Source organism: Deltaproteobacteria bacterium, assembly GCA_013151915.1.
GTDB lineage: Bacteria > BMS3Abin14 > BMS3Abin14 > BMS3Abin14 > BMS3Abin14 > BMS3ABIN14.
Map to the genome: position 1 here is coordinate 1 of JAADHJ010000033.1, position 57671 is coordinate 57671.

At 54.1% G+C, this 57671-nt stretch carries 47 protein-coding genes and 1 riboswitch (1 of these 48 running past the window's edge); of the genes, 19 read left to right on the top strand and 28 right to left on the bottom strand.

What is annotated here, in order from left to right; translation table 11 throughout:
* Window positions 1-219: 219 nt before the first annotated feature.
* From GXP52_06670 to GXP52_06695, 6 genes are all read right to left on the bottom strand, one after another.
* Window positions 220-1023 (bottom strand): hypothetical protein, encoded by an 804-nt coding sequence (locus tag GXP52_06670; protein NOY86967.1) that lies wholly within the window; start codon window positions 1021-1023, stop codon window positions 220-222.
* Between the two features lie 466 nt (window positions 1024-1489).
* Window positions 1490-2266 carry a hypothetical protein gene (locus tag GXP52_06675; GenBank protein ID NOY86968.1) on the bottom strand — a complete coding sequence of 259 codons (777 nt, stop codon included), beginning with the start codon at window positions 2264-2266 and terminating at the stop codon, window positions 1490-1492.
* Between the two features lie 1029 nt (window positions 2267-3295).
* On the bottom strand, window positions 3296-4618 hold the full coding sequence (locus GXP52_06680; protein ID NOY86969.1) for a DUF2064 domain-containing protein: 1323 nt from the start codon (window positions 4616-4618) through the stop codon (window positions 3296-3298).
* 15 nt (window positions 4619-4633) lie between these two features.
* Window positions 4634-5317 (bottom strand): TVP38/TMEM64 family protein, encoded by a 684-nt coding sequence (locus GXP52_06685; GenBank protein ID NOY86970.1) that lies wholly within the window; start codon window positions 5315-5317, stop codon window positions 4634-4636.
* Window positions 5318-5526: 209 nt separating this feature from the next.
* A complete protein-coding gene (locus GXP52_06690; GenBank protein ID NOY86971.1) occupies window positions 5527-6567 on the bottom strand; it encodes a radical SAM/Cys-rich domain protein in 1041 nt (346 codons plus the stop codon).
* Between the two features lie 431 nt (window positions 6568-6998).
* On the bottom strand, window positions 6999-7169 hold the full coding sequence (locus GXP52_06695) for a hypothetical protein (GenBank protein NOY86972.1): 171 nt from the start codon (window positions 7167-7169) through the stop codon (window positions 6999-7001).
* Between the two features lie 39 nt (window positions 7170-7208).
* On the opposite strand from GXP52_06695, the gene GXP52_06700 reads away from it, so the two are divergent.
* Entirely contained in the window at window positions 7209-9995 is a 2787-nt protein-coding gene (locus tag GXP52_06700; GenBank protein NOY86973.1) for a bifunctional transaldolase/phosoglucose isomerase, read from the top strand.
* Window positions 9996-10004: 9 nt separating this feature from the next.
* On the opposite strand, the gene GXP52_06705 is transcribed toward GXP52_06700, so the two are convergent.
* The gene (locus GXP52_06705) at window positions 10005-10262 is read right to left on the bottom strand and encodes a hypothetical protein (GenBank protein ID NOY86974.1); all 258 of its coding nucleotides are present in this window, start codon (window positions 10260-10262) and stop codon (window positions 10005-10007) included.
* Window positions 10263-10636: 374 nt separating this feature from the next.
* Between GXP52_06705 and glk the strand changes: the two genes are divergently transcribed.
* Window positions 10637-11632, top strand: coding sequence for a glucokinase (glk, locus tag GXP52_06710; protein ID NOY86975.1), 996 nt, complete (start codon window positions 10637-10639; stop codon window positions 11630-11632).
* Window positions 11633-11695: 63 nt separating this feature from the next.
* Here glk and GXP52_06715 read toward each other — a convergent pair whose 3' ends face one another.
* The 3 genes from GXP52_06715 to GXP52_06725 all read right to left on the bottom strand — a co-directional run bounded on the left by GXP52_06715 (window position 11696) and on the right by GXP52_06725 (window position 16175).
* On the bottom strand, window positions 11696-14530 hold the full coding sequence (locus tag GXP52_06715; GenBank protein NOY86976.1) for a PAS domain S-box protein: 2835 nt from the start codon (window positions 14528-14530) through the stop codon (window positions 11696-11698).
* A 137-nt stretch (window positions 14531-14667) separates the two neighbouring features.
* A complete protein-coding gene (locus GXP52_06720) occupies window positions 14668-15603 on the bottom strand; it encodes a hypothetical protein (GenBank protein NOY86977.1) in 936 nt (311 codons plus the stop codon).
* A complete protein-coding gene (locus GXP52_06725) occupies window positions 15600-16175 on the bottom strand; it encodes an RNA polymerase sigma factor (GenBank protein ID NOY86978.1) in 576 nt (191 codons plus the stop codon). Before GXP52_06725 ends, GXP52_06720 begins: the two co-directional genes overlap by 4 nt.
* Window positions 16176-16496: 321 nt before the next feature.
* On the opposite strand from GXP52_06725, the gene GXP52_06730 reads away from it, so the two are divergent.
* The 5 genes from GXP52_06730 (at window position 16497) to thiE (ending at window position 21208) form a co-directional block, all read left to right on the top strand.
* A complete protein-coding gene (locus GXP52_06730; protein NOY86979.1) occupies window positions 16497-17858 on the top strand; it encodes a VWA domain-containing protein in 1362 nt (453 codons plus the stop codon).
* A gap of 203 nt (window positions 17859-18061) precedes the next feature.
* Window positions 18062-18158, top strand: a riboswitch (TPP riboswitch).
* Window positions 18159-18259: 101 nt separating this feature from the next.
* A complete protein-coding gene (locus tag GXP52_06735; GenBank protein NOY86980.1) occupies window positions 18260-19030 on the top strand; it encodes a thiazole synthase in 771 nt (256 codons plus the stop codon).
* A gap of 3 nt (window positions 19031-19033) precedes the next feature.
* Entirely contained in the window at window positions 19034-20146 is a 1113-nt protein-coding gene (gene thiH, locus GXP52_06740) for a 2-iminoacetate synthase ThiH (GenBank protein ID NOY86981.1), read from the top strand.
* Window positions 20147-20325: 179 nt separating this feature from the next.
* Window positions 20326-20526 (top strand): sulfur carrier protein ThiS, encoded by a 201-nt coding sequence (thiS, locus tag GXP52_06745; GenBank protein NOY86982.1) that lies wholly within the window; start codon window positions 20326-20328, stop codon window positions 20524-20526.
* Window positions 20519-21208 carry a thiamine phosphate synthase gene (gene thiE, locus GXP52_06750; protein ID NOY86983.1) on the top strand — a complete coding sequence of 230 codons (690 nt, stop codon included), beginning with the start codon at window positions 20519-20521 and terminating at the stop codon, window positions 21206-21208. Before thiS ends, thiE begins: the two co-directional genes overlap by 8 nt.
* A gap of 12 nt (window positions 21209-21220) precedes the next feature.
* Here thiE and GXP52_06755 read toward each other — a convergent pair whose 3' ends face one another.
* Window positions 21221-21457, bottom strand: a complete 237-nt coding sequence (locus GXP52_06755; protein ID NOY86984.1) for an RND transporter — start codon at window positions 21455-21457, stop codon at window positions 21221-21223.
* Between the two features lie 120 nt (window positions 21458-21577).
* On the opposite strand from GXP52_06755, the gene GXP52_06760 reads away from it, so the two are divergent.
* On the top strand, window positions 21578-22729 hold the full coding sequence (locus GXP52_06760) for an FAD-dependent oxidoreductase (GenBank protein ID NOY86985.1): 1152 nt from the start codon (window positions 21578-21580) through the stop codon (window positions 22727-22729).
* A gap of 60 nt (window positions 22730-22789) precedes the next feature.
* Window positions 22790-23920 (top strand): 3-methylitaconate isomerase, encoded by a 1131-nt coding sequence (locus tag GXP52_06765; GenBank protein NOY86986.1) that lies wholly within the window; start codon window positions 22790-22792, stop codon window positions 23918-23920.
* Between the two features lie 46 nt (window positions 23921-23966).
* Here the strand turns inward: GXP52_06765 and fbp are convergent, their stop codons facing one another.
* Window positions 23967-24977: a class 1 fructose-bisphosphatase gene (gene fbp / locus GXP52_06770; protein ID NOY86987.1), complete on the bottom strand. Its 1011-nt coding sequence runs from the start codon at window positions 24975-24977 to the stop codon at window positions 23967-23969.
* Between the two features lie 392 nt (window positions 24978-25369).
* Between fbp and GXP52_06775 the strand changes: the two genes are divergently transcribed.
* Entirely contained in the window at window positions 25370-27199 is a 1830-nt protein-coding gene (locus GXP52_06775) for a hypothetical protein (protein NOY86988.1), read from the top strand.
* On the opposite strand, the gene GXP52_06780 is transcribed toward GXP52_06775, so the two are convergent.
* Window positions 27196-27417: a DUF2007 domain-containing protein gene (locus GXP52_06780; GenBank protein ID NOY86989.1), complete on the bottom strand. Its 222-nt coding sequence runs from the start codon at window positions 27415-27417 to the stop codon at window positions 27196-27198. The genes GXP52_06775 and GXP52_06780 overlap by 4 nt on opposite strands.
* Window positions 27418-28636: 1219 nt before the next feature.
* On the opposite strand from GXP52_06780, the gene GXP52_06785 reads away from it, so the two are divergent.
* Together GXP52_06785 and lexA are read left to right on the top strand one after the other, a co-directional pair.
* Window positions 28637-28849, top strand: coding sequence for a hypothetical protein (locus GXP52_06785; GenBank protein NOY86990.1), 213 nt, complete (start codon window positions 28637-28639; stop codon window positions 28847-28849).
* 19 nt (window positions 28850-28868) lie between these two features.
* Entirely contained in the window at window positions 28869-29471 is a 603-nt protein-coding gene (gene lexA, locus GXP52_06790) for a transcriptional repressor LexA (GenBank protein ID NOY86991.1), read from the top strand.
* A gap of 94 nt (window positions 29472-29565) precedes the next feature.
* Here the strand turns inward: lexA and GXP52_06795 are convergent, their stop codons facing one another.
* Window positions 29566-30861 (bottom strand): MFS transporter, encoded by a 1296-nt coding sequence (locus GXP52_06795; GenBank protein NOY86992.1) that lies wholly within the window; start codon window positions 30859-30861, stop codon window positions 29566-29568.
* 44 nt (window positions 30862-30905) lie between these two features.
* Between GXP52_06795 and GXP52_06800 the strand changes: the two genes are divergently transcribed.
* Complete coding sequence (locus GXP52_06800; GenBank protein ID NOY86993.1) at window positions 30906-31229, top strand: hypothetical protein; 324 nt, start codon at window positions 30906-30908, stop codon at window positions 31227-31229.
* A 167-nt stretch (window positions 31230-31396) separates the two neighbouring features.
* On the opposite strand, the gene GXP52_06805 is transcribed toward GXP52_06800, so the two are convergent.
* The 7 genes from GXP52_06805 to GXP52_06835 form a co-directional block, all read right to left on the bottom strand.
* A complete protein-coding gene (locus GXP52_06805) occupies window positions 31397-33175 on the bottom strand; it encodes a methyltransferase domain-containing protein (GenBank protein NOY86994.1) in 1779 nt (592 codons plus the stop codon).
* A 224-nt stretch (window positions 33176-33399) separates the two neighbouring features.
* Window positions 33400-33990: a class I SAM-dependent methyltransferase gene (locus tag GXP52_06810; protein ID NOY86995.1), complete on the bottom strand. Its 591-nt coding sequence runs from the start codon at window positions 33988-33990 to the stop codon at window positions 33400-33402.
* Between the two features lie 252 nt (window positions 33991-34242).
* Window positions 34243-35022 carry a methyltransferase domain-containing protein gene (locus GXP52_06815; protein NOY86996.1) on the bottom strand — a complete coding sequence of 260 codons (780 nt, stop codon included), beginning with the start codon at window positions 35020-35022 and terminating at the stop codon, window positions 34243-34245.
* A gap of 109 nt (window positions 35023-35131) precedes the next feature.
* Window positions 35132-36679, bottom strand: a complete 1548-nt coding sequence (locus tag GXP52_06820; protein NOY86997.1) for a DHA2 family efflux MFS transporter permease subunit — start codon at window positions 36677-36679, stop codon at window positions 35132-35134.
* Between the two features lie 109 nt (window positions 36680-36788).
* Window positions 36789-37973 carry an HlyD family secretion protein gene (locus tag GXP52_06825; protein NOY86998.1) on the bottom strand — a complete coding sequence of 395 codons (1185 nt, stop codon included), beginning with the start codon at window positions 37971-37973 and terminating at the stop codon, window positions 36789-36791.
* A gap of 143 nt (window positions 37974-38116) precedes the next feature.
* Window positions 38117-39454, bottom strand: coding sequence for a TolC family protein (locus tag GXP52_06830; protein NOY86999.1), 1338 nt, complete (start codon window positions 39452-39454; stop codon window positions 38117-38119).
* Between the two features lie 12 nt (window positions 39455-39466).
* Entirely contained in the window at window positions 39467-40072 is a 606-nt protein-coding gene (locus tag GXP52_06835) for a TetR/AcrR family transcriptional regulator (GenBank protein ID NOY87000.1), read from the bottom strand.
* Between the two features lie 237 nt (window positions 40073-40309).
* On the opposite strand from GXP52_06835, the gene GXP52_06840 reads away from it, so the two are divergent.
* The 6 genes from GXP52_06840 (at window position 40310) to GXP52_06865 (ending at window position 48329) form a co-directional block, all read left to right on the top strand.
* Window positions 40310-42451 (top strand): phosphatase PAP2 family protein, encoded by a 2142-nt coding sequence (locus GXP52_06840; GenBank protein NOY87001.1) that lies wholly within the window; start codon window positions 40310-40312, stop codon window positions 42449-42451.
* 384 nt (window positions 42452-42835) lie between these two features.
* Window positions 42836-43279 (top strand): FHA domain-containing protein, encoded by a 444-nt coding sequence (locus GXP52_06845; protein NOY87002.1) that lies wholly within the window; start codon window positions 42836-42838, stop codon window positions 43277-43279.
* A complete protein-coding gene (locus tag GXP52_06850; GenBank protein ID NOY87003.1) occupies window positions 43276-45396 on the top strand; it encodes a VWA domain-containing protein in 2121 nt (706 codons plus the stop codon). The genes GXP52_06845 and GXP52_06850 overlap by 4 nt, the downstream gene beginning before the upstream one ends.
* Before the next feature lie 234 nt (window positions 45397-45630).
* The gene (locus GXP52_06855; GenBank protein NOY87004.1) at window positions 45631-46047 is read left to right on the top strand and encodes an FHA domain-containing protein; all 417 of its coding nucleotides are present in this window, start codon (window positions 45631-45633) and stop codon (window positions 46045-46047) included.
* Window positions 46048-46170: 123 nt separating this feature from the next.
* Entirely contained in the window at window positions 46171-47433 is a 1263-nt protein-coding gene (locus GXP52_06860; GenBank protein NOY87005.1) for a serine/threonine protein kinase, read from the top strand.
* Window positions 47430-48329 carry a LysM peptidoglycan-binding domain-containing protein gene (locus GXP52_06865; protein NOY87006.1) on the top strand — a complete coding sequence of 300 codons (900 nt, stop codon included), beginning with the start codon at window positions 47430-47432 and terminating at the stop codon, window positions 48327-48329. The genes GXP52_06860 and GXP52_06865 overlap by 4 nt, the downstream gene beginning before the upstream one ends.
* Before the next feature lie 3 nt (window positions 48330-48332).
* Here GXP52_06865 and GXP52_06870 read toward each other — a convergent pair whose 3' ends face one another.
* The 7 genes from GXP52_06870 to GXP52_06900 form a co-directional block, all read right to left on the bottom strand.
* A complete protein-coding gene (locus tag GXP52_06870; protein ID NOY87007.1) occupies window positions 48333-48740 on the bottom strand; it encodes a hotdog fold thioesterase in 408 nt (135 codons plus the stop codon).
* A 310-nt stretch (window positions 48741-49050) separates the two neighbouring features.
* Complete coding sequence (locus tag GXP52_06875) at window positions 49051-49401, bottom strand: cupin domain-containing protein (protein NOY87008.1); 351 nt, start codon at window positions 49399-49401, stop codon at window positions 49051-49053.
* 59 nt (window positions 49402-49460) lie between these two features.
* Window positions 49461-50747, bottom strand: a complete 1287-nt coding sequence (locus tag GXP52_06880) for a class II fructose-bisphosphate aldolase (protein NOY87009.1) — start codon at window positions 50745-50747, stop codon at window positions 49461-49463.
* A 150-nt stretch (window positions 50748-50897) separates the two neighbouring features.
* The gene (rlmKL, locus tag GXP52_06885; GenBank protein ID NOY87010.1) at window positions 50898-53057 is read right to left on the bottom strand and encodes a bifunctional 23S rRNA (guanine(2069)-N(7))-methyltransferase RlmK/23S rRNA (guanine(2445)-N(2))-methyltransferase RlmL; all 2160 of its coding nucleotides are present in this window, start codon (window positions 53055-53057) and stop codon (window positions 50898-50900) included.
* Window positions 53058-53152: 95 nt separating this feature from the next.
* On the bottom strand, window positions 53153-55150 hold the full coding sequence (locus tag GXP52_06890; GenBank protein NOY87011.1) for a HAMP domain-containing protein: 1998 nt from the start codon (window positions 55148-55150) through the stop codon (window positions 53153-53155).
* A gap of 219 nt (window positions 55151-55369) precedes the next feature.
* A complete protein-coding gene (locus tag GXP52_06895) occupies window positions 55370-55861 on the bottom strand; it encodes a YajQ family cyclic di-GMP-binding protein (GenBank protein ID NOY87012.1) in 492 nt (163 codons plus the stop codon).
* Between the two features lie 198 nt (window positions 55862-56059).
* Window positions 56060-57671, bottom strand: the 3' portion of a protein-coding gene (locus GXP52_06900; GenBank protein NOY87013.1) for a PAS domain S-box protein. 911 nt of this gene lie beyond the right edge of the window; only the last 1612 of its 2523 coding nucleotides appear in the window; its start codon lies off the right edge, out of view; the stop codon is at window positions 56060-56062.

Genomic DNA, 57671 nt, shown 5'->3' on the forward strand with positions numbered 1-57671 from the left:
CTTGCAGAAGTATTTTAATCGCGCCTATCGCAAGCTTGAGGAACGTTTGGAAGATAAGTGCCAAATTCCCGGCCTGATCGCGGTGATTTCCATTCCGACGACTACCGAAAAAGTGGACAGTTTGCCAGCGGAATCGGTGGACAGTTTGCGTCGGAATACCCAATGAACGCAAACAACATCAGTGCAATGGTTCCCCAACGTTTCATGGCTCCCTCCCCCCTAATTCTCTTGGTTAGCTTTTCTCAATACTTCAGCTTTCTCAGTATATTCAACTACCATTTTGGCGATCGTGGCTCCCAATCGAGTAAACTCAAACATGGGCATTCCTTTCTCATCGATTACATTATCTATTCGCTTGGCAATTCTATTTACTAATAATCTCGTCGAAACATCTCCCAGGCCATACTGTCCACCACCATGTGGTAGGGTAAAGTGTCCATCCGGAATACGGTCCTGAAGGCTGTAACCTATAAGGCTAAATTCACCCGGGGTTAAACTGGAAAGAATTGTTTTGACTCTAAGGTCCTCCTCGTACTTCCGTTGCCCAATTCTATCCAATATCGCACTAGTTAATTTGTTTTTTGCCCCTTCAGTATCGGAAAAATCTATATGCATATGTGGCACCATACTTACATCAAAAAGTGTCTTTTCTTGGTCATCTCTCACTATTAGTATTTCAGATGGATTCCTGCACGACAAAGCTATACCGACTTCGTACATAACATTTCCGTTCCTGATATTTTCACCTGACCTCGCACCCCTGTCTACCATGGAGATATCCGCAAGGAAAAACTGGCAATGAGCAATACCTTCAATTATTTCAGTAAGAATAGAGTCACCTGATTTTGATAGGTCAACACGATTTGGTGTAAGTTTTTGACCATCTATTTCAACAGCTTCTATCGCAGGTACAAATATATCTTGGAACCTTTTTTCATATGCAGGATCAAAACTCATGGCCATAAAAACCTCTGGCCTCAAATCAAGTTCCCAAAAGGTCGACAAAAATGCCTTCGGTAACATAAATACCCCTTTCTAATTATTTACCAACTTTACGACAACATTTTTACTTATTTGGGCGGATCACACACTGAACAAGGTCCATACCTAATCCTTGCTTCTTCAAGCTTTATCGGAATCCTACTCTTACTCAAATACCTGCACCCATCCCGATGATACTTCTTTCCTGTCCTGGTGATGTAGACAATTGTATCACCATCAACGACTGAGGGAGGGTGTGATTACCCTCAATTTGGGGACGACTCCTTCCTTTGACGCCTCGGTGATCCGAGCGGTGTTATCGCTCAAGGCTTCGTCCAAGGTGATGTAATCAAACTTACTCTTCTTCTCGGTAAAAAGAGGGAACATATCCAGATTTCGGTGTAAGATCTTTTCACCAATTTCCAGGTTCGAAAGGGTTTGCTGGACGATTCTCACAATCTACTCCTGGTCAGAACAATAAATTCCAAGGACAGGTATCAACATGAATTTAATCGCCCAGGTAAACAACTAAATCTTCTCCCCACTTTAGGCCGGCAACTCCACTTGCGAGTTGTAATATCTGCCTTATTTGCGCTCGGCTGTAATTTGTGCCGACCCATATCCCACTTCTTAACTGCTGGGAAAATTGACGTCCAAGATCGGGCCTGCCAGGGTATAGTTCATCCCTATCCTTGGCAGCAAATCTCCTGCTCCTCCCGTGCTTTCTTAGCGCAACGAATTTACCAGAGAAAGTTGAATCTCTTGATGAAAGCTTCTCAAAAACGTCAATCAATACATCCCGAGCACTACTACAGGTATATTCTTCACTGAAGAGCGTGAATCCAAAACCATGTATATCTTTGAACTCATCCCCCTCCCGACTCTCCGCACTTAGTTTATAATATCCTTTTCCAAGAGCAACGAAGTGAGATCCTGTTCCCTTGGAATTTGTTGACAGCGTGACAGACATCGTCTGATGAGGAGTTTTTCCTGATGTACGGATCAGCCCTTGTTGCTTCGCCCTATCCAATATTTCACGATAATGAAGAGCCTTTCCCGCCTGTTCAAGAATTCTGGAAGCAGCCTCCAGAAAAGACATCGGTCTGAACACTGCAACCCCAACGTCCTTCCTGGTGCCTTGTTCCTTAATTCCGCGCTTTTGCTCGCTTAGCCCAAACACCCTCCGCAACACTTCGTTAGGATGCTCGTCAAAATGAGCCATTCTTTGAACTATAGACTTCCACACCTCTAGATCGATCTCGATCTGCTTCGATAATTCCGCCATAGCAATTCCTTTCTGCATTTATTTTATTTATACTTATTATGTTTCGCAAGCTTTGTCAAGCGATTTTTTGAGCCGCATTAAGGTCTTAAGGGATGATGGTGTTTCCTGCCGGGTAAAATCAGACCTTCAGTGGTCAGGCCGGCAGGTGATAAGTGGTCAGGTTTCGGTGCTGAATCTGGATGGGTTCCCCTCACTTGACCTCTCCTGACCAGGAGAGGGATTTCACGGAAATCGACCTGTTGGGACCTTCAGCCGGGGATGAAAGTTTACTTTAATCCCTGCCGGGAAGTCCCAACGGTTCAGGTGAGGGGATGCGACTTCCTCCGTGACCGATGCCTGCCACGTCGTAGCCTTAACGAAGACAGGTGCCTCCAGTGAGTCGCGCTGCAAACGTGACGAACGGGTGGTGAAATACTCTGCCTTGTCGCAGTGAGCCGTTCCTTCACCCCCACCTCTGTCCTCCCCCCTCGAGGGGGAGGAAGGTTTAAGGTTTCATCCGTTTCAGATGTTTGCCCTATCCCCTGTATCCCCTCCATCCCTGTCAAATCGTGCCTTTAGATGCAATGAGGTACGCATTATTGTGATGAACCAATTAGCTTTGAAGTCGAGCGATTAAACCCGGAAGCCGTCGCCTGGCGCCCCCTCCATTTCCTGCTCCCAGGCTACCCTTCGCAGCTTCGCCTGAGATTGCTTCACATAATTATCTGTTCGCAATGACAGGAACGGGTGTCCCAGGCAATGTGCATAAACTGCGCATACGGGGAATGATTTCCTCCCTGGATGCGCAAATTGTAACCGGCACGGTCAACAGAACCATCCGTCATGCACATCTTAAAATCTGATATTATATGATATTACAACAGGTTACAACGATTTGAAAAATATTGGCACGGGGGTTGCTATAATACCGAACGAAGGCTCCTTTCTCACCCCGGTCGCACGGCAGCGGCAACCCTTTCTCCCCTCCTTTAACCCTGCCGAGTGACCGGGATTTTTTTGTGTTTCGCACCCCGACGCCTCGTAATCCGCTCACCCGATCAGCCGCCGGTACATCCTTGCAAGTGATTCGGGTCCGACTCCAAGGACGTAAAGCCAGGTGACAAGCTGGTTGACGAAGGTCACCCGGAAGGCGCCTTTCTCCCTCCACTTCCTGGCGGAGGTTACCGCAGCCTCGTCAAGTAGGACTACCCGGCCCTGCCTACGGAGGTGCCGCATCAGCTGGTAGTCTTCCATGATGGGCTGATCAGGAAAGCCTCCGGCCAGTCTGAACGCGGGTGCCCTGACGAAGAGCGCCTGATCCCCGAAGACGATCCCCAGACGGGAGCGCCGGTTGGCGAGCCGCTCGATGATTCTCATGGCAGTGGACCGGTGATCCACCGCGAAGCGGAAGGCGCCCGCGACGACATGCTCCCGGGACATGGCTTCCCCGATGAGCCGTTCGAAACCGTCCGGCAATCTTGTATCCGCATGAAGAAACAGGAGGATATCTCCATGTGCCGCCTCGGCCCCCCGGTTCATCTGAGCGACGCGCCCGGGGTGGGAATCGACGACATGAACCTGATATGCCCGGCAGATTTCCAGGGTTCTGTCGGTACTTCCGCCGTCAGAAACGATCACCTCGACCTCGGGGACCGCTTCCAACCCTTCAAGGAGGGAACCGATCCACTCTTCCTCGTTGAAGGTAGGAATGACAATGGACAGGGTAAGTTCCCGGTGCGTCTTCGGGGTCGCAGTGACGGCCCTTTCCCAGTGGACAAGGTCCTCCGGTTCGTCCACATCGTCCAGATCGTCGAGAAGTCCGAGGTCCAGACCGGTCCCGGCCACCGCGTTGATCGTTTCCGACAGGACCTGTCCGGTGCCCCAGGAGATATTTCGAAAAACCGCATCAAAAAGCCTCTCCGGTACTTCTGACCGGATGCCGATGAGGTAGTAGCCCCCATCGGTAGACGGTCCCAGGACGATCGGGTTGTCGTCCAGAAGGATCAGGGCCTCCTCTACATGGCCCCAACCAAGTTCAGGGCAGTCTGAGCCGATCAAGACAACCTTCCGGCAACCGTTCGCAAACGACTCCCTGAAGGCCCGCTCCATCCTGGATCCCAGGTCGCCGTCTCCCTGGGGTACATAATCCAGGCTCTCACCCAGCCAGCCCTTCATGGCCGCCATGTCCCCCCCGGAAAAGCGGACCTGTATCTCTATAACACCGCCACCGGGGGGCTGAACGGCGGCCAGCGTGTGCTCGGTCATCTCCCGATGGAGATCGGCCGCCCCCTGCTCACCGAGGACGGAGATCAGCCGGGTCTTGGCTTTCCCCGGGACCGGATATCGCGTAAAGAGGATCAGGAGAGAAGACATGGTATCAGGGTACCCTTAACCATCCCGCAGCCTTTGTCTGGCCTGTCGGGCAAGAACGGTGATTATGCCAAGCATCATGGCCACGACAACGATAAGAACCCACGGAACGCGCCCTTCCGCAATGGCCTTGAAAAGGGCGGCGGACCCCACAACATAAAGGATCGTGCCGGGAAGCATGCAGAGCCCCGACCACATGACATATGTCCGGAATGAAACCTTCGTCAGTCCGAAACCATAGTTGAGAAGGTTGAACGGAAAGATGGGCACCAGCCTGGTGATGGCGATAATGATATCGCCGTGCTTTTCTGTGAGGTTGTCGAGCCTCTGGAACTTCTCATTCCTTGAAAGCCACCTGACTATGGCCTCCCGGGCAAAGTACCGGGAGACCAGGAAAGCCAAGCTCGCCCCCACCGTGGCGGCGATAATTACCGTGATGACCCCAATCCACGGACCAAAGAGAGCGGCGGCGACTATGGCAAGAGCGGATCCGGGAAGTGCGGCCACCGTAGCAACCGCGTAGATCAACATAAACGCGATGGGGCCCAGGATACCCAGGGAGTGTATCCAGTCCCGCAGTGCAATCAGCTTGTCACCCACATGGAAAACCGAGGAAAGAACAACGATGGCAACGATGACGCCCAGGAGCAGGGCAGGCTTCCAAAGACCTGACTTCCTGTCGCGGACTTTATCCTGAGTCATTATAGTCTCCAGAATTTAAAATCCATGCTCCAAGGCCGGGGAGTCCAGAGTCGACAGTCCAGAGTCCAGAGTCCAGAGTAAAAGATCTTCGATACTTCCAAACACGTCCCAACCCCTTGCCTCTGACACCGATGTTGACGGGATTGCTTCACGCGGGTGTCGGTTCGCAATGACATATTACCCTCTGGACCCTGGACACTGAACCTTCCTTATCCTGTTGGACATTGGACCTTGAACGTTGAACGTTGAACCTTGAACGTTGGACGTTGAACCTTGAACCCTGGACCCACCTTTGCCCCCACCAGAGCGCCCCCACAGGACGATCCACCGCCGGCAGTGCAGCCATAGCAATGGACTCCCGTAACGATCCTCCTCCCGGAAACCGCAGTGAGATCAAACTTATCTATGTGGTCCGGCGCCCCGTGGTTCATGGAGTACCCAAGGGCCAGGTTGAAATCGCAATCGTAAAGAGAGCCGTCCCAACAGACGCTTATCTGATAACGACACATCAGGCCGCCCAGCGTCCAGGGGTTAAAGGACCTTCGGAGAAGTTCCATGTATTCCGCGTCCTTCCTCTTAGCCCTGAGGTTATCTAAGAAACGTCCAATGGGCATATTCGTAATGGTCAACAGGCGGCTGAACCGGATACCGAATTTTTCGCCCAGCTCCCTGCGGTAGGCGTTTTCCAGCGCAGTCTGGTCACCGGGAAGGAAAGCGCCGCCGGGATTGTATACCAGGTTCAGCTGGGCATCCGGATCAACGCCGTAACCCATGGAATTCAGCATCCTGATGGCTTTGACGCTTTTTCCGTACACTCCCGGACCCCGTTGAGCGCAGACATTTTCCTCGAGATAGCACGGCATGGACGCAACCAGTTGGACATCCATCTCCCTGAAGGCCTCGGCAAGCCCCTCCAGTCCAGGCTCTAAAAACGCCGTCAGGTTAGTCCGGACCTGTACCTTGTGTCCCCCATTCCTCAGGGCGAAGATAAAGCGCCTGATATGGGGATTGAGCTCCGGGGCCCCCCCGGTAATATCCATAAGCCGGGGCTTTGCCTGTCCGGCCACATCCAGCACCCTTTCCATGACCGGCCAATCCATAACCTCGGCGCGTCGAGGCGAACATTCCAGATGACAGTGGAGGCATGACTGATTGCACATCAGGCCGACGTTGACCTGAATAACATCTATCCCGGTGGCGAAAAGCCCCTGAAACTGATCTCCGGACGCCCGTAGCTCAAATTCATTCATTACACACCCTCCGCCATAATGGCCTCCCGAAACTCTTCTGGACAAGGCTCAAACCGGTAATTCCCGGATATTATAATTCCGGATATTTATTTATTACAACAATTCCATAACTTTTCCCAATACGGCTCTCATTCAGCCACCTGGGTGTTATACTGTCTATAGCATCTCCCGCCTTGCAAAACGGCTCGAAGAGACTTTTCGCTTTCCGTTGAGTAAAAAGCCATTAACGGACTTTTTACGACTCTATCAAGGTTGATGACTTCGCAAGGAGTCATCAAAGCGCCCACTTAAGGGTGCCCAAATCGAAGATTTGTGAGGAAAGTGAAAATGACACTTTTCGCTTTCCGTTGAGTAAAAAGCCACGAATGGACTTTTTACGACCCTATCAAAGTCATGAAGATATTGTGAGATAATACGGTTATAAATATGGATCATCCGGGAAATGAGTACCTGGATGTGGAGTGGATCATACTCCACCATTCGTCATCGTGCCTGTCCCGCCATAGCTCGAAGAGCGACAAGTCGCCCGGGATTGCCGCGTCACTCTCGTCTCCCTCGATGCTCCTCGCAATGACAGCAAAATAATAATATAAGGTACGCATTAACCGGATGAACCAAAAATATAAATCTGGAGGTTCTTAATGAATAACATTCAAAAGGCCATGGAACTGGGCCAGTCCATCTGGCTCGATTATATTCGACGTTCGTTCATCACCTCGGGCGAACTTGAAGCCCTCATTGGCCAGGGGTTGATGGGAATGACCTCCAATCCGTCCATCTTCGAGAAGGCGATCACCGGCAGCTCCGATTACGACGCCGACCTGGCAAGACTTGCGGGCGAGGGGCTCACCACCGGGGAGATCTATGACGCCATAACTCTTCAGGATATCGGCATGGCCACAGACACTTTCAGGCCGGTTTACGATGCCACCGACCAAGCCGACGGGTTCGTCAGCCTGGAGGTCAACCCCCTCCTCGCCGCCGATACCGAAAGTACCATCAGCGAGGGAGTAAGGCTATTCAACGCCCTGGGCAGGCCCAATGTCATGATCAAGGTCCCGGCCACACCCGAGGGATTTCCCGCCATCCGGACCCTCATCGGCATGGGAATAAACGTCAACGTCACCCTCATCTTTTCCGTCGGACAGTACCGTAAGGCAGCCGAAGCTTACCTGGCCGGCCTGGAAGATCTGGTATCCACCGGCGCGAAGCCGGTCACCGTCTCGTCGGTGGCCTCCCTTTTTGTCAGCCGCCTGGATACTGTTGTAGATGGAATGCTGGAGCGGATGGGGCTCGAGAATCCCCAGGGATGGACCGCCATCGCCAACGCAAAGATGGTCTATGCCGAGTTCCTCGATATCTTCAGCGGCCCCAGATGGAAAAAACTGGCTGAGGCGGGCGGGCGGGCGCAACGTCCCCTTTGGGCCAGCACCAGCACAAAAAACCCTCGCTATCCGGACACGATGTACGTGGATGAACTTCTTGGACCCCGGACAGTCAACACCCTGCCGATTGCAACTCTCCACGCTTTTCTGGACCACGGAGAGCCTGCCCTCACCCTTGCGACAGATTTCAAAGAGGCCAGGGAACACCTGAAACATATCAGGGAGCTTGGAATCAATCTGGACACCATCATGGACACACTCCTCGCCAAAGGGATCGAAAGTTTTTCCGCTTCCTTCCGTTCCATCATGGCAGGGATTTCATCCAAGGCGGCTCAGCTCGCCGGGGGAGACAAGGCATTATGCATGGAGCTTGGGCAATACACCAAAGCCGTGGACCAAACCCTGGAAAGTATAAGGGACGACCGTGTGTTGGCGAGGATCTGGAGTCATGACCACACAGTCTGGAAACCGGAACCTTCCGGGATCGCGGAAAGGCTTGGCTGGCTCAACTGCCCGGAAAACATGACCGGCGCGATTCCCCGGATCGAACAGCTGGCCGACCAGGCCGGTGCCGCCGGATATACCCATGCCCTTCTTTTGGGAATGGGCGGTTCCAGTTTGGCCCCCTTCGTTTTCAGGCGGACTTTCGGGGTGGCGACAGGCCACCTCGACCTTGCGGTCCTTGACAGTACTGATCCTTCTGCGGTTCTGGAATATACCCAGCGGATGGACCCCGCGAAAACCCTCTTTATCGTCTCCACCAAATCGGGGACCACGACAGAGACCCTCTCCTTTTTCAGGTACTTTTACAACATTACCGCCATGGCGGTTGGTCCAGCCGCCGGAGATCACTTTATCGCCATCACCGATCCGGGAAGCGCTCTGGAAAGGCTGGCATGGGAGCACGACTTTCGCCATATATTCCTGAACGATCCAAATATCGGCGGAAGATACTCGGTCCTTTCCTACTTCGGACTGGTCCCGGCCGCTCTCATCGGCATGGATGTTCACACCCTTCTCGACCAGGCGTCGAGGGTGGCCGAGAACTGCGTATCCTCCAACTGTCCCGTTGCCGGAGACAACGCCGGAGGCCGTTTGGGCGCGGCCATGGGTCATCTTGCCACGGCGGGGGTCGACAAGCTGACCATCGTCGCGTCTCCAGCCGTCATGGCCTTTGGCGCATGGCTGGAACAGCTTCTGGCAGAGAGTACAGGCAAGGAGGGGAAGGGTATCCTCCCTGTGGATGCTGAAAGAATGGGTGAAGTGGATGTCTATGGGGATGACCGCCTTTTCGTCTACCTGAGACTTGATGGCGACGACACCCATGACGCGGCCATTGACAGGTTATCCGGTGCCGGACACCCGGTGATCCGAATCAACATCAAGGACCTGTATGACCTGGGTGGGGAGTTCTTCCGTTGGGAGATGGCCACTGCCGTGGCCGGGCACATCATGGGAATCAATCCGTTCGATCAACCCAATGTCGAGTCCGCCAAGATACAGGCACGCGTAATGCTTGAAGAGTTCAAGAAAGAGGGGAAACTTCCGGAACTCACACCCACCCTGGAAGAAAACGGGATGGTAGTCTATTCCAGCCGAAAATGGACTACCTTATCCGAGGCCCTGAATGGATTTTTGGCCCTCGCCCAGCCCGGAGATTACGCGGCCATTCAGGCGTACATAGCACCTACAGAGGGTTTTGCCGTGCTCCTGGATGAATTTCGCACCACGATCCGCGACCGGTGGAAGATCGCTACCACCGTTGGGTTCGGACCCAGGTTTCTCCACTCCACCGGCCAGCTGCACAAGGGGGACAGAGGCAACGGGCTGTTCATCCAGATCACGTCCGACGATACCACTGACGTTCCAATCCCCGATGAGACGGGATCGGATGTTTCAACAGTGTCCTTCGGGATCCTTAAAGCCGCCCAGGCGCTGGGTGACCGCCGGGCGCTGCTGGACGCCGGGCGCAGGGTTATCAGGTTTCACCTGACCGGGGACGTAGCCGACGGGATCCAGACACTGACGAGGGAGATTAATTGACGTACCCTCCTAACCCTCTACCAGTTTGGAATTTACCGAATCTATACGTTCGTAAAGTCTGTGATAAACGGTCACAACTTCCTTGAAATCTTCGCCTTTTTCAGGGCAGGAGAACGGGACGTCGACCTTGGTGACAACATCGTCCGTCTCCTTGCCGGGCGTCAGATACGCCATTACAGGTCTGCGGATAAACTCCAGGGCATATTCATGGCATCCCGCACATACCGGACATTTTTCGAATTTCAACCGGCCGTCATCAAAACTCATGATGTCATCTCCTCACTATCAAGGTTACCGTGGTATTGGAGTCCAGAGTCCAGTGTCCGGAGTCCGGAGCATGTCGGGAGGATTATATGGAAAAACCTGGACAAATCAAGAAGCAGTCCGGCCACAGGTGCCTCCACGCCCTTCTTTCTGGTTGAGACCCGTGATATTCTGGTAAATATGCGGGTGTATCGTTGATGACTTCGCAAAAAGTCATCAACGCGCCCCGCGTGGGGCGCCCGAATCAATGGCTTGCAGCGCAAGTCGTTGATTCGTGAGGAAAGCGGAAACGACGCTTTTCGCTTTTCGTTGAGCAAAAAGCCACGAATGGACTTTTGGCGACCCTATCATCGTTGTGTTTTGAAAGGAGGTTGCCCATGCTCCTTGCCGGAGACATAGGCGGCACGAAGACTGTTCTGGCGGTATTCTCCCCTGAGATGGGGCCCAGAAAGCCACTGATGGAGGCCGTTTACCGAAGCGCTGATTATTCCAACCTGGAAGAAATATCGGCCGACTTCCTTGGAAAAGCCGGTTTTTCAGTCCACCGTGCCAGCTTTGGCGTCGCAGGCCCGGTAATCAGGGGGAAGGCCTCGGTGACAAATTTACGGTGGAACCTGGACAAGGATTACCTGAGCAGGCGGCTTCGTATTCCGGAAGTACACCTTCTCAACGACCTGGAAGCCATGGCCTACGCCCTCCCCGACACGGCGCCATCGGACCTGCGCCGGCTGAACATGGGCACACCAGAGCCCCGCGGCACCATGGCGGTCATCGCTCCCGGGACCGGCCTGGGCGAAGCCTTCCTGACGTGGGACGGCAAACGTTACAAGGCCTTCCCTTCCGAGGGAGGACATGGCGATTTCGCCCCCAACACCCCCCTTGAGGGCGAACTTCTGAAAAACCTCCAGGGAAAAATGGATCACGTCAGCCTTGAAACGGTCTGCTCGGGAAGGGGTATACCCAACATTTACGGGTTCCTCAAGGAAGCTGGGTTCGGTGAAGAGCCCCCCTGGCTGTCAGAGCGGATTCAGGCAGCGGATGACCCCACTCCCGTCATTATGAACACAGCCCTTGATGACTTTCAAACCAGTCCCCTGTGCACAAAAGCCGTTGAGATGTTCGTTTCCATCCTCGGGGCCGCGGCAGGAAACCTCGCCCTCACGGTCATGTCCACGAGGGGTGTTTTTCTTGGGGGCGGGATACCTCCCCGCATCCTTGCCGCGCTGCAGAACGGCCGTTTCATGGAGTCGTTTGCCCGGAAGGGCCGAATGGGGGCTTTTCTGAAAAAGATTCCGGTACATGTTATTCTTAACCCCAAGCTCGCCCTGGTGGGGGCGGCCTGTTTTGGCATGGAGGTCAAAATAACGCCATAATTATCGGGAGCGGCCGGTCCGGAAACCCGCCGGCCGTAAAGTCGGCGGTCTCGGGATGGAAAGTTACCTGGGGGACAGGGTTTTCTTGATTTTCCTGACGAGATCGGCGGCCGAGTAGGGCTTCTGGATGAAGCCGGCCAGGCCATCGTGAGCAAATAGCCCCGACTCGAAGGGACCGGTAGCGATGGATTCATCGTAACCGGAGGAGAGGATGACCGGGATGTCCCCCCTGATGTTTTTCATCTCGTAGAACACCTCGTCGCCGCCCATCTTGGGCATGGTCATGTCCAGAAGGACAAGGTCAATTTCGTCGAGGCGGTTTCTGAAGATCTTCAGTGCCTCCGGACCGTCAGGCGCGGTGAGCACCTGAAATCCTTCCGTTTCGAGCATGTCCCGTGCAAGGTCCCTGATTATCTCCTCATCGTCCACGACCAGTACGGTCCTGACACCCTCAAGATTTTCTTCCGGGGGAGGCTCCACAGGTTTATCACGAGGTTCTTCCGTAGCCGGCAGCAGCACCCTGAACGTCGCTCCTCTTTCGGGCTCCGACTGGATCCTGACACCTCCTCCGTGCCCTTTCACAATCCCCAGGACAGCCGCAAGTCCCATCCCCCTGCCAAACTCTTTCGTGGTGAAAAACGGCTCGAAGATCCTGTCCCAAATGGTTGAGGCCATTCCTCTCCCGGTATCCGAGATATCCAATAAAACGTACCATCCTTCAGACAGGTCACCGGCGAAACGGATCTGATCGAGGTAAGAACGATCGCATTTCATCATTCCGGTCGTTACCACAATCACTCCCACGTCGTCGCCGATGGATTCCGCCGCGTTAATTATGAGATTCGTTACTACCTGTCTTATCTGAGAGACATCCGCCTCAATGACGGGCAATGTGTCGGAAAGATGGTACGTGATGTTCACGTTCTTTCCCACGGCCGTGGCGAGGATCTTCTCCATCCCCTGAATTACGGCGGACAGGTCCACATCATCCAGCACGAGGCGGCCTTTTCCGGAGTAGGCGAGCATCTGATTGGCCAACTCACCCGCCTGTTGAGCTGCATTAATGATCTTTCGGGTATAGAAAATGGCAGGTGAATCGGGGGGAAGCTTCATCTCGGCCAGGCTGGCGTTTCCCAGGATGCCTGTGAGCATGTTGTTAAAGTCGTGGGCTATACCTTCGGCGAGGAGGCCCAGGCTCTCCATCTGGTGGGCGTGACGGATCCGATCCTCAAGTTTCCTGCGCTCGGTGATGTCGAGAATCGTCACGACCATCCGGGCAGGGTTCCCTGATTCGTCAAAGGAAATCCGGGCACTTTCACTGACATAGCGCACATCACCGTCCGGACGGACGATCCTGTGCTCCAGGGAATCAACATGTTTTCCCTTCAGAACGTCCTCTACTGCTTTCCGGACCATCTCCAGGTCCTCCGGGTGGACCCGATCAAGAAACGCGTCAAAGGTTCCATCGAACTGCCCAGAGGCAAGACCGAAGATGCGAAAGGCCTCATCCGACCCGACAATCCTACCCGAGACGAGGTTCCAATCCACGTTTCCCATGTGTGCGATGCGCTGCGCCCGCGCGAGGCTTTCCTCGCTCCGGCGAAGTTTCTCCTCCATTCCCTTACGCTCGGTGATATCCCGAACGACAGCCAGCATGGACTTTCGTCCAGCGATAATCACGGGGCGGGCATGGACTTCAATTTGCATCTCGGTCCCGTTCTTTTTCAGGTTTCTCGACAAGAACATTGCCCCCCCGTCCAGGACCTTTCGAACCTGTTCATCCACCCTGAAGACGAGGTCTGGAGCCGCCAGATTCTTAACCGTCATGTTCTTGAACTCTTCCTGACTGTAGCCGTAGTGATCCACCGCAGTCGCGTTGACATCAAGGATGCCCCCCTCCGAATCGAGGAGAAAGATGCTGTCAGAGGTAAAGTCAAAGAGCGTCCGGTACCTCTCCTCGCTCTCCCTGAGGACCGCCTCACCCCGTTTACGCCTCTCTATCTCCTCTCTGAGATGCCTGGTCCGTGTCCTGACCGCGGTCGACAGTAAAACGGTCCCGCCCCCCAGGAGGAGCACAAGCACAGCACAAAGAATGAAGACCAGCTTCAGCCACCCCGGCAGCCTTTGCCCGGCTCCCATTCCGAGCCAATTTTTTATGGATCTGTCGTAAAGGGAGTTTTCGTCAGCCTTCATTGCCCTCAGGTCCCTGTCCAGGGCAGACAGAATGTCCTGACTCTTCCCCTTGGGTGCGGCGAACCTGGGTTTAACCGGATCGAAAATAATTGGAGTTTTTTCGATATCATACCCGCTGTCGTTTATGGCTCCGAAAAGGCGGTTGACAATGCCCGCGTCCGCTTTCCCTGCCTGGAGTGTTATGAAAACGTCAGGGTACGTGTCAACCAGAACGAATTTCGAGTTCAGTTCAAACTGCTCGGCCAGGGCACGGAACGCCAGATAATGGCTGTCGCCGCGAAGGACGGCCACCCTTTTTTCCTCCAGGTCCGGGAGGGACCGGATTCCACTGTTTTTCCCGACATATACCACTCCCCAGTTCATCAACACCGGTTCGGCGGAAAAATCGAATAGTTCGGCCCTTGCCTTGGAATAACCGATGGCCGGCATCAGGTCGATACGGTCATCCGCCAACTCTATGAGACACTCTTCCCAGACACAGGGAACGAATTTAAGCTCCCACTTTTCCCGGGAGGCGGTGTGACGGAGAAGATCCACCTGGATCCCCTGGGGGTTTCCGGCCTCGTCCATAAACACGAGGGGCTTGTTCTGGTAGATCCCGACCCTGATTGTTTTTGTTTTCGTAGCACTGTGGGAATAAGCCGGCCAGATAGCCGGGGACAGGAATAAAAATAGAAGCAGGGTTGTGACGGACTTTTTCCGCACTGGGCTTTCTCCGGGGGGAGGGGGAGGGGGACCAGGAAGTTCTGGACGGCCGAAAGGCCGGCTTATGATGGAATCCCTCGCCCTGGAAGGCTATCACTTGCGGGGTGTGTTTACAAGGCGAAGGGCACCCTCCATTCCTATCGTCCGACAGCTCTCTTGCGCTGCGCTTCTCTTTCACTCCGGAATCTGGCCAGGTCTGCGTCTCCAGGGAACCTTCGTTCTCCTTCCGACAGGACCATTGCCGCCTCATTCGGCCGGTTCTGCCGATCCAGCGCCCGGGCGAGAAGGACCGACGTCTTCCCTCCAAGGGGGTCGGCAGGGTACTCCACGAGCAGCATTCTCGAGAGAGCCTCCGCCCGGGAAAAGTCGCCCGCCCGGAAGGAGGATTCCGCCCGGGCATAAAGCGTGGACGCCGGAATTCCGGAGGCCGCTTTCGCCTTGTAATACGCTTCTCCGGCCATTTCATCACTTATCGTGATTTCCGCAGAGTGGGGGGCCGGCGCCTCGGATTCGCCGTTTCGTTCCTCAATTCCCGGACCCTGCCCAACTCCCTGGACGGCCTCTTCTTTCTCGAGATCCATCGCCTTCTCCCCGAGGGCCTTGTTTCGGACCACGTTCGTGTCCATTTCTAGTTTGTACTGCCGGGCGGAGGGCGCTGGCATCTTCAGACGAGTCTTCCGGGCGTTTTTGGGGGCCATGTCCGACCCAATGGGAAACTCAACCCGACCCCCGAAATACAGACCAACGGCGACCACTAAGACCAGCGCCACGGAAAGGGCGGGGACGAACCGGAGGAAGGCCGGACCCGGTTTTTCCTGGGGTTTTTCCTGCCCGATCCGGGCCGGGATCGGCTCTTCCTTGACCGAAGCCATGACCCGAGCCGTAAAGGAATCCCAGTATTGCGGCCCTGGACCGGGCGGACCCGCGGCACTATCGGCACGGACAAGGTCCTCCAACATCCCGGAACATCGGGGACACGTGTTCATGTGTTCTTCAATCCTCCCGCGTTCAGACCGCGGGAGTTCTTCATCGTGGTAGGCCATCAGCTTTTTCCTGACCCTGCCGCATCTCACGTTCCTTCACCTCCCTCAGGCAGGCCCTCGGCCGCCTGGAGACTCCCGAGGACTTTTTCCCTGGCCCGGGACAGCCTCGACATGACGGTTCCTATTCTGACCCCCGTGACCCTGGCGATATCCTGGTATGACAGGCCCTCTGCCGCCCTCAGATGAAGGGTGGTACGAAGCTCAAACGACAGGCTTTTCACGGCCGCCTCGATCCCGCGTCTCGACTCCCGGCTCTCCACCTCCTCCTCCGGATTGGGGGAAGGGTCCGGGGGCTGGAGCGCTTCGCCCGGTAAGAACCTGCGGGCCCTGTTGGTGGCCGTTCTGAGTATGTTGAGGCTCGTGTTGTAGGTAATTTTTCTGAGCCACGGCCTGAAGGGCCGGCGGGAATCGTAGGAACCCAGTGACCGGTATGCCCGGATGAAGGTCTCCTGGGCCGCGTCATCAGCATCAGCATGGCTGCCGGTGACGGCCCTCGCCATCTGGTAGACTGCCGCCCGGTGCCGGTTGACCAGTTCCTCGAACGCATCGAGATCGCCCTTTGCCGCCCGGGCCGCAAGGGCTTCGTCCCTGATTTCCCGCAATCCGATCCTCCCTTCATTTATTTATACCACACAGGAGCAGATTTTATTCCCCTCGAGCGTTCATGGAATAAACAGCCCCCTGCATGGGTATAGGAGGTAAAGAGGTCGATCCTCTCTTCAGTGGAGTAAAAAGCCATCAATGGACTTTTTACGACTCTATCAAAGTTAATGACTTCCCAAAAAGTCATTAACGCGCCCATTCGGGGGCGCTCAAATCGAAGATTTGTGAGGAAAGTGAAAATGACATTTTTCGCTTTCCGTGGAGTAAAAAGCCATCAATGGACTTTTTACGACTCTATCAAGATGAAAAGGAGAAACAAAATGGAAACGGAAATTAGAAGACACGGGCTGTTTTTCGTTCTCTGGGGCCTGATGGCTGCCGGAGCGCTGATCTTTCATCTGTTCTCGGCCATCCCGGCCTCGGGTTCCTCCATCGGGCTGGAGGTAAAACCTGAGAACCGCACGATCCTGGTCCCGGGCGACGGTTCGGGAAACATCCTTATCCGGATAACCGCCCCGGATGATCTTGGAACTCCCGACAGGCCCCTTCTGAACATGGCTCTCGTTCTGGACAAGAGCGGGTCCATGAGCGACCAGGGGAAGATCGAGTTTGCCCGGTTGGCGGCACATCAGCTTATCGACCGCCTTGGGCCGTCCGACATCCTGTCCATCGTCACCTACGACGACCGCGTCAGGGTTTTATCCCCCGCGGGGAAGGTTAAGAACCGCGCCCGCCTGCATCGGATCATCGACAGCATCTACCCCGGTGGCAGGACGTACCTGTCCGGCGGGCTGGAAAAGGGGTTCGAGCAGGCGAGAAGGAGCCGGCGGAAGGGATACGTCAACCGTGTCCTTCTCCTCTCGGACGGACTGGCCAACGTGGGCAATGTGAACAGGGACCTTCTGAGAATAAGGGCCGGCAGCATGTCGGAGTCGGGTGTGAGTGTTTCCACCTTCGGCGTGGGATACGATTTCGATGAAGATCTCCTGGCCTCCCTGGCCACGGGTGGGGGCGGCTCCTATTACTACATCGCTGACCCCAGGGATATCGTTGCAGCCCTTTCGAAGGAATTTCAGATGGCTTCGGCAACAGTAGCTACGGACGTTCAGATCATCATCCGCCTGTTGAACGGCTGCCGGTTCGATTCCGCCATCGGTCACGAGTGGAGAAGGGATGGGGACTCGGTGATCATCCGGTTGGGAGATATGTCCGCCGGTGAGCGGAGAAGCCTCATGGCCAGGGTCAATGTCCCAGGGAAAGAACTCGGGGATCAGAGGGTGGCCGACGTGTACCTGCAATACCGGGATACGGCATCAGGACGGATGACCCGATATAAACCTCACCGCGTTTCTCTTCGGTTGGTTCAGGATCCGATGGTCTATCGAAATAATTTCGACGACAAGATCCGCGAGGAGGGTGCCGTCCTCCAATCCAACGCCAGGATGAAAGACGCCGCCGCCCGGGTTGATCAGGGCGACCGGGAAGGCGCTCTGGGAATACTCAAGGAAGCGGCCAAGGCCCTGAAGAGTGTGCCGGCGACGGAGGCCACCAAAAAGGAGCTTGAAAAGAACGGATTCTACCAGAATCAGATCGGAGGGATGGACTCCATGGAGGCCGATGAGGTCAAGCAGATGCAAAAGGGTGTGAAGTACCGTGCCTACCGGGAGTTGAACCAACAATAGGACAAAAACTCAGAACCTCTTTCCAACAGAGCATCGCGGGCATACGCCCGCGATGCTCTGTTGATATACTTCAACAATCCTGATAACGGTCCATTTGCGGATAATGTCATGATCAGTATCTCCCGGGCGCCTCTTCTCTTCACTGATTGGAACCTTGACAATCCAACCTTTTCATGAGAAGCAACTTTCATATGATATAGGTCGACCTGCGTTAGGGGTGCTCGGGTTTCCGGGCTGAGAATAAACCCTTACGAACCTGATCTGGATAATGCCAGCGAAGGGAAACGGAATCAGATACACCTGATTAACGGTGATTTATTTGGCCGCTTCCCGCTGGGGAAGGGGTTTTTTTTATGCCGAAAAGAAATCGGGGTCTTTCGGGACCCGAGAGGGTGACGATGATGGACGGACCGCTTGTAATAGGAGGGCGCACGTTTTCCTCCCGCTTGCTGATTGGGACGGGCAAGTTCTCCTCTCCCGAGGCGATGAAGGACGCCCTGAATGCATCCGGGACCGAGATGGTGACCGTGGCCCTCAGAAGGGTGGATCTGGAAAATCCCGGGGACAATATCCTCTCTTCCGTGGATCGGGACCGCTATATTCTGCTTCCCAACACCTCGGGAGCCCGGGACGCGGACGAAGCGGTGCGCCTCGCCCGCCTCGCGAGGGCTGCCGGCTGTGGTCTTTTCGTCAAGCTGGAAGTCACACCGGATCCCAACTATCTTCTTCCGGATCCGGTTGAAACCCTCAAAGCAGCCGGGGTCCTGGTCAGGGAAGGGTTCGTGGTTCTTCCGTATATCCCGGCCGATCCCATCCTGGCCAAGCGCCTGGAGGAGGTAGGTACCGCCACCGTGATGCCGCTGGGTTCGCCCATCGGGTCCAACCGTGGATTGAGGACCAGGGACGCCATCGAGATTATTATCGAGATGGTCAATATACCGGTGGTGGTCGACGCCGGTCTTGGCGCACCTTCCCACGCCGCCGAGGCCATGGAACTGGGCGCTGACGCGGTCCTGGTCAACACAGCCATCGCCGTGGCCGGGGATCCCGCCGCTATGGCCCGCGCCTTCAAAAAGGGAGTCGAAGCGGGAAGAGAGGCTTTTCTCGCCGGCCTTGGCGGACCTCGGAAGAGGGCGGAGGCCTCCAGCCCCCTCACCGGATTTTTGAGGTAGAAAATGACCTTCTTCGATGAGATGCAGCGACACCCATGGGCCCGGGTCCGGGAAGCCCTTATGGGCTGCACCACCGCGGACGTGAAACAGGCGCTTTCGTCGACCCGACGCGGAATCCGTGAGATGATCAGCCTACTGTCACCCGCCGCCGACCCGATGCTCGAGGAGATCGCATGGCAGGCACAGACCCTCACCAGGCAGCGATTCGGCAGGACCATGGGGCTTTTCGCCCCGCTGTACCTGTCGAGCAGCTGCACCAACTCCTGCGTCTACTGCAGCTTCAACACCGCCAACCCGATCCGGCGACTCACCCTCAACCCTGATCAGGCAAGGACCGAAGGCGCCTATCTGCATGACCAGGGATTCCGGCACGTCCTGCTGGTCTCCGGAGAGGACCGGAAAGCGGTTGGACCGGATTATCTGGTAGAGGTGGTTAGACAGCTCAGACCGCTCTTTGATTCCATCTCCATTGAGATCTACCCCATGAAAACCGACGAATACAGGAAATTGGCTGAGAATGGTGTTGATGGACTCGCCGTCTACCAGGAAACATACAACACCCTGCACTACGACCAGGTGCACCGGGCCGGCCGAAAGAGGGACTTTCGCTGGAGACTGGAAACACCGGAAAGGGGCGGCGAGGCCGGCTTCAGGAGGATCGGGATCGGCGCCCTGCTGGGTTTGAGCGATTGGAGGATAGAGGCCGCTTTCCTGGCCCTCCACGCTCGTTACCTGATGCGCAGGCATTGGAGATCACAGTTGACCATCTCTTTCCCCAGGCTCAGGCCGGCTGTTGGAGGTTATTGTCCACCCTGTCCGGTGACGGATCGCGACCTTGTCCACATGCTGACCTCCTTCCGCCTCTTCCTGCCGGATGGGGGCCTCCTGCTTTCCACACGCGAATCACCTCTTCTAAGGGATCACATGATATCCCTCGGGGTCACCTCCATGAGCGCTGGGTCTCGTACCGAGCCTGGAGGATACACGCAGCGCGCCGGGTCGGACGAACAGTTTCAGATCTCAGACCACAGGAACCCGGATGAGATCGCGGACGTCATACGCGGCCAAGGCTATGAGCCCGTCTGGAAGGACTGGGACGCCGAGTTCGTCCGCTGATATGTAATGACTTCGCAAGAAGTCATTACATGCGCCCGGAGAGGGCGCTCAAATCGAAGATTTGCAAGGAAAGTGAAAATGACACTTTTCGCTTTCCGTGGAGCAGAAAGCCACGAATGGACTTTTTGCGACAATATCAAATGTATTCCCGTAAAAGGAGTGCGAAAGGAGATTACCCAATGGAGATAAGGATAAACGGCGAAAATAAAAAAGTGGCCGGTCCGCTGACGGTAGCGGAACTCCTCCAGGAACTTGCTGTCGACCCGGATACGGTGATCGTGGAACGGAACCTGGACATATTGAACCGGGAAAACCACGAGGCTCAACCACTTGAGGACGGCGATACCCTGGAGATAATTCAGATGGTATCCGGTGGTTAGCGCCAAAAGAAAGAAAAGGGAGGAAGCCTTCCGGGGCGTGGATCTCTATCCGGTGACCTGCGAAAAGCTGTCGTCGGGAAGGTCGAACGTGGAGGTTCTCGACGGGCTGATCCGGGGGGGCGTACGAATCGTCCAGCTGAGGGACAAGGATGCCCTCAAGAGGGATCTGTTCCGCATGGCCATGCGCTTCAGGGAGATTACATCGAAAGCCGGGGTCCTGCTGGTAATCAACGACTACGTAGACATCGCCCTTGCCGTGGACGCGGACGGGGTTCACTTGGGCCAAGACGATCTCCCGGTGGAAGCGGCACGCAAAATAGCCCCTGATCTTCTCATGGGGGTATCGACGCACACCCTGGATGAGGCGCTGGCCGCCCAGGCAAGGGGGGCGGACTACGTCAACATCGGTCCCATATTTCCCACCGGCACAAAGGGAGGGATGAACCGCTTCTTGGGGCCGGAAGCCGTAATCGGGATAGGTAGCTGCCTTGAAATCCCGTTCACCGTCATGGGAGGTATTAAGCAAGCCAACATTCACGAGGTACTCGCACGGGGAGCAAAGCGAATCGCGGTGGTCACTGCCCTCACCCAGGCCCCGGACATCGCCGCGGCTGTACGGACACTGAGGGGCGTCATTTCGAACAGAAGTGAAACATCACCCTCCTGGACCGGACACCACTGAAGGAAAACCCAGTTAACTTCTGAAGTTAACTACCTCCACTATCCCTTTCAGGATCAGAAGCACCCATGGGGCGCCGTGTATTGTGAAATCGAGCCAATCAAGGGGCCGGACCAGCTTTCCCCTGACGAGCATACTGAGCTTCTCCCAGATATGGGGAGGGGCGAAAGGCGCGAGACCCAGCGTCAGGCAAACAACAATCAGGACCGTCCAATCCAGTCTCGCAAGCCATTGAGCAAATAGATGGAACATGAAAAAAACCTCCTGTTTGATGGACTCTTTTCGAGTCCATCAAATTCTTTTACCTTCACCAATTGAAAGGGTCAACCGAAGAATTGTGCTAAACTCTTTATTCGAAGGAGGACATTTTGCATGTCAGGACACCTTGTCCTTGTGGGGGGTGGCCATGCCCACCTCACAACCTTGTCTAATATCCGAAAGTTTATCGCTCGCGGGCACCGGGTGACCGTCATCGGTCCATCACCTTACCATTACTACTCCGGTATGGCTCCAGGAATGATTTCCGGCCTGTACCGAACCCAGGATATCCGCTTCAACATCCGGAAGATGGTGGAAGACCGGGGAGGCGAATTTGTCCTTGACCGGGCCGGGGGAATCCGGGCTCGATCCCGGGAGGTGCTTTTAAAATCGGGGGGCAGAATCTCTTACGATGTCGTCTCTTTCAACATCGGGAGCCGTGTACCGCTGGAAAGCATCACATCGAACAACGGTACGGTAATTACCGCCAAGCCCATCGAGAACCTGGTGAGGGGCAGAATGGCGGTCCTGGATTCCCTGAAAGGCGCCGCCTCTCGTAATCCAGCCAGACTTGTTGTCGTGGGGGGGGGTCCCGCAGGAGTGGAGATCTCGGCGGCCCTTTGGAAGCTGGCCGCGGACGCCGGCAGGGAGGCCAGGGTCATCCTCGTCGCAGGAGGCAGCCTGTTGCGGAATTTCCCCCGCAAAATGCATGAACTGGCCCTCCATTCTCTCAAAGACAGAGGGATAAAGGTAATCGAAGGCCCTCATGCCCAATCGATGGATGGGAGAGTGGTTTCCCTGTCGGACGGGACAGATATAGAGGCCGATCATATCTTCCTCGCCGTCGGGGTCAGAGCGACAGAGTTCTTCATGAACACCTTCGTTCCAACCGGTGAAGATGGCGGACTCCTTGTCAACCCTTACCTGCAAAGCATTGAATTTCCAGAGATCTTCGGAGCCGGGGACTGCATCACTTTTCTGGGAAGGGGTCTGGCAAAGGTGGGAGTCTATGCTATCCGCCAAAACCCGGTCCTGTACCACAATCTTCTAGCGGCGCTGGAAGGAACTTCTCTGAGGCAATTTAAACCCGGCAACCCCCATTTCCTCGTTCTGCTCAACATGGGAGATGGTACCGGAATCTTCAGCCGGGGAGAATGGGTCTGGCAGGGACGATTGGCGTTCCGGCTCAAGGACTTTATCGACAAGCGTTTCATGAGAAAGTTTCAACTGTCAGGAGAACCGGATGAGCCCCTGGGGGAAATATAGAAACCAGAGGCCGTTTTGGAAAGGAGGAACCAATTGCAACGGCGGATTCCTGCAGTTCTAATGAGAGGTGGCACAAGCAAGGGCCTGTTTTTCCTGGAAAACCATCTTCCCCAGGATCAGGAAGCCCGGGATCGGGTAATCCTGGCAGCCTACGGCAGTCCTGACCTCAACCGTCGCCAGATTGACGGCGTCGGCGGCGGGGTATCTACAACAAGCAAGACGGCCATCATCTGCCGCTCAACCCATCCTGATTATGATGTTGTCTACCATTTCGGCCAGGTTTCCATCGACCGTCCTGTGGTGGACTACCGAGGCAACTGCGGCAACATTTCCTCCGCTGTTGGGCCCTTCGCGGTGGACGCAGGGCTGGTGGAGGTCAAGGAACCTATGACCACCGTCCGCATCTACCAGAAGAACACCGGCCAACTCATCGTGGCCGAGGTCCCCGTGAAGGATGGCCGGTACAATTCCGAGGGGGACTATGCGATTGCCGGGGTCCCCGGCACCGGGGGCAGAGTCAATCTCGATTTCATAAACCCCGGTGGATCCTTTACCGGCAGGCTGTTTCCCACCGGTAATCTCGTGGACACCATGGAAATCCCACCCTTTGGCGACGTCCGGGTAACCCTTATCGACGCCGGAAACCCAGCCGTCCTGATCCTCGCCGAGGACATCGGGCTCCTTGGAACAGAGATAGGTGAGGTTGAAAACACCCCGTCCACCTACAACACCCTCGAGCTCATCCGTTGCCGGGCATCCGTTCTCATGGGCCTCGCCGCCACACCGGAGGAAGCGGGGCGAAAGAGCCAGGCCGTTCCGAAAGTGGGTTTTGTAGGGCCGCCCCGGAAGTACACGGCCCTTACCGGGCAGGTCGTGACCCAGGATCAGCTGGACCTCGTGGCCAGGGTCATGTCCATGGGAACGCTCCACCGGTCTTTTCCCGTTACAGCCTTCATCTACACAGCGGGGGCGGCAAAGATCCCTGGAACCGTGGTATCAGAGGTCGTCAGGGGAAATGCCTACGAAAAAGGGACGGTTCGCATCGGACATCCGGGAGGAGTCATTGAGGCCGGTGCCCAGGTGGAGGAACAGCGGGGTTCCTACCACATTCTTAAAGCCACCATGGGAAGAACAGCTCGCCGGCTCATGGAAGGTTATGTTTTCGTTCCTGAGAGGTACTTTTCAGGATAAATCAAAAGGAACTTCGTACTTAACACCTGAAACTTGACACCTGCCTCTACCCATCATACTTAGCGATGAATCTCTCCAACTCCCTCACATTTTCCATGGACCCCGCAAAGAAGGGAACCCTCTGGTGCAGCTCCGAAGGATCCACATCCAGAACCGACCCCGTGCCCGTGCTGGCCGACCCGCCGGCATGCTCCACAAGGAACGCCATGGGGGCACACTCGTAAAGGATGCGGAGCTTGCCATGGGGCTTCTTTGGGTCCTTGGTGTCGGCCGGATACATGAAGATTCCACCCTTGATCAGGGTCCTGTGCATGTCCGCCACCATGGACCCGATGTATCTGGAACTGTAGGGACGCCCGGTGGCCTTGTTCTTTTCCTTGATATGGTCGATATACCGCCTGACCCCATCGGACCAGTATGGGTAATTCCCCTCGTTGATGGAGTAGATATCTCCTTTTTCGGGGATCCTGATAAACGGGTGGGACTCCAGGAACTCACCGACAGACGGGTCCAGGGTGAACCCGTGTACACCATTGCCGGTGCTGATTACCAGTATTGTGCTGCTGCCATAGACGACGTAACCGGCCGCCACAAGCTTCCTCCCCGGCTGAAGGAGGTCTTCTAAGACCCCCTTGTCACCATCGCTGACCTTTCTGTATATGGCGAAGATAGTACCTATGTTGACGTTGACGTCGATGTTGGAAGACCCATCCAGCGGATCGAACGCGATGGAGTATTGCCCGGATCTGTACCCGTCGGAGATGAGAATGGCATCGGTCTCCTCCTCCGTTGCCATAATGCAGAAATGACCCGACCTGCCCAGGATGTTGATGAATACGGCGTTGGCAAAATCGTCAAGCTTCTGAACCTCCTCGCCCTGGACATTCCTCTCCCCGGTCAGGCCAAGGATCTCTACCAACCCCGCCTTATTGACCTCTCTGGAAACGATCTTGGCGGCAAAGGCAATCTGGTTGAGAATCCCGGTCAACTCCCCCGTGGCCTGGGGGTACTCCTTCTGTTTTTCAGAAATATGCCTGGTCAGATTAACACCGATCATGCTGTCGGTCATGTTTCACCTCCCTGGATCAAAGCTCTTTTCCTCTGACGCTTATTGTGACGGATTAAATACCTGTACCCGAAGGGTGAAAATTATAACAGAAATCGGGGACGATAAAAAAGGGGCTTTAATAACCCTCTTTCATTCTTCCGAAAGCGAGTGAGTCACGCCAATGGTATAACCGTCAAGGGCAAAGAACTGAAGAAATTTTTTACAAAGTTGTCAAGGTTGATAATTTTCCTTTGCAAAAAACCCTCGCATTCCTATAATATCGCCCATTAATATCGCCAATCGGAAAGTCGTCGCCGGGACCTGCTTCAAACACTCCCACCGGACGGCTTAACCGGCCACCGGCCTTTCATGCCGGATCACAAAATCGAAAAGACGGGGATATGAACAAAATACATCATCCATCATCAAACGGCGCACACACCTTCTTCATACCGGTTATGGGAATTGGGTTCACTGTCGACTCTCCCATCAGGGTCGCGAAGTACGGTATCTCCTCGACGATTTCCCTCGTCGACGATACCTTCATCGAGCAGATGCGCAGGTTTCATTGTGAACGGGTGGGGGAACCCTATGAGGAGATTCCCAAGAGCGAGCACGACCACCGGGCCAAGCGGATCACCGCCTACCTCAACCTCATTGACAGGCTTGTTAAAACAGGGGTCGAGGAGCTTAGGAGTTCCCCCTTCGAGCCGGGCAGCGAGATTACCCGATGTTTTGAGCTGCTTCCGGACTGTTCCTTGAAATCATCCTACCTCGAAATGCTCGGCACCGGCGATGTCGCCGAGAGGAGGCGGAGACAGGAGGCGCTGCGCCGCCGGATTGTCCCGGGAAGCATAGATGTCAATATCATGACCAAACTTGACCGGGACTATTTTCGAAAGGGGAAGGCGCTTCCCCATGAATTCTCCGATGCGCTTGCCGCTTTACGAGGTTATGCCAATAGTACCTTAAGATCCTCCATCGTGTTTTCCGCGGGTCTGAACCCCCGTCTCTACAGCTATGCCGCCAACTTCAACGATTTCCTCCCCGATGAGACAAAACCCCTGAAGAAGCAGATCGTTCTTAAGGTGAGCGATTACCGATCAGCCGTGGTTCAGGGCAAGTTCCTTGCAAAACGGGGCCTTTGGGTCTCCGAATACCGTATTGAATCCGGCCTCAACTGCGGAGGTCACGCTTTCCCGTCCAAGGGAAACCTTATGGGGTCGATTCTCGAGGAGTTCAAGCAGAAGAAAGAGGAACTGATCGGCCAGCTTCACAAGCTCTATTCTACAGCCCTTTCGTCGCGTGGATTGTCCCCCACGCCTGATCCTTATGAGGTCCGCTTCAGGGTATCGGGAGGGGTTGGGACCGCCGAGGAGCACGAGTTTTTACGAAAATTCTACGGGATAAGCAAAGTTGGATGGGGCACCCCGTTCCTCCTGGTCCCTGAGGTAACAAACGTTGACAATGAACATATCGAAAAGCTCATCAACGCCGACGACGACGATGTTTACCTGAGCGCATCTTCACCCCTGAATGTACCATTCTGGAACCTCCGGACATCCGCCAGCGAGGAAGCGCGCCGGCAACGAATCCGGGAGGGCCGGCCGGGCAGCCCCTGTCCCAAGGGTCATGCCAGGATCTTCAACACGGAATTTACCACGCACCCGGACTGCATTGCTTCAAGAAGCTACATCAGTAAGAAGCTGCCTCACATGGAGGATGAGGAGCTTACGGAGGAACAGTTCAACTGGATTAAAGAGGACGTTCTGGCCAAATCGTGTCTCTGCCACGACCTCTCAGGAGGCGCAACGCTTGAAAATGGGATCGATCCCAAAGCGACACCCGCCATATGCTGCGGGCCCGCCATCGTAAACTTCTCGAAAATCGCCACTTTAGAGGAGATGGTGGACCATATTTACGGGCGGCTTTCCCTGCTGACCAGTTCGGACCGGCCTCACATGTTCATCCGGGAGCTGTCCATCAACCTGGACTATCTGAAGGGCGAGATGGAAAAGTTCTCCCTGGGCCTCATGAACACAGCTCCAAAGTATTTCCGGGAATTCAAGGATAATCTGGCTACCGGCATTGAATACTACATGAAGCTTGCCGAACAGTTCGTGGAGGAGAAACGGACACGTTTTCTCGACGACCTCAGAGAACAGAAGGAAGTCCTGGAAAACCTGTTTGCCGTAATGGCCCGGGAACCGGACCTCAATGCCGCCGGCTAGCTCCCCAGAACATCCAGCGCCTTTTCCACATCTTCCTCCCTGACCTGGAGCTCCACCTCCCCCAGCAGGCCGGGGTACAATGCGTTTGCATAAAGGTTCCGGATAAACCCCTCTATCCCCTCCGATTCCAGGAGGGATTTTTCAATTTCGGCTTCCATGATCGTCCCATGGGTCGATATGGTTACAAGATTTTCCTTCATCATTTCCCACTCATTCATGGCAAATCATCCCCGGCATAAAAACCCCTCCGGGTCTTGCTGCCGAAAACCCCATAATGGATTTACGGTACCGCGACAGGGCACATTGTTTCACCACAGTGCCGCCGCTTGCAGGTTGCACCACAGAAGGGTTTTAAAGGAGGATTTTACAGAGAGAGTATAGCCTTAATAAAAAACTACCGACCCTTGGTTTTACCCTGTGTAACAACCCTGCCTGTCCTGAGCAAGCGGAGTGCGTCGAAGGGTGGTGTGACCTTCGAACGGTCACGCTGTGTAAATGGGCTTTGAAAGTGATGGTTTCACATCCAGATACCCATTTTCAAGTTGAGAGATTTCAAAAGTGAAGGTCAACAGTATGGCAAAGGTCATAGTAAAGCTACAGAACAGGACCATTCGAGAGGTGCGTATCGAAAGAGACCCATCCAATGAGGTCCACTGGAGAATCCGGCTGAAAAGCCAAAGGACATTGCCCACTTTGAAGGGATGATCCTCGTGAATCCGGATAAGGCAAAGAGACCCTGATCGCAGGAATAAATATTTATCTCTCAGGTTTCGGGAGCGTCTTCCGGTACATCCTCAGCAGGCTGCTCTTGAGAAAGTTCCGAATTCTCCTCGGACTTTGCGTTTTTCCTGTCCAGTTTACGCTGTCGTTTTTCCTCTTTCTTCTTTTTCTTGGCTATCTCTTTCTGTCGTTTTTCAAACCCATAGTTATTTCGCGCCATTCTGCCATCCTTTTGGGTAATGCCTGTATAGTGGTGTAAAAAGAGAGCCGGGGGCAGGCCGCCTTCTGCAGAATGATTTGAGGCAAAACAACCCATAATGGGAGAGAGGACCTACGCCATAAACAGGATACCAGCAAGTTATCGTATTGACCAGAAGATTTCCGCCGTAGTCCCTGGGGTGGGGGGACATAGAACCTATCCCAGTATCAAATGACCAACGTTCAATGTTCATCAACGCGCCCACTGAAGGGCGCTCAAATCAACGGCTTGCAGCGCAAGTTGTTGATTTGTAAGGAAAGTGAAAATGACACTTTTCGCTTTCCGTTAAGTAAAAAGCCACGAAAGGACTTTTTATGACCCTATCAAAGATGATGACTTTGTAAAAAGTCATCATTGCGCCCACTGAAGGGCGCCCAAATCAATAACTTGCGTTGCAAGTCATTGATTTGTAAGGAAAGTGAAAATGACATTTTTCGCTTTCCGTGGAGTAAAAAGCCATGAATGGACTTTTTACGACCCTATCAAGGTCCAACGGGGGAAAACGGACGTCCTTCGATCCCGCCGACGGCGGGACTTCGGACAAGCGGGGCGCGGGAGCACGGGGGAGGGCGGCATGGGAGTATGGGTATAAGGACGTATTGAAGAGCAACCGAAAAAATGCAATCATTGTTGTGTTCCCGGTCGATGTTGGATCCTGGATTTTAAATTGACCACCCCGGAGGTACTGACGTGGGCCCTTTAACCCCCAAGCAGAAACTGGTTCTGGATTTCATCCGCTCCCACATCAAGGATGAAGGCTACGCCCCTTCCCAGAAGGAAATTGCCGAAACGTTCGGTTTTCGATCCCTGGGAACCGTCCAGAGCTACCTGGTACGCCTGGAAAAGGAGGGGTTTCTTACCCGGAAATGGAATGCCCGGAGGGGCCTGAGAGTCCCCAACACGGTGGGGCGGGGATATGAACTCCCTTTGGCCGGAACCGTGGCGGCGGGGAAACCCATCGAGGCGATCGAGACACCCGACACCCTTGAGGTGCCCCACTCCATGGCCGGTACCGGGGAGAATTTCGTTCTCCGCGTTAAGGGTGATTCCATGATCGAGGATGGCATCCTGGACGGGGACTTCGTTATTGTAAGGAAGCAGGGGACCGCCGACAATGGTCAGACAGTCGTAGCGCTCATGGAGGGTGAAGCCACCGTCAAGCGCTTTTTCCGCAAAGCGGATAAAATCGAGCTGCGCCCCGCCAATCCAAAGATGGAACCCATTGTGGTCGAGAAAAACGAGGACTTTCGAATAGAGGGAGTGGTGATCGGGATTATCCGATATTGCGGGTGATCCAATCGAAAATCCAGAACCCAGGGTCGCTCTCGACCGGGTGCGGGAAAAATGCGGAATGAACTCCTTGAGGAAGAGTACGGTGTGACAAGCCTCAATGTAGGGTGGGTAGGCTTTCTGGACAACGTCTAAGTGGTTTTTCAGGTCGAAGCATTGCGAGAAGCATCGCAGCCGCCGCGGCGAGACCTGCGCCGATGAGGAAGGCCGTCCGCGCGCCGAGGGTAGCCCAAAGAACCCCGAAAACGAGGCTCGCCGGAAGAGCGGCCAGACCGACAGCGGCATGATAAAGGCCGTAGGCTCTGCCACGGCTTGAGGGCGGGACGAAATCCGGGATAAAGGCGCGTTCGGCCCCCTCCGTGAGACCGTAATATAGACCATAGAGGATGAACAACGCCCACATCGTCTCCAACCTTCCGGCCCATGGCATGGCAAGATACACGACGATGTAGACAACCCATCCGGAGGTGATGGCCGGCCGCCTCCCCAGCCGGTCGGAAAGGCTCCCGCCAGGCAGGCTGAAGGCGGTCTTGGAGATATGCAGGGTCACCCACAGGGCAATGACATACCCCATGCCAAGCCCGAACCTTTCTTTCGCAAAGAGCACCAGAAAAAGGTCGGAACTGTTGCCCAGCGCAAACAGGGTAACGGCGGCAAGAAAGAGATAGAACCTGGGGGAAAGTGACGATCGGGAACGTCCGGCGACTTCCACTACCTCCACACGACCCTCCGGGATGCCGGAGACTTCGGGTTCCCTTACAGACTTCCAGAGGACCGCCACTCCCCCCAGAGCCGGCAAAATTGCGAGAGCGAAGAGCCACCGCAGCGCGCGCATCTCTTCTACGTCCGCTGCTCCATTACCCCGCGCCCATAGCAGGGCACTGCCCAAAAGGGCATAAAGGAAGGCGGCCGCTGCCAGAGGGCCCGCCACCGCTCCCGCATGGTCCATCATCCGGTGAAAGCTGAAGGCAACACCCATGCTCCCTTCATCAGTCGATTCACTGATCAGGGCATCCCTCGGGGAAGTTCGGATGCCCTTGCCCACACGGTCCATAAAGCGGAAGATAATCACCTGCCATCCGGCCCCCGCCATGGCCATGAGCGGTCTTGTGATGGAGGAGATCCCGTATCCCGCCAGCGCCAGCGGTTTCCTGACCCCGAGGGAATCGCTTAACCTTCCGGCATAAAGCTTCAAAATACTGGAGACACTGTCGGCAAGGCCGTCCATGAGTCCGATATAAACGGCGGCCATGGATACGGGTACCAGTCCAGTGAAGAATACAGGGAGAAGAGGGTAGATCATCTCGCTGGAGAGATCATTCAAAAAGCTGACGACCCCCAGCCAAAAAACGTTCCCACGAACGGCGTCTCTAATATCCTGTTTCTCGATCATCGCCATCTCCCACACCCATACAATGTCCAAGGACCAACGGGATAATGAACGTTCAGTTCAATGTTCAATGTTCAATTTTAAACATGATGAAACAACCGAAACCTGAAATCTGGAACCTGTTATTTCACCACAGTGCAGCCGCTTGCAGGCTGCACCACGGGGTTTTAAAGGAGGGTTTTAAAAAACAAATACTAATCTTGGTTCATCCTGGAAATGAGTACCTGGATGAAGACCAGGATTTTGAAAAAACTAACTCAACACAGGGTACACAGGGTTTCACAGGGTTCATTCAAATCGACTCTTTTGGTAGCTTTGTGTCTGCTTATGCACAGGTCAGGAACAAGTTAACGAAGTTTCGCGAAGTTTAAAACCAGGACCTTATGGTTAGATCTTCTCTGCGAAACCTCCCTTTAAAACCCTGTGGTGTGACCTTCGAACGGTCACGCCCTTCGACAAGCTCAGGACAGGCTGTGGTGAGTTGGCTTTGGACCTTGGACGTTCTTTATCCCGTTGGACACTGCAAGTAAGGCGCACATTATTGTGCTGAACCTAAAGATAAGGCCTCTTCCGCACATTGGGTGACACAGGCATTACACGCAAAACATTCCAACTGTTTTTGAATTCTGATCCTGCTTTTATCTATAATCCCAAATACGCCTTTCGGACAAACCATAAAACAGACCCGGCAATTATTACATCTATTTACATCCTGGCGAATTCTTCCAGAGCTAAAGGCTTCGGCTGAAAAAATATGCCCGAAAGAGGCCATTCCAAGTTTATGCATTAACCATTCGGCCTCTGACGGGTTGCCTGCCACAATGCCTCTCAAATCGAAGCCAAACCAGATGTTTATTACACTGACTATTATCATTGTTTTCCAATGGCTGAATACAGGCATGTTCAATATAAAAATGGAAAACATAGAGATCAAGATGACTTCTATTCCGGATAAGACAGCTGCTTTGAGCCAGCCACTTTTCCCCGGGATTAAAGGAAATCCGGCATAAAGCATAAAGCCCGTTATCCAGAAAAAGGCGCTGAGGGAGAAAAACATATCTGGTTTTATTAACAACGTACTTATTCCCATTACAATCCAGACAATGAAGTTCATTGAAAGCAGCATTTCCAACCTGAATAATAAAGGGAACTCGGCTTTGTTATGCTCAAATACTATTTTACGGTTTTTTAAGAACAAAGGAATGTTTTTAGAATATGCCGGACCGAAAAGTCCAGTTCGTCCTGTCTCTTTCTTAAGAAGGTTGCAGTCAATACCCGGCGCTGAAAATTGCGGCAGAATAATTTTATGGTGATCAACTCTTTCATTAATTCGGCTCGTTTTAATAATCGTTATTACTGAATGCGCGTTTAATTCTCCCCCACAAGATGCACACCATACATTAATACCGTTTGCAGGTGCCACCAGCAGGAAAACATTTTCACCTTTTAATGATCTCTCAACCCGTCGTACAGTAAGATGAAAATTACTGGTAAGAATCACAGGTGAGTTTCTGTCCGGCTTGCCTATGATTCGAAGGCCCGGTTCAACGGGATTTGGAAACCAGCGACCGATAAAATCCCATACGGATTTAATAAGTGAAAAATCATCTTTCGGTTTGCCTGCTCCGGGCAATACAGTTTCATCGGGGTTGTCATCCGCTGGTTTTTGGGCCGAAAGCACAATGAAGCTATCCAGGAATGAACGACTCTCCCCGATGATGGTTAAGCCTGATTCACTTATTTCTTCCGAAATTCCAGGTATTGCTTTTGTACCGGTTTGGGCAATGACATAGGTCAAAATGATTAAAGGGAAACGAACTAAGAAGTGGATTATCCTTTTTAGTGGTTTTTCAGGCTGAACTTCTGCGGCAATTACAAGCATGCCGTTCGGTTTCAATAATCTCTTGATCTGATTTAACGTTAATGCTCTTTCTTCAGCATAGAGTTCACTGAAAACAAGAGTCGATACAATCAGATCGAAACTATTTTCATCAAAAATCGAACCTATTTCAGCAGCCCCGGCATTATGAAGGGTAATCCTATCCTGCATCCCACTGTTGGCAATCTGTTTTCGAGCGACCGCTAACATTCCAGTTGATATATCCACGCCTGTTGTGATAGCTCCTGCCTTTGCAGCATCTATAATCAGTGAGCCCGTTCCACAACCGATATCAAGTATTTCCATGCGAGGTTTTACGTGAAGTTGTACAATTTCCCTTCTGATCTTTTTTGCGTGGCCCAACGAAAGAATATTAATGCCCTTATCATAACGTTCGGGCCGGTTCTCAAGTATTTTCATGAAGACATAAGAAAACATAGTTTATGACTCTACCATTTTTAGTTCCTTTGATTCGAATTCCGCCTAACGATGAGTTTTACCTGCTGCAAGGTAACTGGGCACAGTACTTTCGGATTAAAATAATTTAATGCGGCGTAAGAAAACAGGTTTCGCAGCCAGGTACTTATTTTTGCGATGATCCAATAAATTTGGATTGGAATAGAGCCCTGTAGTCAGGTGCGAACTTTTATTAGAACATTTTTTTACATCTGTTTAAAACCTGTAATTTTAACTCCAATTATATTCTCAGTAACTTTACAATTCAATGATTTCGTTTCTTTTATTAATTCTCTTAATTCATCAGGAGTATAGGCTGCATCAATTGAAGTAATAAGCCCTGGTCGTATTTCTTTGGGTTTTGTATTAATCAACAGAAACCATTTCACAAATATATTCATATCTCTTCTCAAGTCTGAGATAAAAAATTTTCCATTCGATTTTAAGACTCGGCATATCTCGTTAAATGTATTTTCAGGATCATGCCACTCGTGAAGAGAACCATTTGTAAAGACTGCATCAAACAAATTATCTTCAAAGGGCATTTTATCACCCATGCCTTCTATATATTCAACTCGGTCTGTCAAATTGTATTCATTTGCATTACGTTCCGCGATTTTTAGCATATCATTACTAATATCTAATGCGTTAAGAGTTGTATTTTGAGTTTTTGTTAGCCATTCAAGTCCAAGGTATCCAGGACCTGGACCAACTTCAAGTGCTGATCCTTGTGTTATTCCACTTTTAATGATGTCATTTGTCTCAATCCAACCTTGATAGGGTCGCAAAAAGTCCATTTATGGCTTTTTGCTCTACGGAAAGCGAAAAGTGTCATTTTCACTTTCCTTACAAATCAACAACTTGGATGCAAGTCATTGATTTGGGCGCCCATCAGTGGGCACATTGATGACTTTTTGCGAAGTCATCAACCTTTATCTCGTAATCTTCGTTGCATTTGATCATAGATGTTTACATTAAAATCACCTTGAATTCCTTGATCGGTTTCAGTTACCCTTGGTTTAGTCATATCATATTTCCTTTTAATCCTGTTAAGGAACTGACCCAAAAGCGAATAATCGTTGAAAATGAAGAATTATCCCTCTGCCCGTATCGTCCTTTTCTATTTCTTGAAGCAGCTTTTGTTTGAATAGACGCTTCTGGCCTGCCCCTAACGGACTCAAATACATTGGCAACCCAACTGAATCAAAAAAGTCGTAAACCTGTGAAGCCATTCTAAATCTGAAATCATTTTGCACCTTCTTTACAGAAATATCCTGGTATCCAACGGCCCGCAACATACTTTTATAGTCCTTTTCATCTGTAACAAACCATGGAAACTTCCAAGCATGATAATATTCTTCAAGTCCAAGCGCCGTAACTGCCAGTCGAGTATAATAAATAAGGGGATGGTTCTCATTCAGCAAAGGAAACTGCAAACCAATGTGCCCTTTCGACTTTAGCGCTGTATGGATATCCAGGAGAACTTTTTTATTCTCTGGAACCCAGTGCAAGACCGAATTAGAAAAAACCACATCAAATTCATGCTGAAACTGGATATTCTCAGCATCCAATACGAGAAATTCGATATTCGAGGTGCCGGCAGCATGAGCCTTTGCTTGATTGATCATCGATGATGATGCATCAATTCCCAGGACAAATCCCTGATTACATCGAGATGCCAATTCGGCGGTGAGATTGCCTACCCCACAACCTATGTCCAGAATTTTATAGTGTGGTTGAAGCCGGACAGTATTGATAAGCGTTTTTCCCACTTCTGCCTGTAAATCTGAAATCGCAGCGTATTTTGAACCATCCCAATCAAAAACCATTTTTCACCTTGTATTATTGTGCCTCATTAGAAGCCCAACCAGGTATTTGACACAAAATCTCCGTTTGCCCGGTATGGATCACCTCACGGCAGGCCGGCATATATGCGCCCTAACCTTTCCCGGTATCCCGGGTGGGTCTTTTTATAAAAAGGACGAGTACCAGCGAGGAAAGGAGCATCATGGCCACGAGGAAGAAAGCATCGTTGAAACCCAGCATTCGCGCCTGGAATATGAGCTCGCGGTAAATCCCGGCGTCGGGAGGGAGGGAATGGAGACCCTTCCAGGACAAAACGGCCGCTGTTTTCGCCTTGGCCATGGCGTAGGACGGGTCCAGGACGGAAAGGTGATCCACGAGCCTGGACTGGTGGAACTGCCCTCTTCTTGCCGCCATGGTTCCCGCGAAGGCAATACCCACACTTCCCCCCAGGTTGCGCAGCATGTTGTACATGGAGGTAGCTCCCCCCATATTTTCCTTGGGGATGGGCGACAGGGTCAGGATTGTGAGGGGAATAAAAATCAAGGGCATTCCGATGCCCAGGGTCACCCTCGGCCAGACGAAGGTCCAGAAATCGGTGTCCAGATTAAACAACGACATGGCATACGTCGTACCGGCACATATGAGAATCCCTACCGTCAACACCTTTTTAGGGTCTACCCTGGTGACCAGGATACCCGCTATAGGCATTACCATAATTGCGATGAACCCGCCGGGGCCAAGGACAAGCCCGGCCTGCAGCGATGTATATCCCATGAGGGTCTGAAGGAAGATGGGAAGGAGGATGAGGCTGCCGTATAGATTGAACATGACGAAGAACATGACCACGCTGCCGCTGGTAAAGCTCCTCTTTTTAAACAGCCCCAGATTGATAACGGGCTCGTCGGTGAACATTTCGTTAAGGACCAGGAAGATCAGGCAGACAGCCGAGATGATGGCAAATCCTGAAACATAAGGAGAGGCGAACCAGTCCTTCCGCTGTCCGGTGTCGAGGACATACTGCAGGGCGCCCAGTCCCACCGCCAGAAAGAAAAAGCCCATGTAGTCGATTTTCATCCTCTGTCGCTTCATGTAGGACGGGTCGTGGATGAAGAGGACGCTCAACAGGATTGAAAGAAGACCTATTGGTATATTGATGTAGAAGATCCAGCGCCAGGAAAAGTTGTATGTGATATACCCCCCGAGGAGGGGCCCGACAATGGGGCCGACCAGGACCCCCATCCCGAACAGCGCCATGGCCATCCCATGCTCTTTCTTTGGAAAGGCCTCAAGGAGAATAGCCTGGCTCACAGGAACGAGCCCCCCACCTCCCAACCCCTGGAGAACCCTGAATGCGATGAGACTCTGCAGACTCCAGGCGGCCCCGCACATAAAGGAACTCGCGGTAAATATGAGGATAGACCCGATCTGGTACCTTTTCCTCCCGAACAGCCTGCTCAGCCACCCGGACAAGGGGATGACGATGGCGTTGGAGACGAGGTAGGCGCTGATGGCCCAGGTTGCTTCGCCGATGCTCGCAGACAGTGCCCCCCGAATGTGATCCAGTGATACGTTGACGATGGACGTATCGATGATCTCGATAACACTCGGCAGCATGACTACAATGGCCACGAGCCACTTGTTGGTTTGGCTGGTTCGATCAGTCACGCGATTCCTTCGCATTTCTAGTCAGGGGACGTAGTTAAGTTGTTAAGTTGTCCATGAGCAACCTGAAATTCAGTTCCGGCAGGGCCAACAACTTAACAACTTAACTACGTCCCCTAAACTAAAATCATTCGCCGGTCAGGATGGTCGGTACCACCGACATCCCCACTCTCAGGTATGGAATTACCTTCTGGATGTTGTCGAAAACCATCTTCACGGGGATTCGCTGGACCACCTTGACGTAGTTGCCGCTGGCATTTTCAGGAGGAAAGAGGGAAAACGCCGATCCGGTGCCGGCCATAATGCTGTCCACATGCCCGTCAAACCTTTTTGAGGGAAAGGCATCGAGTCTGATCCTTACCCGTTGGCCCGGCTTAATCAGGTGAAGCTGGGTTTCCTTGTAGTTCGCCAGGATGTATGCCTTGTCAAAGGAAACCACTGCCAGGAGCGGCTGGCCGGCCTGTACCTGATTTCCAATTTCCACCGATTTTTTGGTCACGAAACCGTCAGCCGGGGCTGTAATCTTCGTATAGGACAGGTTGAGCTTGGCCAGTTCCGCCTGCGCTTCCCTTCTCTGGATTTGGCCTTCCTGACTCTTTATTGACTGAAGGAACCGGACAGCCATGGCTCTCTCAGCCTTCAGGACCGCTTTTGCCTGGAGAACCGCGCTGGAATGGGCCCGGACCGTGGCCGTCGCCTGCTCTTTCCGTTTTTCGGCCGCATGAAGGACCGCGGCTGCTACCTCGAAACCGGTCCTGGCCCGGTCATAACGGTCCCTGGGTATGACCCCCTTGCCCAGGAGGTTCTGCGCCCTTTTCAGATCTGTGTCAGCCTGGTCCCGAACCGCCCGTTTGGCACGGATCTCGGCCTCCCGGACCGCCACGACGGCCTTAAGCTCATCCCCCGCGATGATCGTTCTTTTCAAAAACGCCCTTGCCGATAAAACCCGTTTTTCCTGTGCCTTCGCCTGGGCCTTGAGCTCCGCCGGCCTATCCATTTCCGACTGAAGCGCGCCTTGGGCCGCGGCCAATCTCTGGACGTAGATATTATCATCGAGGTCAACGAGCTCTTCCCCCGCCCGGACAAACCGGTTGTTGTCCACACGGACCAAGCTTACCGTTCCCGGCACACGCGACGCGACCAGGTGAATCGCTCCTTTCACGAAGGCGTCGTCGGTTTTAAGGTGGGCCCGGGAATACCCGCGATACCATAATCCCACGGCCAGCCCTATGATCACCACACCGGAAAAAATGGCGAAAGCTTTGCGCTTTTTATTGTTGTTTTTCCCCGGTGCCGGTATCGTTTCAGTCATCTCAAACCTCCGTCATCTCCATTATTGATAGTGCCGTGAAAAACCCACCCATGGCTTTTTACTCAACGGAAAGCGAAAAATGTCATTTTCACTTTCCTCACAAATCAAAGACTTGCCCTGCAAGTCTTTGATTTGCGCACCCATCAGGGGGCACGTTGATGACTATTTGCGAAGTCATCATTGTTATAGGCTTTAACAAGGTCCATGCCTTGGGCGAAAATAAGCAGCGCCGTTTCTCGCTGTACCCCGTAAAGGGCGCTCCAGTAGTTGGTTTTGGCCCGCGCCAGCAATGTCACGGCATCCTGGACGTCGGTGGCGGTGGCTTCACCCTCCTCGTAGCGCAGGTTCAGGAGCCTCAGGTTCTCATCGGCCTGTTTGACTCCGTCCCGGGCGGCCTCGACCCGTTTCCCAGCACTCCTCAGCCCGAGGACTGCATCCTTGACCTCCAGGCTCACTCTCTCGACAGCGGCAGCCCTTTCGATCCTGAGTGCATCGAGTTCAGTCTCCGCCCGCCTCAGCCTGGCGCTCGTGCTCCCACCGGAATAAAGGTTCAGTGAAACTCCGGCTGAAAGGTTCCAGTTGGACTCATGAACCATGTACTCGTTCTCCTCATAAGCAAACCCACCGTTAAGGGAAATCGTCGGATAGGACGAAGCCCTGAGAGATCTGACCGCCGCCTCCTTTGCCTCGATCCTTGTCGCGAGTTCCCTCAGCTCCGGCCGCAACTTCCCTGCTGTGTTGGTGGCCGAATCAAGATCAGGCTTCGGAAAGAGGGCGGCTGTGGAGATCTCATTCGGCTCGACCTCCGCCGACAGGGGACGGAGAAGGAGGTTGTTGATTACCGATTCCCGGATGGAACGGGTGTTTTGGGCGGACATCTTTCTTTGCATGGCGTCGGAAAGGATGACCTTGGCCTGCAGAAGATCGTTTACGGTCACCAGCCCCTCCTCGTACATCGCCTTCGCCTCCCCCATGTGGTTCTCGTACTGGCTGACTTCATCCCGGGCCACATCCAGCCGTTTTTCGGCTTCCAGAAGGCCAATATAGGCCATTATGAAATCGCGGGCGGCAACGTTCCGCGTCGATTCGGTATTGATTCCCTGGGCACGGGATCTCAGGGCGGCGGCCCTGATCGAGGATGAGCTCTGCCCGAAGTCGTAGAGGAGCTGACTGGCCCTCAAACCGTAGGACAATGAGTTCTTGTCGGCCACAGGCACCGGGCCGGAGGGGCCGAAACGGGCCTCCGGTTGATAGGCGAGAAAAGATTGTCTGGCGAACAGGTCCACCCTGGGAAGCCGCTTCGAACGGGAAAGCGATACGTCTTCTTCAGCGGCCGTCTGCCTGGCTTCGGCAATTTGAATCCGCCTGCCCCGCGAAGTAACGATCTCCAGTCCTTCCCGGAGCGTCAGGGCATGACCAGCCCTTAAACCCACCCCAAAAAACAGGAAAAACAACAAACAAACAACCGATAAGCGTCTCATATCAGCCTCTTTCTAGTCCTTTTGGTCCCGTGCGATGAGCCCGTTTACGAAGATGTCCACGAATTCCTTTACGGTCCTTGTAACCTCCGCCTGCGAAAGTTCCCGGTCCTTTATTACACCCTCGACAATAAAGTGGGAAAAGAGGGTGCGCAGAAACATTCTCGCGGCGGTGCCTGAATCAAATTCCCGCATCTTCCCTTCAGCCCTCAAGCCGTCAAGATACCCCTCTACGGCCTTTTCCATATCCCTGACGAACCGCATGTGGACCTGCCGCACCTTTTCAGGGTAGGTATTGAACTCGGAGAGGATGATCCTGACCATCCTTTTCCTCTCCTTCAGGGTCTCGATATACCGGATCCCGATGCTTTCCAATGCATCCTGGCACGACATTCCCTGGACATTTTCCAGGAGGTGGATCAACCGTGGAAGGAAGGTGCGTGACTTCAAGACCTCCTCGAAGAGCCTCTCCTTCTTCCCGAAATGTCTGAAAAGGGTCAACTCGGAGACCCCCGCCATTTGGGCGATCTCCCGCGTGGACGCCCCGAGATAGCCTTTCTCGGATATCAGCTCCAACGTTGCTTCGAGGAGCTTTTCCCTCGTATCGGATTTTTCAGCCATATTTTATCTTTCAGCCTGATCCGGCTTCAATGTAAGTAAGCACTTACATAATAAACATGGGAGGAAAAGTCAAGACGGTCGGTAACGATAACGCCCATTGAGGATTTTCGCCCATTATGTTTATTGGATAACAGACCGTTAATGGTATAGTTTCCGTGGTATTACCTCACCCGAGGTGGCTTTCGCGCAGCCTCCAACAGGCTGTGTCCAAGGCAGGACGGACATGAAAGGCAGCATTTGGAAAAGGCCGCAAATGATCTCCTGACAGGATTGGGCCAGCATGCCCTTCTCGTCTACGTATTCATCTTTATCGTAGCTTTTTCGGAATCCTTTGCCTTCGTCGGCCTCTTTGTCCCCGGCGCAGTCTTCGCGGTTACCGCCGGATTCCTCGCCGCGAGGGGATTGTTCGACTTCCAGGCCCTTGCCCTGGCCGGGGCGGCGGGCGCCATTCTGGCGGACCTCGCCAGTTATTACCTCGCACGCATCTATGGATCAAGAATCACCGGGGGGAAACTCTACATAAGATATCAACCATACCTGGAAAGGGGAAACAGGTTCATAGAGAAGCACGGCGGCAAGAGTGTCTTTCTGGGGCGGTTTGTAGGTTTTATTCGCCCGGTGGTTCCCTTCCTGGCCGGCCTGCTGAGCATGAATCCGCTGAAGTTCGCGATCTACGCCACAGTGAGCGGCATCCTGTGGGCCTACACCTACATAGGCGCCGGATACCTGTTCGGGGAAAGTTGGAAGGTGGTGGAGGCTTGGACGGGCAAACTAAGCATTCTGTTCCTTCTGATCATATTCACTCTTTATTTCGCAAGGCATATTGCCAAGGTGATGGGGAGAAAGTTGGCTGGTGCCGGCGGTTTTCTGGGATCTATTTTCGATAGCGTTGTTGTCTCGCTTTCGGAAAATCCGTATATTTCCGGTCTCTTGGCCCGTCACCCTTCACTGGTCGGGTTTTTCAAACAGCGATTCGACAAAAACAGCGCTTCGGGCCTTCTCCTTACCACCGGCTTCCTGGTTACGTCCTTTTTCTCCTACCTCTTTCTCGCGGTGGTTGAGGACGTCGTTTTCCACGACCCACTGACCAGTCTTGACGCGACCATCTTTTACGCCCTGCAGGGCGTCCATTCACGGTTCGCCGACGAGTTCTTCGTCTTCATAACGACCATGGCGAGTTCGGTGCCGGTCATAATCTCCTTTCTGCTGATTCTTGGCATCCTGGCTGTCAACCGTAAAAGGTTGGAGGCATTCTTCTTCGTTCTCAACTTTGTCGGAGGGATGGTCTTTCTTGTGGCCATGAAGTACCTTTTACAGAGGCCGCGTCCCGCGGCTATTTACCACTTTTTCACCGAAACAACCCCATCCTTCCCAAGCGGGCATACCTTCATGTCCATAACGGTCCTCGGTCTTGCGCTCTATTACCTGGTCCGTTACGTGAGGACCGGCGGCGCAAGGACCTCCGCAATCTTTGCCTATTTCCTTTTCATCTTCCTCGTGGGGCTCAGCCGTATTTACCTGGGGGTACATTGGTTCAGCGACGTACTGGGCGCCGGCTTCGCAGGATTCATATGGATCAGCATAATGGTAACCTCCTATGAGTATGTTATCAAGCGCAACGGTCCCAGGGACAGGGCTGGCATGGGGTCGAAGTGGGTCCCCGCGGCAGCAGCGCTCCTGGCTGTATTGGGCGTTGTGGGAAATGTATCCTACTCCATCCGTAAGACCGGTCCGATTGTCAGAAACGTCCAGGTGGTCTCACCGGCGATCAGGGAGTTTTCCGGTGACATGGGGCAGGTTATCAGGAAGGAGATCTCTCCTTTTACCGAGACCCTTCTTGGGAACCGGGCGGCGCCGATCCAGGTGGTTTTCTCAGGGGACCGGAAAAGGATCGAGGGGCTCCTCAGGGATTCCGGATTCGTCCGGAAAAATGAGATGCGTGTCAGGGATCTTTTCGGCTATGTCATCATGACCCTGGAACAACGGATCCAGGATCCATTGGCCGCCGTCCTTTACTACTATCATAACCGTTCCCAGGACGGTACATGGATGAGGTCCGGAGGGGATGGTCCGTACCCTGCAATGGTCGTCCGTATGTGGGATACCCGGACCATGGTAAACGGGCGTCCTGTCACGGTGGCGACGGTGGATGTTGAGAAGGGCCTCTTTCGCCCCTTTCCGTGGCTAGAACTTCCCATGCCTGTCTGTGAGGTCTCCCTGCCGAACGTCAGGAAGAGGTTTCGAATCCGCCTTGAGGGAAAAAAGCTCGACATTGAGTCCTTGAAAATTACGGATGCCGGGGTGGGAAGAAACATCCTCCACCAGCAATACTTCTGGGATGGTGAGATCCTTCTGGTGAGGCCTGTCCCGAACCTCTGACCCTTTCGCGGGGTTAACCCAGATCAAAAGCTGATTTACCGCAAGGTACGCTAAGTTACGCAAAGTAGACCGCATCCCCTCACCTGAACCGTTGTTTGCCCCTGTGTACCCTGCTAAACCCCGTGTCCTCTGTGTTGGATTATCTTTTCTGAACCCTGCCTGCCGTGAGCGGGCGAGAGGAAGGTTTTCGGCCGATTCCCAAACGCCTGTTTGATAATCGAACACCTCACGAGGGGGTGAAACTGACCCCCGCATCTTTCATACCTCCGCCAACTTACCGATATTGCAGATTTTTCCATTTTTATTTTCATCCCGATCCCGTGGCCCGCCTCTTGCTCCGGTGATGCCGGAACCATTGGCGTACATTTTCTCAGGAGGTGGGACATGAACGAGTATCAGAGCAATGGAGCGGAACCGGACGAGAGCCGGGAGATGAATCCCGAAATAATGGAACCGGGGACCGAACCGGAAGAAGTCGGCGGGCCTGAAAGCTGGGCCTGTCTCGTACTCAACGACGGAGGACGCCTGGAACTTTCCGGTGACGAGGTTGTTATCGGTCGGACGGACCCCCTGGAGGGTATTCATCCCGATCTGGATCTTGGTGTCCGCGGTGGCCTGGAAATGGGAGTTTCACGGCGTCACGCTACGATTTTCCGGGAGGACGAAAAGTTCTCGCTTGAGGACCTTGGCAGCACCAACGGGACTATCATCAATCGCGAGAGGGTCCAGGCCGGCGACAGGGTGACGCTCAACGAGGGGGACGTTATTTACCTGGGACGGTTCAAGGCCGTCTTCCAGACACCCCACAACAGCGGAGGTTCACAATGAAGGCCATAGGAAACAGGGTTGCGAGAATGTCGTTCGTCGGTTGCAGCGCAGCCATCTGCGCCGCTTTGCCGCTGGGGTTGATCCTGTCCCTCTCGCCCGGCGCATCATGGCTGACCATTCTCTTCGGTTTCATCGTGGGAGGTGTCCTCGCCGGTTTTCTCACCGCATTCGATCTTCTGTGGACACAGCGGAAGGGCGAACTGGTCAATCGCGTTCTGCGTGCAGCGGCTGCAGGATCCCTTGGCGGCGCATTGGGAGCATGGGTGGGTCAGATCCTGTTTCGCCTGTGGGGAAATCACCTCGTGGCCGGCCTTTCCGCGGGGATTATTCTCCCTCTGTCCTTCGGAACAGCAGTCGGTTGGGGGGTGACCGGCCTTGGAATCGGTCTGGCTATCACGCTCCCCTTCCAATCCACCAGGCCCCGCTGGCTCATCGCCGCCAGTGGAGGGACCGTAGGGGGAGCGGTGGGAGGTCTGTTGATGCAGTTTCTACAGCCGCTGATGGGCCCTGCGAGCCTGATTTTCGGCCTGCTGGCGTTTGGCGCGGCTGTTGGATTCGGCATTTCGTGGGCGGAAATGGCTCTTTCCTCCCTACGGCTTCAGGTGCTTGAAGGTCCCGGACGTGGATCGGAATTTACTCTGGGGAAAAACACCCTCATCGGCAGTGAGGGGAAATGCACCGTCCGCCTGATCGAAGCCGGAGTGGCACCCAGGCATGCCCGTATTTTCCGTAAGGGGAGCAGCCTTTTCTTCGAGGACCTCGGTTCTTCGGCAGGGAGCGTTTTGAACGATCGCAAGGTGGCGGGAACCGCAGCCGGTGTATCCCACGGCGACCTGATCAGCATCGGAAAAACCCTTCTTCGGGTCAATGCACCCGGCCGGAAAACAGGCCTGACATCCACCATCTCCATGGCAGCCCTTGCGGCCCTGTGCATCATGGGCCTTTTCCCGGTTCCCTCGGCCGCCTCCGCACAGGATGCCTCTCAACCCGGCCAGGTGGTCGCCCGCATTACCCAGGTGGACACATCCAGGTACCCTGTCGTGGACCTTTACGCAATACTTCCCGGCGATCTGAGGCCGGGAAATGTCCATGGCCTGACCGTATTGGAGGGCAAAACGGAAACATCTCTCCTCGAGGTGAGAGATCTGAAAAAGGGCGCCAGGGATGCCCCTCTCTCCATCTCCATCGTACTCGATACGAGCACGAGCATGAAAGGCCGGAAACTGACCGAGGCCAAAGACGCCGTATACGGCTTTTCCAGGAGCATCCCCGCGGAGGCCAGGATCAACCTCATATCATTTGACGATGCCGTCCATATCATCTCCACAGGACTTCCCGCGAGTCTCATCTATAAAAACATCGCTGATCTCTCCGCTTCAGGACACACGGCCCTGTTCGACGGGATCGTCACGGGATCCAACCTGATCCGGAACGAAGCCGGAAGAAAGGTGGTCGTGACGCTGACCGACGGTATGGCCAACAGGGGTGAAAGCTCCATGAAAGATGCGGTAGCCGCCGCAGAAAAAGCCGGGGTGAGCCTTCTTTTCGTGGGACTTGGCCCGGATGTCCGACGAGAGAGATTGGGCGGCATGGCGGCCATGACAGGTGGAAGGGCCGTATTTACCTCGGACCCATCCGAGCTTTCAACCCTGTTTGAGACCTACGCAACGGAGCTTTCCAGGGAGGTACTTATTCGATACCGTTCAAGTATGCCTGACAATCCTGTTGTCCCTGTGACATTGCGCCTTACGTCCGGGAACACTGAATCAATCCTCAACGGCCGATACCTGTCGCCCAGGGCCTCTTTCATGGGGATCTCCGGGGCTACGTCCCCAATCCTCTTTCTACTTGGTCTGCTGGGGCCGGCAGGGCTTTTCGCCGCGGGGCGCCTTACCTCCTATAACATGGCGAAAGACCCGTTCCTCCTTGTGGAGGGTTCCTCCAAGGCGACCCGTCTGATTACCAGGGTCCTTTCCAACGAGGGGATGACGGTTCCGATGTCCATCGGGGGCAAGACTATCCTCGTCAACAACCAACCGGTAAAGGGAACCCGTACTCTAAGGAGCGGCGAGGCCCTGACCTGGGGCGACACAACCGTCCTGTTCAGAAAAGGTTGATGACTTCGCAAAAAGTCATCAACGCACCCATTTGGGGCGCCCAAATCGAAGATTTGCGAGGAAAGTGAAAATGACACTTTTCGCTTTCCGTGGAGTAAAAAGTCAGCAATGGACTTTTTACGACCCTATCAACCTTGATGACTTCGCAAAAAGTCATCAACGCACCTGCCGGTTTGACCTCTCTCCCCAACTGTGATAGCTAAAAAAGGGTTCTTACAGTTGAGGTTGGTGCCGATGCCCGTTGACGACAAAAATGATTTTTTCCCTACCCAGACTATCCCCCAAAGGGGAGAAGCAGCCAAACCCGATCGGCCGGCTATGGCGTACATGGCTGTTCTTACAGGTACCAAAGCAGGCAGTCAGTACTCATTATTCAACGATAGGCAGACGGTCATCGGCCGTTCCAGTGATTGTGAAATCCATATCGACGACCCGGATGCATCCCGCCGGCACGCCGCTATTCAACCCTTTGGAAATGACTACTACATAATGGACATGGGCAGCACAAACGGGACGTTGGTCAACGGAAAGCCCGTTGAAAAACGTATTCTCAGGCACAGCGACAAGATCACCCTTGGCAAACAGGTTCTCCAGTTCATTCTCGTCGGATCGGATGGGGGACCTTATCTGGATGATTCCCTGAAGGACTAGGAGTCTGTCGGATATTTCATGCAGCCTCATGGGTGAAGCCTGCCGGAGCATGATACAATTCATGCCAACTCTTCCGCAATGTGTCGAGGTTTTCCTGCACGCTGCCAGCATCCGATATCCCATATGAGCCGTAAACTGGGAAAATACATGGTCCTTGATGAGGTCGGCCGAGGGGGCATGGCGATAGTCTATCGCGCCAGGCAGGAATCCCTTGACAGGATCGTGGCCATCAAGGAGTTGAACCTTTCCAGCACAACTTCCGACATCAAGGCCAAAGAGAGATTCCAGATGGAGGCCCGAGCGGCGGCCTCACTCGACCACCCCAACATCATTACCATTCACGACTTCTGGGAAAGGGGTAGCAGGGCATATATCGCCATGGAGTACGTCGAGGGCCTGGAACTGAAGGAAGCCCTCGACCATCATGGCGCCCTGGACACTGTCCTCGCTGCCCAGATCGGCATCCAGGTTTGCGCCGCGCTCAGTTACGCACACGAACGTGGAATGATTCATAGGGATGTCAAACCGGGCAATATCATGCTGTCGGTTCGTGGGGATGTAAAGCTGGGCGACTTCGGTATCGTCTTCATTGCGGGGACCGCCGACCTGACAACGACCGGACAGGTCATCGGCACCCCTTCCTATATGTCCCCCGAACAGATCAGAGGGGAGGACCCGGGTCCGGTGTCGGATATCTTCAGCCTCGGCATTGTCCTTTACGAGTGCGTTACCGGCTCCAAACCCTTCACCGGCCTCAACGATGTGGCTCTGACCCACGCCATCATTCGGAAGCGGCCTGTCAGGCCCCGGCGCCTGAACCCCCGTATTTCAAGACGGCTGTCAGGCATCATCATGAAATGCCTCAGGAAAAAACCCCACCGGCGTTTTAGCACCATGGATGATCTGGCGTCCGCCCTTCAGCGCACCCTTCCGAGGAGGGCCCCCGATACCGCCAGGGTTCTGGCCAGGCTTGTTGCCGGGATCCAGCGGGAGGGAGAGGCCGACGCCACTATTCCCATGTCGCTCGCAAAAGCCGCCACTTTGTCCGGAAGACGTATCTTCGTACCCGCGGTGGTCACAATCGTGCTGGCCGCGGTGTTTCTTCTGACGGTACTGTCCGGTTCCATCAAGGAACCGACACATCCCGACGGCAGCGGAGGCCTGGGGATGATTCCCCTCACGGTTGTGGCCTACCCATGGGCCGAGGTAACAGTGGACGGCAATACTCTCGGCTACACTCCATCGGCCATACCGTATCAGGTTTCCCCGGGACATCACACTCTGGTCCTGACAAACACCAGGTTTGGTTCGCGAACCTTCGAACTCGACGTTACCCGGGGAAAACCCGTCAGCATCAGGGTTGATTTTCTGGAGGACGAAAGATGACGGCATCCAGGCAGTTCATCAGATCGCTGCCATTCACTCTGGGAGTCATGCTCATTATCTCCGCCTTTCCGTCGAGCCTGTACGCCGCATCCATCCAACATACAATTGCAAAAGGGGAATCGCTGGCTGGGATAGCCCTGGAATTTTACGGAAACAGGTCAAATTTCCGGGAGATCGCGCTGTTTAACCGGATCGAAAATCCCGCTCTGGTCCGGCCGACCATGAAGATCCGGCTGCCTTTCTCTGAGCTGGTCACCATGCGGGAAGGGGAGAGCATCAGCATGCTGGCAAAAAAAGAGTGGGGAAACCCCAAGCTCTTCCCCATCCTCGCGGCCGCCAACGGCATTCGCAATCCCCAATCCGTTCCAGTCGGGACAAGGCTTAGAATCCCGGTTATGGTCCCGTACACATTGGGTGGAGGGGAGAGCCTTTCCACGGTCGCAAGGGACTTTTACGGAAACCCGAAGGCCTATACCAGCATCGCGTTGGCAAGCGGCATTTCCCACCCTGACCGGGTTCCAGTCGGCACAGCCCTGAGGATACCGCTGATCCTGATAAGATCCTCAGCCGGCGGCGGCGCTAAGGCAGTCGGCGTGCGGCCAGGGAAAAGGACGTTTTCGGGGCTAAAAGAAGCTCAAGGTGCCTATAGAAGGGGAGAGTTTGAGAAGGCCAGAGACCTGATCGAGAGGAGGCTTTCCGTACTCAGGGGAAAAGATCGGGCAAAAGCCCTTCGACTGCTGGCCTCATGCTATTATGCATTTGGGGAAAGGGAGAAGGTTATCAGGACGTTGAAAGAATCGTATGCCCTTGATCCGGGATTCGTACCCGACCCGGCCATGGTAAACCCGGACATGATAACCCTCTACGTGAAGGCTAAAGGGTTGCCCAACCGATAATAATTATTCATTGCACCTGTTTTCGATTCGTCTCGTGTTGTATACGGCCCTGCCTTCGGCAACGATTGTGTCCCTGTCATCGGCGGAATACACCACAGAGTGGACAACACTGACACGGTTACCCATGCGAACCACTTTTGATTCCACGCAGATATCGCAATCCGGACCAGGCCTCAGAAAATCGGTCCTCATGTCAACAGTGGAGATGAGGTCCCGGAGCTCGAACAGGGACCACACCGCAAGGCCGCCGCAGGCATCGATCACGGCGGAGAGAACCCCGCCGTGCAAAGCGGGCCTCCTGGTGTCACCGACCAGCTCATCCCTGAAGGGAACCCTGACCCTGGCAAACCCTTCCCCGCATTCTTCGACCTCAATGCCCAGCAGCTTGTTGAATGGTACATCTTCCTCCATGAAATGCACCAGTTCGCCGCAGTCCTTCGCCATCAAAATCTCCTTTTATTCAGCATTGTGCCTGCCAAAATTTTACAATTCGGGGTCTGGGATCCGGGGGCTAGATGTTTTTCACGTTCCAAAGCCAACTCACCACAGCGTGACCACTTCCAGGTCACACCACAGGGTTGTTACACAGAGTAAAACTAAGGGTCAGTAGTTTTTTGTTCAGATTATACTCTGTAAAACCCTCATTTAAAATCCTGTGGAGCAGCCTGCGAGGGGCTGCACTGTGGTAAAATAAGGGGGTATGGGGTCTCCTCCGGCTGTTTTATCCTCGGATCATTACCAGCAGCATCTTGAAGCGTTTGGGCGCATTGATCGAGTGTGGTATATCGGCGGGCATGAGGACCGTCTGTCCGGCGGTGGTCAGCACGGGTTCCCCTCCGATATTCACCTCCGCCGTGCCGTCGAGAACCTGCACGATGGCGTCGAACGGAGCCGAGTGCTCGCTTAATCCCTGCCCTTTATCGAAGGCAAAAAGGGTCACAGTCCCCACCTTGCTCTGGACAAGGGCCCTGCTCACGATGGAACCATCTGAATATTCCACCATCTTTTCAAGATCGACGGCCTTCCCTGGAGGAAGCCCCCCCGTATCGGATCCCTTTTTAATCTGCGTCATGGTCTCTCTCCTGAATTGGTTGTTTTTGATGGACCGGTTTAAATTATAGAAAAGACCGTTCAGTCGTCGAAATCCCCACCCGGTCCCTTGTCGGTGTTGATCTCCCCGGCCCTCTTGACAATAAGTTTTTCCGTCCACTGGCCCGGATCCTCGATCCTCCCCGATTTGGGTCCCAGGTCGAAGGAGTCGGCCTGAAGGATGGACTGGACCGCCAAGGGGGCCGTGTCGCTGGCGTTAAAGACATCCGTGAGAAGGCGGTATACAAAATCCTCCACAGCCTGAACACTCCTCTCCCTGATTGCCGCCGGTTGACTCAACAGACGGTTCTCGAAAGGACGGTTGAGCTTCTTGTAGTTGCCGCCTTTCAGCCCGTTTTTCCCGGCGTATGCCACCATCTTCGCCCACAGATCATCGGAAACTCCATCCCCGGAGACCTTTGCAAATTCACCGTCATCGTTTAAAAACGCATTCCCGTAATCGTTGACCCGAACGCCCCAGCTTATCATCTGCAGGGCTGTGGCCACGTTGGCCTTGGTAGTGACCGTCTCCCTGGCGATTTTCCGAAGCCTCTCACTGCTGTTCCCCGATGTACCATGCTGGGCACCGGAAACCCTGTAGGGCTTCAGGGCGGCGTGGATCCGGGCGGTTAGGTCCACTTGAATGCCGGCATCGCTCTGTTCAATCCCGTGGGTTGTTCCGTTGTTCAGGGCGATCCAGTCCGGGAATATGCCGTGGGCGTTGAGGCCTTTGATCAGGAAAAGGGCCTCGGCCACGGTGGAGAGCCCCTCCTTGCCCTTGATCTCACCCACCTCCGTTTCCAGGCCGGCCCACCCGGGGACATAACCCGCAAGTTCAATGCTGGCCAGGAGATTTCTGTCGTCGGGAAGGTGCGAGGCGTCGATGGCGATGGAAGTGATCCCCGCGTCGAACATGGTGGGGATCTCCACCCTGGCCGTCTCGACATCGGCATCGTCCTTGATTCCGTAATGGTCCGCGTGGATGGCGATCGGTACGGTGATGCCCATCTCGTTGGCCAGAGAATCGACCAACCGGGCCAGGTTCCAGAAGTTTACGTCACAGTAGGCGTCGGCGCCGCCCTCGGATTTGGCGATTTCCATGATGATGGCAGCGTTGGCTCTCTGGGCGGCACGCATGGCCCCCCGGATTACGAACTGGTTCCTGCCGTTGGCCGCGATGGTCATAGCCTGGCCCTTGGCGATCATGGCCCGGTCAATAGCCTTGCCGCTTACGATGAGCGCCCTGGAATTGGGAAACAGTTTGACTATATTAGGCGGACGCCCGATCTCCAGGGCCTTTTCGAAATCCTTCTTAGAGACGGTTGACATGCTTGACCTCCTTCCACAATAAACAACACCTTCCACTCGAATCGTTTTCGGGCGGGCTGACCCCTTTCCCACATTTTCAGATTACACGCTCATATGGGGGGAAATCAAGGGCCGCGCAAATCGAAGATTTGTGAGGAAAGCGAAAAGTGGTTAACTTTCCCTTGCGATCCTCCAGCAGTTGTGCACCCCCGGGTTTCTGGCGAAGTCCCTGGGGATTGTCCGGGCGGTAATGTCCTCGACAATGAGGCCGGAAAGGGAAGCCAAGTCCATTTCAAAACCCCGGCGATTATTGGAAAAGATGAGTATACCGCTCCCGGACAGGAGCTTCGCCGTCCCTGTTATAAGACCGACATGGTCCCTCTGGACGTCGAAGGTGCCTTCCATCCCCTTGGAGGCCGAAAAAGTGGGTGGGTCGAGGAAGATCAGATCGTAGCGGGCTTTCGCAGCCTCGATCCATTTCATGCAGTCAGCCTTGATGAAACGGTGGTTTTTCCCCTTCAGGCCGTTCAATGCCATGTTTTTCCGGGCCCAATCGGTATAGGTGTTGGACATGTCCACAGAGGTGGTAAAGGAAGCGCCGCCTGCGGCGGCGTGGACGGTGGCCGCACCTGTGTAGGCAAAAAGGTTCAAAAAGTTTTTCCCCCGGGCCATCTCCCCGACCATCTTCCGCGTCAGTCGATGGTCCAGGAAAAGCCCCGTGTCGAGGTAGTCCTCCAGGTTGACGAGAAACTTCAGCCCCCCTTCGGTCACCTCGTGGAAACGACCTGATTCGTGCAGCTTTTCATACTGGCTCCGGCCCCTTTGGCGCTCCCTGACTTTAAGAAAAATCTTTTCCGCGGGGATCTTCAGCACCTCCGGGATGATCGACATCACCTGCCGGAGCCGGGCCTCGGCACCTGCCGCCTCTACAGTGGCCGGCGCCCGGTACTCCTGGACGTGAACCAGATCACCATAAACGTCCACTGCGACATTGTACTCCGGAATATCCGCTCCGTAGAGACGGTAGCAGGTAATCCCTTCCTCCTCCGCCCACTTGCCGATGGTACGAATATTTTTACGAAGGCGGTTGGCAAACATCCCGCCGCCGGCTTCGCGGGATGCGGGGGTACCCGGCGTCTTGGGCCACCCACCGGCCGTCAGTGTCTCCTTGAAAAAACGGCTTTTCTTTATGGTAAAGTGGATGAGCTTGCACTTGATGGCGCCATTATACAGGGTGTGGGTCCTGACGGCTCTTATTCCCATCTCTTTGCCCAGGTCGGGGTTGCCTGTAAAAATGGATGCGTTCCAACCCTCAAAATTTTCCCTGAGTGTTTTCCCCAGCCTTTGATAAAGCCCTTTTAATTTATCAACTTCGCCCTGCCTTTCCCCGTAGGGCGGGTTGACCGCCACAAGGCCAAAATTTCCTTCCCCTGGAGAACGGAGCGAGCCTATATCCTGGCTCTGAAAAGTTATTTTCCCATCAAGCCCCGCCCGCTTCAGGTTTTCCCGGGCTGATTTCAGGATTCTGCCGTCCACGTCATACCCCGTGATTACCGGCAAATGGATAAACCCGTCCTTTCTCCGGTAGCGGGCCTCCACCTGTAAATGTGTCCAGACCCTGGGGTCGAACCCCTTCCAGCCCATGAACCCGAAGTAGGGGCGTAAAAGTCCCGGGGCGATGTCCGCGGCCATGAGGGCCGCCTCGATGGGCAGGGTTCCGGCACCGCACATCGGGTCAATAAACGGTCGTCCTTCGGCAGCCATCCCGGGCCAACCGGCCCTGGCGAGAATGGCGGCGGCCAGGTTCTCCTTCAGGGGGGCGATCCCCTTATCCTGACGGTATCCGCGCTTATGGAGACTCTCTCCGGAAAGATCGAGGCTGATGGTTGCCTGGTTCCTGTGGATGCGGGCATTTATGCGCACATCGGGATTTTTGACCTGTACGGACGGACGCCGGCCAACCTGGTCCCGGAAGCGGTCAACCACGGCGTCCTTGATCTTCAGGGCCGCGTACCGGGAGTGTGAAATTTCCGAACCGGAGACGGTCGTGTCTACGGCCAGGGTGTTGGCTGGGGAAAGGTGATCTTCCCAGGGGATGGACCGGACACCATCATAAAGCTCCTCGGGGGTCGCTGCCGGAAAAACAGCCAGGGGCATCAGGACACGATTGGCAAACCTCGACCACAGGCAGATCCGGAGGGCCGTCTCCACAACACCATCGCAGGACACCCCGGAGCGGGTCTCCTTTATGTTGGAGGCTTCCATGCCACGCAGTTCGCCGGCAAGAAGCGATTCGATACCCATGGGACATGTGATAAAAAAAGAATGCATGGGACAATATTAACCCATATCACCACACAGGACACGGAGAAAAACCTGAGATGGAAGATAAGCATGGCGACCGGGGATGCCCGCGGTGTTTAGAGCTATTCTTCTGTACGAAAGCGGTCGATTTCCTCTTTCAGGAGACCGGCCTGCTCGATCAGTTTTTCGACCATCGTATCGAGGTTCCGTACGGCAATGAGGCTGGTTCGGGTGATGCTCTTGATTTCCAGAACATTATTAACGACCATCTCACTGACCTTGGCCTCCTCCTTGATCGACTCCAGGATATCCTTTGCCATTACCATCGTATCTTCGCTGGATTTACCGATTCCGGAGATTCCTCTGGCCTGCTCGTTGGTTGCCATTGTCACAACCCTGGCAAGGTTGTTCATCTTTTCCACTGCCAGGATGATCTGTTCACTGCCCTGAGACTGTTCCCTGGTGGCATCAGCTATCTGCTGGAATTTTTCGGACATGCTGCCGGCCATCACCATGATCTGCCTTATGGAATCCGCCTGCTCCGCCGTCGTCAGGGCAATGGCCTTGGACGCCTCCGCCGCTTCCTGTGTGTTCTCACCGGCAATCTTCAGGGTCTCGCTTACCTCCCCGATAAGTCCGACCCCCTCTTCAACTCTCCTGGCCCCCATGTTCACGACTTCAACGGCTTTTTTCGATTCCTTCTGTGTGCTGGAGATCAGCGCGGTAATTTCCTTGGTTGACTCCGTTGTCTTGTCGGCCAGATCGCGTATTTCGTTGGCGACGACGGCAAAACTCTTTCCATGCTCTCCGGCCTGGGCCGCAATGATCGCAGCGTTCAAAGCCAGCAGGCCCGTTTGATCGTTGACCTCCTCAATAATTTCAACGATTTTTCCTATATCTTCGGTTTTCCTGGCCAGATTCTCAATTGCACCGGCCGCCGTGTCCACAACTTCCTTCGCCTCAACTATACCACTGACAGCTTTTTCAACCGATTTGACGCCCTCCAGAGCCACCGCCCCCGAGACCCTCTCAGAAAGTTCATGGGCCCTTTTCGCTCTCTGTTCGACCGCCTTAATGGACTGTTCCGTTTCGGTGATTGCGGAGGTGACCTCGGAAATACCCGCCGACAGTTTCTCCACGTTTTGGGCAACGCCACGAATGGAGGAATTCATCTGGTTGATTGATGATGATGTCTGCCCAACGGAAGTTGAAAGACTCTCGGCGCTTTCGGAAACCTCGTCGATGGACGCCCCAATTTTCAGAACGGACGCGGAATTTTCCTCGGCCGATTTTGACATTCCCTCAACACTCGCGGAGATGGCCTGCATGGTCCTGCTCATCTCTTCAATGGAGACGGAGGCATCATCAACCGCGCTGGTCTGTCTATCGGTTCCACTGGACAGTTTACTGGATACGTTGGATATCTCCCGCGTCCCGGCCTCCAGGTCCGCAAAAGTGTTGCGAACCCTGGTGACCATATCAATCAGACTGCCTTGCATCTGGTTGAACGTATCCGATAGCTGGCCGAACTCATCATTCGTGCCTACTTCCGCCTCCGCCAGCAGGTTTCCAGCCGCTATCTCTCTGGTTTTTCTGACAAGGGTAACCAACGGCCTGTTAACAAGGAAGACGACAAGGCCGTAAAGCAAAACCAGCAGGATGACCACGGTGACCGAGGCGCCCAACCAGATCATCCTTGTCAGCTCGGTGAACTTCTCCTCAATGACCCTGGTGGAGTAGTGAATGGTAACCTTCCCCAGGGTTTTACCGTCCTCAATGATGTTGAACACGTATTTCCTGTAGGGTCCTGCTTTCGGATCACCGGCCTGTTTCATTTCGGAGAGGTCATTTCCGAACTGAACAAGGCCGTAAACCATGTTCCCGTCCTGTTCAACATCCAGGATCAACATCCGCTCGATGGCCTGGTAATCGGAATAATGGAGGTTTTCCAACGCTTTATTCCCTATGGAGGCGGCCAGGGTCTGGGCATTGCCGTCAAACCATTTATACATCTCGGAACGCACGCTTTTAAGGGAACCGTAAGTAATCACGCCCCCTAAAAACATGCCTGTTCCGAAAAAAACCAGCATGAAAAGGGAAATTTTATGAACGATTCTCATTTTTTCTCACACACCCCTGAATGAAGACAGACGGGTCTTTGCGTAGTGAACCGACAAAAAAAGCCCCATTACCACGGGAATTCACAGACTGCAAGGCTCCCCCGTGGCCATGCGGCATCCATGTACAATACCGGATAACCCCTCGGGCAACCCTACTATACATCTGCAGAGCATGGCAACATGCAGATGGTAGTGGGAGGAAAAACACAGTAAGACCTCTCAGCTTTTCATGTTGACGAACTGAAGCGGTATTTCCAGCTCCTTGTCCTTAAGCATCCCTATGACATCCTGGAGGTCATCAATCTTTTTCCCGGTCACCCTCACCTGGTCGTCCTGAATGGCGGCCTGGACTTTAAGCTTCCGGTCCTTGATGAGCTTGACTATCTTTCTGGCAAGGTCCCTGTCGATGCCTTGCCGGATCTTGGCTTCGCACTTCAGGTGGCCCCCGGAGGTCCCCTCCGGTTCACCGACATCGAGACATTTCGGATCTATCTTCCGGCGGACCAGGTTCGAGACTATAATATCCTGGATCGCCTTCATCTTCATCCTGTCCTCAGCCACCATTTTGATGGTTCCGTCCCCCCGGTCAAGGTCCACCTCGGATGTACCCTGACGAAGATCATAACGTGTCAGAATCTCTTTTCTGGTATTGTTAATCACGTTATCCACTTCCTGCATGTCCACTTTGCTCACAATGTCGAACGACGGCATATCCCTTGACCTCCTCGTATTTTTCGGTTCACCCTGGAAATAAGTACCTGAATGAAGCCCAGATTGATGGAAAAGTTAATTTAACACAGGGTACACGGGGTTACATAGAGTTGCACAGGGTTTATTCAAAACAATTCTTTTGACCCTGGTTTACTCCGCGGTACCCGTCTTCGTCCTGCGTACTGCGCTGCGTCCAGGCTAGTACAGCGTGGTGCCGGCTTCCAAATACTCATTGAATCTCATTGAAAACCGTGTCCCTTTCTCTCCGTATACATCAAGGCTGCCGCCAAGCTGGTCGATGAGAAGCACCACCAGCTGCAGGCCCATGGATTTTGTCTTACGGACATCGAACCCGTCCGGGAGTCCTACGCCGTTGTCTGAAACAATCAACTCATACTCGCCGCCGGGAAGCACCCTGAACCCGATGCGTATCTCGCCTTTTCGTCCGTCTGGAAAGGCGTGCTTGAGGGAGTTGGATATCAGCTCGTTAATGATGAGGCCGCACGGGATGGCGGTATCCACCATCATCTCGATGTGTTCAGTTTCCAGGATCAGGTTAACCCGATCCTGTTTTTCCACGTATGATTCGAACAGGTTGGACGTCAGGTTCTGTATGTAGGCGGCGAGGTCCACATGAGTCAGGTCAGCGGCCTGGTAGAGCTCCTCATGGATGAGCGCCATGGTGCTGACCCTGTTCTGGCTCTCCCTGTAGACATTCCTCGCTCCGTCGTCAGTGACGTGATGCGCCTGAAGATTCAGGAGCCCTGAGATAACCTGAAGGTTGTTCTTTACGCGGTGGTGGATTTCCTTGAGAAGCAGCTCCTTTTCCTCCACCGACGCCCTCAGCCTGTCCTGTGCCGCTTTGAGTTCACTGATGTCCCGTGTGACGGAAAGGATGTGCGGCACCCCGCCCAGGTTGAAGGACTTGGCTGACATGAGGCCCGTTATTATCCGGCCGTTTTTCATGCGGAAGGGGGCCTCCAGGTTTTCGACCTTGCCGTTCTTCCTCAGGCCTTCGATAAGTTTTTCCCTGTCTTCGAGATCGGCCCAGATGTTTATTTCCAGGGAGGATTTCCCCAGAACATCCTCTCTGGAGTACCCGGAAATAGTCGTGAAACCCTCGTTGATGTCAATGTATACCCCATCTTCGAGTCTGTTGATGTTGATGGAATCCGGGCTGGTTCTGAACGCCGTCCTGAAACGTTCTTCCGACTCTTTCAAGGCATCCTCGGCAACCTTTCTCTCGGTGATATCACGGGTCACCCCAACCAGGCCGATGGCCTTCCCGTCTTTGTCACGGAGAAACCGGGTCGTAATCTCGCCCCATACCGTTCCACCGTCCTTACGGAGGAACTCCAGGTCGAGGGTCCTGGAGCGGTCGGGATCCCCGCCGCCTGCGGCATCGAGGGCGGCTTCCTCTCCCAAGGCTTTTTGTGCTAGTTTGAAGGATTCCGGGGTCAGTGTGTCCTCCAGTTTCATCTGCAGCATCTCGTCCACCGAATAGCCGCGCATGAGGGTTACTGAGGGGCTGAGGTAGGTCCAGTGGAGATCGAGGTCCATGGTCCATATGACATCGGTGACGTTGTCCGCAAGGAACCTGTACTTCTCCTCGCTTTTGCGAACCATCTCCTCGGCCCACCTGCGCTCTGTGATATCCCGGACATATTCGATGACACCGTCCACCTTTCCCGTCTCCGGTTCCACCAGCGGAAACACGAAGATCTCCAGCCATCCGGTTGATTCTCCAGATGGCCCTATCCGCGGTACAACCCTGAATCTGACTTCGCCCCCGTCAAGTGCACCCCGGTCT

Excerpts from the sequence above, each read along its gene's own strand:
- GXP52_06670 (NOY86967.1), bottom strand. The coding sequence starts at position 1,023 with ATGTTACCGAAGGCATTTTTGTCGACCTTTTGGGAACTTGATTTGAGG.
- GXP52_06675 (NOY86968.1), bottom strand. The coding sequence starts at position 2,266 with ATGGCGGAATTATCGAAGCAGATCGAGATCGATCTAGAGGTGTGGAAG.
- GXP52_06680 (NOY86969.1), bottom strand. The coding sequence starts at position 4,618 with ATGTCTTCTCTCCTGATCCTCTTTACGCGATATCCGGTCCCGGGGAAA.
- GXP52_06685 (NOY86970.1), bottom strand. The coding sequence starts at position 5,317 with ATGACTCAGGATAAAGTCCGCGACAGGAAGTCAGGTCTTTGGAAGCCT.
- GXP52_06690 (NOY86971.1), bottom strand. The coding sequence starts at position 6,567 with ATGAATGAATTTGAGCTACGGGCGTCCGGAGATCAGTTTCAGGGGCTT.
- GXP52_06695 (NOY86972.1), bottom strand. The coding sequence starts at position 7,169 with ATGCGTACCTTATATTATTATTTTGCTGTCATTGCGAGGAGCATCGAG.
- GXP52_06700 (NOY86973.1), top strand. The coding sequence starts at position 7,209 with ATGAATAACATTCAAAAGGCCATGGAACTGGGCCAGTCCATCTGGCTC.
- GXP52_06705 (NOY86974.1), bottom strand. The coding sequence starts at position 10,262 with ATGAGTTTTGATGACGGCCGGTTGAAATTCGAAAAATGTCCGGTATGT.
- glk (NOY86975.1), top strand. The coding sequence starts at position 10,637 with ATGCTCCTTGCCGGAGACATAGGCGGCACGAAGACTGTTCTGGCGGTA.
- GXP52_06730 (NOY86979.1), top strand. The coding sequence starts at position 16,497 with ATGGAAACGGAAATTAGAAGACACGGGCTGTTTTTCGTTCTCTGGGGC.
- GXP52_06735 (NOY86980.1), top strand. The coding sequence starts at position 18,260 with ATGGACGGACCGCTTGTAATAGGAGGGCGCACGTTTTCCTCCCGCTTG.
- thiH (NOY86981.1), top strand. The coding sequence starts at position 19,034 with ATGACCTTCTTCGATGAGATGCAGCGACACCCATGGGCCCGGGTCCGG.
- thiS (NOY86982.1), top strand. The coding sequence starts at position 20,326 with ATGGAGATAAGGATAAACGGCGAAAATAAAAAAGTGGCCGGTCCGCTG.
- GXP52_06755 (NOY86984.1), bottom strand. The coding sequence starts at position 21,457 with ATGTTCCATCTATTTGCTCAATGGCTTGCGAGACTGGATTGGACGGTC.
- GXP52_06760 (NOY86985.1), top strand. The coding sequence starts at position 21,578 with ATGTCAGGACACCTTGTCCTTGTGGGGGGTGGCCATGCCCACCTCACA.
- GXP52_06765 (NOY86986.1), top strand. The coding sequence starts at position 22,790 with ATGAGAGGTGGCACAAGCAAGGGCCTGTTTTTCCTGGAAAACCATCTT.
- fbp (NOY86987.1), bottom strand. The coding sequence starts at position 24,977 with ATGATCGGTGTTAATCTGACCAGGCATATTTCTGAAAAACAGAAGGAG.
- GXP52_06775 (NOY86988.1), top strand. The coding sequence starts at position 25,370 with ATGAACAAAATACATCATCCATCATCAAACGGCGCACACACCTTCTTC.
- GXP52_06780 (NOY86989.1), bottom strand. The coding sequence starts at position 27,417 with ATGAATGAGTGGGAAATGATGAAGGAAAATCTTGTAACCATATCGACC.
- GXP52_06785 (NOY86990.1), top strand. The coding sequence starts at position 28,637 with ATGAATGGACTTTTTACGACCCTATCAAGGTCCAACGGGGGAAAACGG.
- GXP52_06795 (NOY86992.1), bottom strand. The coding sequence starts at position 30,861 with ATGATCGAGAAACAGGATATTAGAGACGCCGTTCGTGGGAACGTTTTT.
- GXP52_06800 (NOY86993.1), top strand. The coding sequence starts at position 30,906 with ATGAACGTTCAGTTCAATGTTCAATGTTCAATTTTAAACATGATGAAA.
- GXP52_06805 (NOY86994.1), bottom strand. The coding sequence starts at position 33,175 with ATGTTTTCTTATGTCTTCATGAAAATACTTGAGAACCGGCCCGAACGT.
- GXP52_06810 (NOY86995.1), bottom strand. The coding sequence starts at position 33,990 with ATGGACTTTTTGCGACCCTATCAAGGTTGGATTGAGACAAATGACATC.
- GXP52_06815 (NOY86996.1), bottom strand. The coding sequence starts at position 35,022 with ATGGTTTTTGATTGGGATGGTTCAAAATACGCTGCGATTTCAGATTTA.
- GXP52_06820 (NOY86997.1), bottom strand. The coding sequence starts at position 36,679 with ATGCGAAGGAATCGCGTGACTGATCGAACCAGCCAAACCAACAAGTGG.
- GXP52_06825 (NOY86998.1), bottom strand. The coding sequence starts at position 37,973 with ATGACTGAAACGATACCGGCACCGGGGAAAAACAACAATAAAAAGCGC.
- GXP52_06830 (NOY86999.1), bottom strand. The coding sequence starts at position 39,454 with ATGAGACGCTTATCGGTTGTTTGTTTGTTGTTTTTCCTGTTTTTTGGG.
- GXP52_06835 (NOY87000.1), bottom strand. The coding sequence starts at position 40,072 with ATGGCTGAAAAATCCGATACGAGGGAAAAGCTCCTCGAAGCAACGTTG.
- GXP52_06845 (NOY87002.1), top strand. The coding sequence starts at position 42,836 with ATGAACGAGTATCAGAGCAATGGAGCGGAACCGGACGAGAGCCGGGAG.
- GXP52_06850 (NOY87003.1), top strand. The coding sequence starts at position 43,276 with ATGAAGGCCATAGGAAACAGGGTTGCGAGAATGTCGTTCGTCGGTTGC.
- GXP52_06855 (NOY87004.1), top strand. The coding sequence starts at position 45,631 with ATGCCCGTTGACGACAAAAATGATTTTTTCCCTACCCAGACTATCCCC.
- GXP52_06860 (NOY87005.1), top strand. The coding sequence starts at position 46,171 with ATGAGCCGTAAACTGGGAAAATACATGGTCCTTGATGAGGTCGGCCGA.
- GXP52_06865 (NOY87006.1), top strand. The coding sequence starts at position 47,430 with ATGACGGCATCCAGGCAGTTCATCAGATCGCTGCCATTCACTCTGGGA.
- GXP52_06870 (NOY87007.1), bottom strand. The coding sequence starts at position 48,740 with ATGGAGGAAGATGTACCATTCAACAAGCTGCTGGGCATTGAGGTCGAA.
- GXP52_06875 (NOY87008.1), bottom strand. The coding sequence starts at position 49,401 with ATGACGCAGATTAAAAAGGGATCCGATACGGGGGGGCTTCCTCCAGGG.
- GXP52_06880 (NOY87009.1), bottom strand. The coding sequence starts at position 50,747 with ATGTCAACCGTCTCTAAGAAGGATTTCGAAAAGGCCCTGGAGATCGGG.
- rlmKL (NOY87010.1), bottom strand. The coding sequence starts at position 53,057 with ATGCATTCTTTTTTTATCACATGTCCCATGGGTATCGAATCGCTTCTT.
- GXP52_06890 (NOY87011.1), bottom strand. The coding sequence starts at position 55,150 with ATGAGAATCGTTCATAAAATTTCCCTTTTCATGCTGGTTTTTTTCGGA.
- GXP52_06895 (NOY87012.1), bottom strand. The coding sequence starts at position 55,861 with ATGCCGTCGTTCGACATTGTGAGCAAAGTGGACATGCAGGAAGTGGAT.